Here is a 56,834-nt window from a genome sequence, read left to right on the forward strand (position 1 = left end):
CATGTGGTCCTATGTCACCGCGGAGCTGCCGGCGCTGGTCGGCGCGCATTTCCCCGCCGACATGACGCGCCAGTCGATCATGGGGCATTCGATGGGCGGGCATGGCGCGCTGACGGTCGCGCTGCGCCACCCGGAGCGGTTCCGTGCCGTCTCGGCGTTCGCGCCGATCGTCGCGCCCACGCAGGTGCCGTGGGGCAAGGCGCTCGACCGTTATCTGGGCGACGACCGGGTCGTCCAGCGTCGCCACGACGCGGTGGCGTTGATCGAGGACGGCGCGCGCGTTCCGGAAATACTGGTCGATCAGGGCGATGCCGATTCGTTCCTCGCCGAGCAACTCCGCCCGGAACTGCTCGCGACCGCCTGCGCCGACGCGGCAATCGATCTGACGCTACGGATGCAGCCGGGCTACGATCACAGCTATCACTTCATCTCGACCTTCATGGCCGATCAGCTCGCGTGGCACGCGGCGCGGCTGCGCGCTTGACGCCCCGCGCGGCTGCGCGCTTGACGCCCCGCGCGGCTGCGCGCTTGACGCAAGCGGGCGGGGCGGGGCATCAGCCCCCATGCCCGATAGCCTGACCGCCGACCCGCACAACATGAAGCGCCGCGGATTGTTGTTCGTCCTGTCCTCGCCCTCCGGCGCGGGGAAGTCGACGATCGCGCGGATGCTGCTCGCCAGCGAGCCCGAACTGTCGCTGTCGGTGTCGGCCACCACCCGCGCGATCCGCAAGGGCGAGGAGGACGGGCGCGACTACCATTTCGTCTCGCTCGACCAATTCCGCGAGATGGCGGCGAATCACGAGTTCCTCGAATGGGCGCATGTCTTCGACCAGCGCTACGGCACCCCGCGCGCGCCGGTCGACGCGATGCTGTCGGACGGGAAGGACGTGTTGTTCGATATCGACTGGCAGGGCGCGCAGCAGCTCCACCAGATCGCGGGCGGCGACGTGGTGCGCGTCTTCATCCTGCCGCCGTCGATGGAAGAACTCCGCCGCCGGCTGGAGGGCCGCGCCACCGACGCGCAGGAGATCATCGAGCGCCGGATGAGCCGCGCCGATGCCGAGATCAGCCATTGGGACGGCTATGATTATGTGCTGCTCAACGACGATGTCGAGACCTGCTACGCCAAGGTGAAGACGATCCTCGCCGCCGAACGGCTGAAGCGGTCGCGGCAGACCGGTTTGATCGGCTTCATCCGCAAGCTGCGCACGCCGGCGGGGTAGGGACGAGCGGACCACCGCGATCGCCACCGTCGTCATTTCCGCGCAGGTGGGACCTCTGCAAAAGTACCGGATGATGATTTTCTAAAGCCGTACCCCGGCGGAGGCCGGGGTCCAGTTGGAAAGGTGTTTCAGCTAATTGCAAGCGTCTCCCAACGGGGCCCCGGCCTTCGCCGGGGTTCGATAAGGAGACTTTCGCAGAGGTCACGCCTGCGCGGGAATGACGGTTCTCAACGCCGGGCGACATTCCTGCGCATCTTCGCCACCGCGCTGCGATCGGGCGATGCCCTGCCGTCCTTCGGTCGGCAGATGCGGAGCGACGGCTGACAGGCGATCCCGATGTTCGAGCAACGTGCGGCGGGAGCGCCGGGCGGGCAGGCACGGCAGACGCGCTTCACATCGGTGCAGGAGGTTGGCACCGCCGCCGCGACGAGGGCCAAGGTCAACAGCATCGTCGCTTCCTCGATTGAAGGCCAACAAGATTGGATTGCCTGCCGACTTTGATGGGCAGCTTTGCTAAATACATGCCCTCCTTCACGAAGAAGGATGGTCATCGCCAAGTGCCAGCAGTGCCGCGCGGCCGATACAGACGAAACTCATCTTCAATGCTTCGTCCGTATTTGGTCTGTTTACGGGATCGGTAGCGAATTTAAGCCAATTTTGGTGGGGGTAGAGAGCAGTTAGACGACCCATATAAAACTGGGAGACAACGAAAGAGGTGTTTCTCGTTTCCTCCATATCGTCCTTGTTGGCGTCGGGGCGGGGGTCAGACATAGATTTCATAGACATGGTTGCAACTAGGCACGCTGCGTCAATTGTCTTGCTCCCTTCGGGCACCTGCGGCGTCGGAGGCTGCACGGTCAGAAATGCTGCCGTTATCATCAAGCCGCACAAATTCGTGAACACCGAACCACTCCTCGCGTGAGTCGTTACGGCATGATAATGAATTGACCATTGCGGATGCAAGTTCCTTAGTCGTCGCTTAGCAACGCCAGAAGTCGCGCCGCCGCGTCATAATCATGCCGTTTACCCGCGCGCGCCTGTGCGGCGAGCGGGTCCTCGCCCCAGCGTTCGGCCTGCCAGTCCTCGTCGACCATTGCCGCCTGCCACAGCGCGTCGGCGGAAACCGCGCGCTCGGCCAGCGCCAGCGCCCCGATCAGCGTGCCGGTCAGCGTGACCAGCGGCGACAACGGCGCGAGCTGGAAGGCACCACGGCTCGCCACCGCCTCTCCCAGCCGGGCGACCGTCGCCGGCGGCTGTGCGCGATGCATCACGCCGGTGACGATTTCGAAATGCACGTCATAGCGGTCGCGCGCCCAGTCGAGCAGCGGGTCCCACGCCGCGGCTTGCCGCGCGACCAGTTCGGCGGGCGCATCGGCGCGATAGCAGAGCAGGTCGCTTTCGGCATAGGCGGCCAGCCCGGCGCCAAATGCCTCGGGGGCCGGGGCGATACGATCGATCGCGGCATTGGCGAGCCCGGTCAACGGCATCGCGCGCGGATCGAGCGTCTCGCCGACCGCGCGCCACTCGTCCGCCACCGCTGCGGCCAGCGCGGCGGTGGGCAGCGCTAGCGGTGCGCGCCCCGGCGTCCGCACCGGGCGCGCGTCGAGCCGGATTGAGCGATCGCTGTCCACCGAGACGTCGGTCCAGAAACGCTTCACTTCGGGCTCCTCCAGCGCCGGGCCAGCGCGCGCGGCACGGTGGCGATCATCCAGAGGGCGCTGACGACGATCGCCACGCCCAGCAGCTTCGGCCCCAAGGTCTGCGCGCGCCCGAGCAACACCACGCCGAGCAGCGCACCGGCGGTCCCGGCCAGCCGCGTCGCGACGATCGCCGCCCAGCGGCCGCGCGCCGGATCGCTCATGCCGCCAGACACGCCGATAAACACCGGGGCAGATCGGCGCAGCGGTGCGCGATGCGCGCCGCCCCGGCCTGCCACAGCGCGTCCTCGCGGTGATAGCCCCAGCTGACGCCGATCGCGCGCGCACCCGCCGCGCGCGCCATCGCCATGTCGAAAGTGGTGTCGCCGATCATCGCGGTCATATGGGGCAGCGCGCCGGCCTGCGCCATCGCCGCGTGGAGCATCGCGGGATCGGGCTTGGAGGGATGCCGGTCGGCGGTCTGCAACGTCACGAAGCGGTCGGTCAGGCCGTGGATCGCCAGCACATGCGCCAGACCGCGATCCGACTTGCCGGTCGCCACCCCGAACGTCCAGCCATCCGCCGCCAGCACGTCGAGCGCGGCGACCAGCCCGTCGTACAGCGGCTCTGCGTCCAGTTCGCCTTCCTCGCGCATCCGACGGAAGATCGTCTTGTACGCATCGGTCAGCGCCAGATGCACCGCCGGGTCGAGATCGGGCGCCAGCAGCGCCATCGCCTCGACGAGGCTCAGCCCGACGATCGCGCGAATCGCTACCCGTGGCGGCGCGGCCAGCCCGAGCGCGGCAAAGGCCTGTTCCATGGCACGGCAGATATTGGCCTGGCTGTCGACGAGCGTGCCGTCGCAATCGAAGACGGCGAGTCGGATGGACATGAAACGCCTGTTAGTCGGCGAAGCGTGGGAGGCAAGCGGCGAGGCGCGCGTTAACGACTTCGTGACGGACCGCCGATATGGTTAATCCCGCACGGACGCTGGGGGGCGTGCACAACTCTAGCCGGAGCCGAGGGGCGGGTAATGATCGAAGCTGTTGCACTAACGTATGGAATGCTGCTGAGTTTCGTGCTCACGGGCGCGTCGCGCAACCGCAAGCTGGAACGCGCGAACCCGCCGATGCTCAACTACATCGGGTACGTGCTGTTCGGGGTCACCTGCTCGGTGGCGCTCATGGCTGCGAGCTACGCGGCGTGGGGCGTCATCAGCGACTCGGCGGCGGCGATCTGACCAACGCCTCCGCGGCATGGCGAGCGTAGCGAAGCGATTCAGGCCGTCCTTATTCGGCGCTGGATTGCTCGGCCACGCTCGTGATGACGGATCGATTGCTCACCCGCGTTTGCGAGCCTGCGCATAGGTGCCCAGCACGCGCACCCATTTCGCGTGGAAACCCAGTTCCTCCATCGCGCGGTCAAACGCCGGGTCGCCGGGGCGCCCTTCGACGTCGCAGTAGAATTCGGTCGCCGCGAAGCTGCCGCCGGTTTGATAGCTTTCCAGCTTGGTCATGTTGACGCCGTTGGTCGCGAACCCGCCCATCGCCTTGTAGAGCGCGGCGGGGACGTTCTTCACCGCGAAGATGAAGGTCGTCATCCACGGCCCCTCGCCCGACAACGACCGTGCGCCGCGCGCCAGCGTGACGAAGCGCGTGGTGTTATGCTCGGCATCGGCGATGTCGGTCGCCAGCAACTCCAGCCCGTAGATCGCCGCCGCCCCGGGCGGGGCGAGCGCCGCGACGCTCGGGTCGCGCAACTCGGCGACCACCGCCGCCGCGCCGGCGGTGTCGGGATAATTGACCGGCGCGATGCCGTGCGCCTTCAGCCAGTGGCGGCATTGCCCGAGCGCCTGCGGATGGCTCATCGCCTGCCGCACGCCATCGCGCGGGCCGCAGCCGATCAGTGCGTGGCGGATGCCGAGGAAATGCTCGCCGGTGATGACCAGCCCGGATTCGGGGAGCAGGAAATGCATGTCGGCGACGCGGCCGTGCAGCGAATTCTCGATCGGGATGATCGCGCAATCGGCCGCGCCGCTCTTCACCGCGTCCAGCGCATCCTCGAAGCTGAAGCACGGCAGCGGCAGCGCGTCGGGAAAGGTTTCCTGCACCGCGACATGGCTGTTCGCGCCCGGCGCGCCCTGAAACGCGACCGCCCGTCCCGGCTCGGCGGCGGCGGCGGCGGCCATGGCGGCGACGATCGGGCGGGCGGGGGCGGCGTAACTTTGCATGGCCCGAGCGCGTAGAAGAGCGCGCCGCGCCGCTCAAGCGCTTGCGATGCGCGGGAGCCCTTTCTATGGAACACTGAAGGAAGAGGGGCGAAACGGCGACATGGACGATCGGACCAACACGATTTTCGGCTGGGCGCTGGCGGCGGCGGGGACGGCTCTGGGGCTGTCGATCGCGGGCGGCATGCTGTTCCACGGCGAGCGCCCCGAGAAGCCGGGCTATGCGATTGAGGGTGTCGAGGAGGCCGGCGGCGGCGGTGCCGCGGCCGCGGTGCCGATCGCGTCGCTGCTCGGCAGCGCCGATCCGGCCAAGGGCGCCGAGGTCTTCAAGAAGTGCGCCGCCTGCCACACGATCAACCAGGGCGGGGCCAACGGCATCGGCCCGAACCTGTACGGCACGCTGGGCGAGCCGATCGGGCAGGGCAAGGGCGGGTTCGCCTTCTCCGACGCGCTGAAGAGCGTCGGCGGCAACTGGGACTTCGAGAAGATGAACGCGTGGCTGACCAGCCCGCGCAAGTTCGCCAACGGCACGAAGATGACCTTCGCCGGGCTCGGCAATGCCGAGGACCGCGCGAACGTCATCGCCTATCTGAACCAGCAGGGCTCGAACCTGCCGCTGCCGGCCGCGCCCGCGGCGGGCGCGGCGGCGCCGACCGACCCCGCGGTGGCGAACGTCACCGAGGCGACCAAGGGCGACACCGCCGATCTCGCCAACACCGGCACGCCGGCGTCGGGTGCGCCGTCGATCGATCCGGCTGCGAAGGACGGCAAGGCGCTCGGCGTGGTGCCGCCGGCGAAGGAATAAGTTCCGGCTCGTCATTGCGAGCGTAGCGAAGCAATCCAGGGCGTCCTGACCCGGCCCTGGATTGCTTCGCTGCGTTCGCAATGACGGCGATCACCTCGTCGCCCCGGCCCCTTCGACAAGCTCAGGAGAGCCTTGATCCGGGGCCCCGCTTCTTCGGCATCGGCAGTAAAAGCGGGATCCCGGATCAAGTCCGGGATGGCGGAAGAGGGCGGGTGCGCGGTGAATGTCGATCCCGCCTAGAGCCGATCGACTTTCGGCTTCGGCAGGCTGGCGTCAGACGAAGAACCGGATCACGCGGAGGCGCGGAGCACGCAGAGATGTTGTGCCCGCCGCATCAGAAGCTCAGCCTCTCACGGTCCGGAATGACGGGGGTACGCGTGCCCCACGCGGTACACCTCTGCGTCCTCCGCGCCTCCGCGTGAAAAGCCCTTTCCTGCGCCCTCCCATGAGCCTGAATGTCGATGGCCCTACGCCCGCCCGCACAAAGAGGCGAAACTCCCGATCAAATAAGGGGTGAGGTGCGATCAACCCGCCGCCAGCCACGCCGCGACCTGCGCCGCGATCGGGGCGAACACGCGGTCGTCCGCCCCCGCCGCGGGCGGCTCCCCGGCGTCCGACGCCGTGCGGATCGCGATGTCCAGCGGCACGCGCCCCAGAAACGCGATCCCCGCCTCGCGCGCCGCCGCCTCCACGCCGCCGTGGCCGAACGGGTCGGACACCTCGCCGCAATGCGGGCAGGCATAGCCAGCCATATTCTCGACCAGCCCGATGATCGGCACGCCCGCCTTCTCGAACAGGTCGATCGCGCGGCGCGCATCGATCAGCGCGAGGTCCTGCGGGGTCGAGACGATCACCGCGCCGGCCGGGCGATGTTTCTGCACCATCGTCAGCTGCACGTCGCCGGTGCCGGGCGGCAGGTCGACCACCAATGTATCGGTCGCGCCCCAGTCGGCGTCGATCAATTGCCCCAATGCGCCCGCGGTCATTGGCCCGCGCCACGCGATCGCGCGGCCGGGCTCGACCAATTGCCCCATCGACAGCAGCGATACGCCAAAAGGCGTCGCGACCGGCAGCAACACTTTATCACGCGCTTCGGGTCGCGTGCCCTCGACCGCCATCAGCCGCGGCTGCGACGGGCCGTAGATATCGGCGTCGACCAGCCCGGTGCGGCGACCCGCGCGAGCAAGCGCGATCGCGAGATTGGCGGACAGCGTCGACTTGCCGACCCCGCCCTTGCCGCTGGCGACCGCGACGATCCGGCGCGCGACGCGCTCGGCGGTGACGACGGTGCGCACCTCATAGCCGGGGCGCGCCGCCGCCATCCGTACGCTCGCCTCAAGCGCGTCGCGTGCCGTCGCGTCGAGCCCGGCGGCGTCGATCACGACGCCGATCCGCTGCCCCTCGATTCGCACGGTCGCGCGGGTTCCGGCGACCGCGGCGACGGCTGCTGCCACATCTTTCTGGTCCATGCGGGCGATCCGTAGGCGCGTGCCGGCCGCTTGCCACTGTTTTTCGTGAACGGCGCACCTATAAAGACCAACATGACCATCCTGCGACGCTGGCTCCGGCGCCCGATCATCCTTGCTGCCGACAACAATGGACCGTGGGGAGGCGGCGGCGATGACAGTGCCGGCCCGCGCAATCCGTGGTCGGTGCCGCCGGGCGGCCGACGCGCGTCAGGGAAGCCCACCGCGCTCGACGAATTTCTCAAGAAGACGCGCGTCGGCGGCGGTGGTGGCGGGGGCGGCGGCGGTCGCCCGCAGCTGCCGCTCGGCGCGTCCGCGCGAACCCTGTGGCTGATCGGCGTCGGGTTGCTGGTCGCGGTGTGGCTGTTGCTGACGTCCTTTCACCAGATCGGACCGCAGCAGCGCGGGGTCGTTACCTATTTCGGCAAATATTCGGGGATGCTGGAGCCGGGCATCCGCGTCACCTTGCCCGCTCCGATCGTCAACGTGACGAAGGTCGACGTCGAGCAGGTGCGCACCGACGAATTCCCGCAGGACGGCGGGGAGACGGTGCTGACCGGTGACCAGAACATCATCGACCTCGCCTACACGGTGCGCTGGCGCGTGTCGGACCCGCGCAATTACGTGTTCGAGATCAAGGATCCGCAGGAAACCGTCCGTGCGACCGCCGAGAGCGCGATGCGTGCGGTGCTGGCCACCACGCGAATGAACGATGCGATCGGCGCGGGCCGCGGGCTGATCGAGGCGCGCGTGACGCAGACGATGCAGCAGATCCTCGACAGCTATCAGACCGGGGTGCGCGTGCAGGGCGTGTCGATCAAGCAGGCATCGCCGCCCGCCGCGCTGGTCGACGACTTCAACGCCGTCACCGCCGCGCAACAGGAAGCGGTCGGCAACCTCAACAACGCGCGCAGCTATTCGCAGCAGGTGATCGCGCGCGCGCAGGGCGAGGCGTCGGCGTTCGACCAGGTCTATGCGCAATATCGCCTTGCCCCCGAGGTGACGCGCCGCCGCATGTATTATGAGACGATGGAGGCCGTGCTGGCCAAGACCGACAAGACGATCGTCGAAACGCCGGGCGTGACCCCGTATCTGCCGCTCGATCGCGCCAAAAAGCTGGTCGAGCCGACGCAAGGCGCCTCGACCGCGCCCGCGGCTCCCGCGCAGGGAGGGCAGCGCTGATGAACCAGTTGACGCGTAACCCGATCGCGATCGGGATGCTGGCGCTGGTGCTGGCGATTCTCGCCGCGGCGACCTTCGCGATCGTGCCCGAGACGCAGCAGGCGGTGGTCCTGCGGCTCAACAATCCGGTGCGGCTGGTCAACCAGTGGCAGCCGGGCCAGATGATCGGCAATACCGGCGCGGGCGTGATCGCGCGCGTGCCGTTCATCGACAAGATCGTGTGGGTCGACAAGCGCGTGCTCGACGCCGATCTCGACAACACGCTGGTGCTGTCGACCGATCAGCTGCGGCTCAACGTCGATGCCTATGCACGCTTCCGCATCGTCGATCCGCTCAAGGCGGTGACTTCGACCGGCAGCACCTCGAACACCGAGGAGCGCGTCGCGGATCAATTGCGCCCGCTGCTCGGCACGGCGTTGCGCAACGAACTCGGCAAGGTGCCGTTCGCGGTGCTGCTCAGCCCGGAGCGCGGCGCGGTAATGGACGCGATCCAGAACTCGCTGCAAGGTTCTGCACGCCAGTACGGCGCGGAGATCGTCGACGTGCGAATCAAGCACGCCGATCTGCCTGAGGGCAGTCCGCTCGACAGTGCACTCCAGCGGATGCGCACCGCGCGTCAGCAGGAGGCGAACACGATTCGCGCGCAGGGGCAGAAGCAGGCGCAGATCGTCCGCGCGGAGGCCGATGCGCAGGCCGCGCGCATCTATGCCGAGGCGTTCAGCAAAGATGCTGATTTCTATGACTTCTATCGCGCGATGCAGAGCTATCGTCACACGTTCGGGGCGGATGGTGGTCAGCAGCCGGAAGGTTCGACCAATATCATCATGAGCCCGAACAATGGCTATCTTCGTGCGTTCGAGGGCGGCGGTCGTTAATCGGTGATGAGTGCGGCGTTCATATTCAAACGCCGTTCATCGCGATTGCCGCACAGGGTGCAATGTATTCATCACTTTCGGATCGGGTGACCAAGAGGACATGAAAACCGTGCGTTACGCTTACGCCCTGACCGGCGCCCTCCTGCTTGGCGGCACGGCCGCGTCGCTCGCGCTCCAGAACCCGGCCACCGCGCAGATCGCGCAGAACGAGCCGGGCGCGATCAGCGCCGCCGCGCCGCGCGCCGGCGCGCCGATGAGCTTCGCCGATATGGTCGCGAAGCTTCAGCCGGCGGTGGTCAACATTTCCACCACGCAGAAGGTGACCGTCCAGCAGCAGGCGAACCCGTTCGCCGGCACGCCGTTCGGCGACCTCTTCGGCCAGTTCGGCGGCGGCGGTGGCGGCGGCGGTGCTCCGGTCACGCGCGAAGGTCAGTCGCTGGGCTCGGGCTTCTTGATCTCGGCCGATGGCTATGTCGTCACCAACAACCACGTCATTGCGCCCGCGGCGAAGGGCGCGACGGTCGAGTCGATCACCGTCACGCTGCAGGATCGCAAGGAATATAAGGCGAAGCTGATCGGCCGCGATCCGACCTCGGATCTCGCGGTGCTCAAGATCACCTCGCCGACCCCGCTGCCGTTCGTGAAGCTGGGCGACTCGACGCGCGCCCGGGTCGGCGACTGGGTGGTGGCGATCGGTCAGCCGTTCGGGCTCGGCGGCACCGTTACCGCGGGCATCGTCTCGGCAGTGCATCGTTCGACGGGCCAGCCGGGTCCGTTCGATACGTTCATCCAGACCGATGCCGCGATCAACCAGGGCAATTCGGGTGGCCCGATGTTCAACCTGAACGGTGAAGTGATCGGCATCAACAGCCAGATCTATTCGCAGTCGGGAGGCAACATCGGCATCGGCTTTGCCATTCCTGCAAGCGAGGCCAGGCCGATCCTCGCCACGCTGATGAAGGGCGAGGCGGTCAAGCGTGGTTATCTGGGTGTCGGCATCCAGCGCGTGAACGACGATATCGCGGGCGCTCTGGGTCTGCCCAAGGACCAGGGCGAGATCATCGGCCGCGTCGAGCCGGGCGGGCCCGGCGCGAAGGCCGGGCTGCGGTCGGGCGATGTGGTGATCGCGATCAACGGCGAGGCCGTGACGCCGGATCGCACGCTGTCGTCGCTGGTCGCCAACGCCGCGCCGGGCTCGTCGATCAAGCTGGATGTGATCCGCGACGGCAAGCGCCAGTCGCTGAACGCGGTGGTTGCGACGCGCCCGAGTGACGATCAGCTCGCTGCGATCAACGGCGACAGCGATAGCGACGACGGATTGCCCGACGACGACAGCGGCGCGCAGGCGACGCCGGGATCGAGCTCGCTCGGCATCTCGGTCCAGCCGCTCACCCCACAGATCGCGCGTTCGATCGGGGTCGACTCGACCGTGCAGGGCGTCGTCGTTGCGGGCGTCGATCCGTCGACCGACGCCGGGCAGAAGCTGAAGCGTGGCGACGTGATCTCGTCGGTCAATTCGCAGCCGGTGCGCACCGGGGCCGATGTCGCGCGGATCGTCGCGGCGGCCAAGGCGGCCGGTCGTCCGTCGGTGCTGCTCAACCTGACCCGCGGTCGCCAGGCCAGCGGCTTCATCGCGGTGAAGATCAAGTAAGCGGGACCAACCTGCGCTAGTCAAAAGGGTCGTCGCATCGCATGATGCGGCGGCCCTTTTGCTTGGGAGAGAGAGCGTGGCGGACGGCGGCAGCATATTGATCGGCGCAGGCGAAGGCGGGGCCGATCCGCAGCGGCTCGAGCTGGCGCGCGCCAACCGCCACGGGTTGATCGCGGGCGCGACCGGCACCGGCAAGACCGTGACCTTGCAGGGGATCGTCGAAGGTTTCTCTAACGCCGGGGTCGCGTGCTTCCTCGCCGACGTGAAAGGCGATCTGTCGGGTCTGGCAATGCCCGGCGCGGCGACCGCCAGGACGCACGCCGCCTTTGCCGCGCGCGCCGCGGAGATCGGGGCGACCGACTGGAAGTATGCCGACACACCCGTGCAATTCTGGGACCTGTTCGGCGAACAGGGCCATCCGGTCCGGACCACGATCAGCGAGATGGGGCCGCTGCTGCTCGCGCGGCTGATGGGGCTGAACGCGGTGCAGGAAGGCGTGCTGACGATCGCCTTCCATGTCGCCGACGCGGAAGGGCTGTTGCTGCTCGACCTCGACGATCTGCAGGCGATGCTCGCGCATTGCGCCGAGCGCGCCGAGGAACTCACTACCCGCTACGGCAATGTCTCGAAGCAATCCGTCGGCGCGATCCAGCGCGTGCTGCTGCAATTGCGCGCGCAGGGTGCCGAGCATTTCTTCGGCGAGCCGGCGCTGGCGCTCACCGATCTGTTCGGCACCGACGACAAGGGACGCGGGCTGGTCAACATCCTCGCCGCCGACAAATTGATGGCCTCGCCGCAGCTCTATTCGACGTTCCTGCTGTGGCTGCTCGGCGAGATGTTCGAGTTCCTCCCGGAGATCGGTGACGCCGACAAGCCGAAATTGTGCTTCTTCTTCGACGAGGCGCATCTGCTGTTCGACGAAGCGCCGCCGGCGTTGATGGACCGGATCGAGCAGGTCGTACGACTGATCCGCTCCAAAGGCGTCGGGGTCTATTTCATCACCCAGAACCCGATCGACGTGCCCGACAGCGTCGCCGGGCAGCTCGGCAACCGCGTCCAGCACAAGCTGAACGCCTTCACTCCGCGTGATCGCAAGGCGGTGCAGGCCGCCGCCGAGACGTTCCGCGCCAACCCCGGCGTCGACGTCGCGACCGCGATCACCGAGCTGCGGACCGGCGAGGCGCTGGTGTCGCTCCTCCAGCCCGATGGTGCGCCGTCGCCGGTGCAGCGCACGCTGATCCGTCCGCCGTCGAGTCGCGTCGGCCCGGTCACGCCCGACGAGCGCCGCGTGCTGATCCAGACCGATGCGATCGGCACGAAATACGACACATTGGTCGATCGTGAATCGGCGGAGGAACTGCTCAGCGCCAAGACGCAGGAGGCGGCCGCGGCTGCTGCCGCCGCGCGCGCGGCGACCGATGCCGAGAAGGCGGCGGCGATGCAGGCGAAGGAGGATGCGCGCACGGCGCGCGAGGCGGATCGTGTCGCACGCGAGGAAGAGCGTGCGCGCCGTGTCACCGAACGCGACGCGGCGAACGATCCATGGAACCGCGCGATGACCTCCGCCTCGCGGTCGGCGTCGTCGGCGGTCGGGCGCGCGGTGGCGAACGAGGTGACCAAGGCGGTATTCGGCGGCTCGCGGCGCGGGAGCAGCGGCGGCGGTTTGCTGGGGCAGGTGGTGCGCGGCGTCCTCGGCGGGCTGATGCGCCGGTAGGGCGTTTCTGCCGTCATCCCGGACTTGATCCGGGATCCCGCTTTTACACCGGTCGCGAAGAAGCGGGGCCCCGGATCAGGTTCCGGGCGACGATAATGGGACAGCCATGGTCGTCATTGCGAGCGTAGCGAAGCAATCCAGAGCGTCCTGATCCGGCCCTGGATTGCTTCGCTGCGCTCGCAATGACGGGACGAGCGACCGTGACCGCCCGCGCATTTTCGGCTAAAGCGGCGCGCATGACGACCGACTACGACCGCCCGCTGCTCACCCCGCCCGACGGGCAGAAGAAAGTGCTGCTTCATTCCTGTTGCGCGCCGTGCTCCGGCGAGGTGATGGAGGCGATGACCGCGAGCGGGATCGACTATACGATCTTCTTCTACAATCCGAACATCCATCCCAAGGAAGAATATATCCTTCGCAAGGAGGAGAATATCCGCTTCGCCGAGAAGCACGACATCCCGTTCGTCGATGCCGATTACGACACGGTCAACTGGTTCAAGCGCGCACGCGGGATGGAGTTCGAGCCCGAGCGCGGGCTGCGCTGCACGATGTGCTTCGACATGCGCTTCGAGCGCACCGCGCTCTACGCATACGAGAATGGCTTCCCGGTCATCACCTCGTCGCTCGGCATCTCGCGCTGGAAGAACATGGCGCAGATCAACGACTGCGGTGAGCGCGCCGCAGCGCATTATCCGGATATCGCCTATTGGACGTTCAACTGGCGCAAGGGCGGCGGCGCGGCGCGGATGATCGAGATCTCCAAGCGCGAGCATTTCTACCAGCAGGAATATTGCGGCTGCGTCTATTCGCTGCGCGACACCAATGCGCATCGCGTGTCGCAGGGACGCGAGGAAATCCGCATGGGTGAGCTGTATTACGGCGAGGAGACGAAGGCGGAGTAGGGGCGGCCTGAATCCTTCCGTCATCCCGGACGTGGTAGGGGATCCTGCTTCTTATTCCGACCGTAGAGAAGGAGCGGGGCCCCGGATCAAGGCCGGGGCGACGAACAAGGGCAGGGCCGGGATCACTTCACCCCGCTACCGGCACCGCAAACGTCGCGCGCAATCCCGGACGGGCGTCGTCCAGTGACAGCGTGCCGCCGTGCATCCGCGCAACCGCCTCGACCAGCGGCAGTCCCAGCCCGTGACCGGGATTGTGTCGGCTCGCATCCAATCGGCCGAAGCGGCGCAGGGCGGTGGCGCGTTCCTCCGCCGGAATGCCGGGCCCGTCGTCTGCGACCGACAGCAGCAGCTGCGCCCCCGTTCCCGCCCCCGTTCCTGCCCGCGTCACCGACACCGTCACGCGCGACCCGGGCGGGCTGTGCGTCAGCGCGTTGCCGACCAGATTGAGCGCCGCCTGCGTCAGCAACTGGCGATCGCCCTCGATCACGCCCCCCTCCAGCGGCCCGATCGTCAGAACGTGTCCGCTGTCCGCCGCCGTCGCCGCCAGCGTCTCGGTCACATCACTCGCCACCGCCGCGAGCATCACGGGCTGGAACGCCGTCCGCCGCTCGCCGCCCTCGACCTCGGAGATGCGCAGGATTGCCGAGAACATTGCCAGCAGCTCGTCGCATTGCTCCAGCGTCGCTTCCAGCTCGGGGGTCGGCGTCTCGGCGACGATCAGCGCCAGCCGGCTGCGCAGTCGCGCCAGCGGGGTGCGCAGGTCGTGCGCGACATCGCCGCCGACATGCCGCAGGCTCTCGACCAGCGCCGCGATGCGGTCGAGCATCCGGTTGAAGGTCGCCGCCTGTCCCGCGAACGCGCCGCTGCCCGGCTCCACGGGCACGCGCTGCGTCAGGTCGCCGTCGATGATCGCCTCGGCGGTGCGGCGCAATTCGCCGATCCGTCGCCGCACGATCGTGCTGAACGATACCGCGCCGGCCACGACGATGACGACGATCAGCCCGAAGCCGAGCGCATAACTGCGCAGCCACACCGCCGCGAACCCCTCGACCGGCTCGGTTTCGACCAAAGTCACCAGCTGCAACCCGCCGCCCGCGTCGCGACGCTGCATCCGGAACGTCGCGGTACCGGGCAGCACGCTGTCGGCCAGCGTCGAGAAGCCGCGCGGCACCGGGCCGGACACCGTCACGTTGCCGCCCAGTCGCTTGCCGCGCGCGTCGACCAGCTCGAATCCCAGGTCGCCGGTTTCGCGCTGCGTCGACAGCGCCGATATCCGCGCGAGGATCGCGCCGGCGTTGCCGCGCAGCGACTCGTCGAGCAGGGCGCGGCTCACCTCGTCGAGGCGACGGTCGACCAGTGTCTCGATCGTGTGCCGCGACGCCGAATAGCTGGCATAGCCGGTCAGCGCGGTCGCGGCACCGAAGGCGCCGAGGAACAGCGCGGTCAGCCGCCCGAGCGACCCCATGTCACGCGCGCAGCATGTAACCGACACCGCGCTTGGTCGCGATCGGATCGTCGCCGCCGTTCGCGGTCAGCTTGCGACGTAGCAGCCGCACCTGCGCATCGACGATGTTGGTGCCCGGCTCGAAATCATAGCCCCACACGCGTTCGATCAGCATCGCGCGGGTCAGGTAGCTGCCGGCGTGTCGGACCAGCTCGGCCAGCAGCCCGAATTCGAGCCGCGTCAGGTCGAGCGGCTGGTCGGCGCGCCACGCGCGGTGCTGGCCGGGGCTGATGACGATGTCGCCGGCGCGCAACATGTCGGCATCGCCGGCGGCGGTCCAGCCGCGCGCACGCAACAGGGCGTTCAGTCGCGCCTCGATCTCGGCGGCAGGCGTCGGCTTGACGCAATAATCGTCCGCGCCCGCGGTCAGCCCGCCGATCTTCTCGGTCGAGCGCCCCAGCGCCGACAGCATCAGCACCGGCAGATTGTGTCCGGCGTCGCGCAGCCGCTCGACCACCGTGACGCCGTTCAGCTGCGGCAGCATCGAATCGAGGATCATCGCATCGAAGGCATCGCGCTCGATCGCGGTCAATGCGCTGGGCCCCGTTTCGGCAATCGTGATGTCATGATCGCGCTGCGCCAGTTCGGCCTTGAGCGCGGCGGCATATTCGACGTCGTCTTCGACGATCAGCAGCTTCATGATCGGGGTTCGCCACGTTGATGACCAGACGCCGACACTATCCGATCGGCGCACGCACTGCTATCATGCTTGCGGCGCCAAGGGCTTATCTTGCCAAAGTTTAATGTTCGCGCTGTGCTGACGGGATGAAGCCAGTGATGACGCGACCGTTCGGGACCGGGGACATGGCGGCGCGTATTCGCGCCTTCGACTGGTCGCGCACCGCGCTGGGCCCGATCGCGACATGGCCGGCGGAGCTGATGTCGACGGTCGAGACGATGCTGGCGATGCCGCGTCCGGCGACGGTGCTGTGGGGCGAGGCGTTGCTGCAACTCTATAACGACGCCTATGTCGAGGTCGCGCGCGACCGGCATCCCGGGCTGCTCGGCCGACCGGTCTTCGAGGGGTGGAGCGACGTCTACGACGAGCAGGTCGCGCAGCGGCTGGCACGGGTGCGGGCGGGCGAGGCGGTGTCGGTGACCGGGCGCGAGGTCGCGCTGCGCGACGCGTCGGGGCGCTTCGAGCGGCGCAGCTTCGACATCACGTGGATGCCGGTGCGCGATGCCGGGGGAGCGGTGGCCGGCGCATTGCAGCAGCTCGTCGAGGTGACCGATCACCGCCGCGCCACCGCGCAGTTGCGCGACAGCGAGGCGCAGCTGCGGATGATGGTGACGACCGGCAGCCACATGCTGTTCCGGATGAGTGCCGACTGGCGCTTCCTGCTGCGGCTCGAAGGGCGCGGGATGCTGCCCGACGTGTCCGTGCCGGTCGACGACTGGGTCGGGCGCTTCATCCCGGACGAGGATCGTGGCGCCGTCTTCGCGGCGGTGGCGGTCGCGCTGGACGGACCGGGGATGTTCGAGCTGGAGCACCGGGTCCGCTGTGCGAACGGTACGGTCGGCTGGGTAGCGTCGCGCGCATTGCCGGTGCTCGACGCCAGCGGGCGGGTCACCGAATGGTTCGGGACCGGGATCGACGTCACCGCGCGCCGCACCGCCGACGAGGTCGTGCGGCGCAGCGAGGAGTTGCGGCGGATCGCGCTCGACGGCGGCGGAATGGGAGCGTGGCGGGTCGATCTCGCCACGCGCGAGGTGCGCGGCGACGCGCGCTTCTTCGCGCTGCTGGGCATGCCACCCGGTGACGAGCCGCGCCCGGCTGCCGACTTCCTCGACCGGCTGTCGCCACAGGGACGCGACACGGTCAACCGCTTCGTCACGCAGCGCATCACACCGGGCGAGGAGTTCGACGGCGAGCTGGCGATCGTCGCTGGCGCCACCGCCGGGTGCTGGCTACGCTGGCGCGGACGCGCGGACGGGCCGGACACGCGCATCGTCCACGGTGTGGTCTTCGACGTGACCGGGCAGCGCGAGGCGACCGAGCGGCTGCGCGAGCGCGAGGAGCTGCTGCGGCTGTTCGGCGACGCCTCGCGCGACGCCTTGTGGATCCGCGACGCGCAGACGTTGCGCTGGCGCTACGTCACGCCGGCGTTCCGGACGATCTACGGGCGGCCGCGGCGGCTGGTGCTAAGCGGGGATCATTACCGCAACTGGCTGGCGCTGATCCTGCCGGAGGACCGCGCCGCGGTGGAGGCGGCGATCGCGCGGGTGCGGGACGGGGAGCATGTCACCGTCGATTACCGCATCCGCTACGCGGGCGACGGTGAGACGCGCTGGCTGCGCACCACCAAATTCCCGATCCGCGACGCCGACGGCCGCGTGACGCTGATCGGCGGCATTACGTCCGACGTCACCGCCTCGCGGCAGGCGCGTGCGGCGCTGACGCGCAGCGAGGAGCGATTGCGCAGCGCGGTCGAGGTCGGCGGGATCGGGCTGTGGGACTGGAACGTCGCTACCGACGAGGTCCATTGGTCTGCCGAGCATTTCCTGCTCCAAGGCTATCCGGTCGGCTCGGTCGAGCCAAGCTATGCCGCGTGGCTGGCACGCCTCCACCCCGACGACCGCGCCGAGGCCGAGACGCTGATGGCCGCGGCAATGGCGGGTGGACGCTCCTATGCGCAGGAATTCCGGGTGGTCCACCCCGATGGCGCGATCCACTGGCATTCGGCGCGCGGGCGCTTCTTCTTCGACGACGCCGGGCAGCCGGTGCGGATGGTCGGCGCGATCATCGACGTCACGGAGCGGCGCGTCTGGGCGGAGCGGCAACAGGTGTTGATCGCGGAACTGCAGCACCGCACCCGCAACCTGATCGGGGTGGTCCGCGCGCTCGCCGACAAAAGCGCACGATCGAGCCGCGACCTGCCCGAGTTTCACGCGCGGTTCGGCGACCGGTTGCAGGCGCTGGTCCGTGTGCAGGGCCTGCTGTCGCGATTGTCCGACGACGATCGCGTCACCTTCGACAATCTGCTCGAGGCCGAGATGGCCGCGCTCGACGGTGAGGCGGCAGCGGTGACGCTGATCGGGCCCAAGGGGGTGCGACTGCGCTCCTCGACGGTGCAGACGCTGGCGATGGCACTTCACGAACTGGCGACCAATGCGGTCAAATATGGCGCGCTTGGCGCGGCGGGCGGGCGGCTGGCGATCGCCTGGGAGGTCGTGGCCGGCGTGGACGAGACGCCGTGGCTGCATATCGACTGGCACGAGACGGGCGTGACGATGCCCCCGGCGGGGAGCGCACCGCTCGGGTCGGGCGACGGGCGCGAGCTGATCGAACACGCGCTGCCCTATCAGCTCGGCGCTCGAACCTCGTTCGCGCTAGGCGCCGATGGCGTTCGCTGTCGGATCGCTATCCCGATCTCGCGTCGCGCCGGCGACTGACCACGGTGCGGGATCGAGCGTCCGGCGCAGGAAGCCGATAAACGCGGTCACCGCCGCCGGCACCGCCGGCGCGCGCGGATGAAGCGCGTGGATCGCGAGATCGGACGGGCCCTGCCAGTCCGGCAGCACCGGCACGAGCCGTCCCGCCGCCAGCGCCTCGCCGACATCCCACAGCGAACGCAGCGCGATCCCGACCCCGGACAACGCGAGCTCGCGGACGATCTCGCTCGAATTGGTCCGGACGTGGCTCTGCACGTCGATCGCGACGCTGCGGCGGCCATTGACCAGTCGCCACGGCGACTGGCCGTCAGCGGCGAGCAGCCGATGCCGGGTCAGCTCCGCCGGCGTGCGCGGCGTGCCATAATCGGCAAGATAGGTCGGTGCGGCGCACAGCAGGCGTGGGCTGTCGGCCAGCCGGTGCGCGGTGAGGCCGGGCGGGATCTCACGCGCGATCCGCACCGCGACATCAACGCGCGCGGCGACCAGATCGACATTGGCATCGTCGAGGAGCAGCTCCAGCGACACGCCCGGCGCGACGCGAAGAAAGTCGTGCAGCCGCGGGGCGATGTGCAGCCGCCCGAACGAGGTCGGCGCGGAGACGCGCAGCGCGCCGGCCGGTTCGTCGCGCAGCCCGGCGACGCGCGCCTCTGCCGCAGCGACGTCGCGCAGGATCCCGACGACATCGGCGTGGAAGCGCTCGCCGGCGTCGGTCACCGCCAGCCGCCGCGTCGTGCGCTGGATCAGCCGCACGCCGAGCCGTGCCTCCAGCCGCGCCAGCCGCTTCGACGCCATCGCGGGCGAGATGCCGAGCGCGCGTGCCGCCGCGGACAGGCTGCCGGCCTCGATCACCTGCGCGAACAGCACATAATCGGGGTCGAGCATTCGTTCCCTCACGGAAAAGGTGTGTGGAACCTTTGCCGCCTACCGACAGGATCGCAAGCCGCTTATGGCTGTCGGCCAGGAGGATGTCGCTGATGACCGAGCAGTATGAGAACCGCGCCGGCCTGCAGGTCGCCACGGCGCTCGCGACCTTTATGGAAGCGCGTGCGCTACCCGGCACCGGCATGGCCGCCGACGCTTTCTGGCGCGGACTGGCCGCCCTTTATGCGCGCTTCGCTCCCGACAACGCCGCGCTGCTGCGCCGCCGCGATGCGTTGCAGGCGCAGATCGACGCGTGGCACCGCGACCGCGGAGGGCAGCCGCACGACGCCGCCGGCTACCAGGCATTTCTGCGTGAGATCGGCTATCTGGTCGCCGAGCCCGCACCGTTCACGATCGCGCCCGGGGCCGTCGACGACGAGGTGGCCCGCATCCCGGGGCCACAACTGGTCGTCCCGATCCTCAACGCGCGCTTCCTGCTCAATGCCGCCAATGCGCGGTGGGGGAGCCTCTACGATGCACTGTACGGCACCGACGCGCTGCCCGGCACGCCCGCCGGTCCGGGCTACGATCCGGCGCGCGGCGCAAAGGTAATCGAATGGGCGCGCGCGTTCCTCGACGAAGCGGTGCCGCTGGCGCAGGGCAGCTGGCGCGACTGGGCGGGGGGCATGCCCGCACTCGCCGAGCCGTCGCAGCTTGCCGGGCGAGCCGGCGACAACTGGCTGCTGCGCCGTCACGGGCTGCACATCGAACTGGTCATCGACCGCACGCACGCGATCGGTTGCCACGACCGCGCCGGGTTGGCCGACGTGCTTCTCGAAGCTGCGCTGACCACGATCTGCGATCTCGAGGATTCGGTTGCCGCGGTCGATGCTGCCGACAAGGTGGCGGCCTATGCCAACTGGCTCGGGCTGATGCGCGGCGATCTGCAAGCAACGTTCGACAAGCATGGCCGCCGCGTCACCCGTCGCCTCAACCCCGATCGCGCCTATGTCGCGCCCGACGGCGCGCGGTTCACGCTGCCGGGCCGCAGCCTGTTGTTCGTCCGCAACGTCGGAAATCTGATGACCACCCCCGCGCTGTTGCTTGCGGACGGCAGCGAGGCGCCCGAAGGCATTCTCGATGCGGTCGTCACCAGCCTGATTGCGCTCCACGATCTGCGCGGCGCGCGTCGCAACTCGCGCGCCGGCGCGATCTATATCGTCAAGCCGAAGCTGCACGGCCCCGACGAGGCGGCGTTCACCGACCGGCTGTTCGATGCGGTCGAGGATCTGCTCGGGCTGGCGCGGCACACCATCAAGGTCGGGGTGATGGACGAGGAACGCCGCACCAGCGCCAATCTCGCCGCCTGTATCCACGCGGTGCGCGAGCGCATCGTCTTCATCAACACCGGCTTTCTCGATCGCACCGGCGACGAGCTCCATACCTCGATGCAGGCCGGGGCGATGGTTCGCAAGGCGCAGATGAAAGACACGGCGTGGATCGCCGCCTATGAGGATCGCAATGTCCAGATCGGGCTGGCGTGCGGCTTTGCGGGGCGTGCGCAGATCGGCAAGGGGATGTGGACCGCGCCCGACCGGATGCGCGACATGCTCGAACAAAAGGTCGCGCATCCGATCGCCGGGGCGACCACCGCCTGGGTACCGTCACCGACCGCCGCAACGCTCCATGCCACGCATTATCACCAGGTCGCGGTGGCCGCGCGGCAGGCAGCACGCGCGGCCGAGCCGGTCGCGCCGCTCGACGCACTGCTGACGCTTCCGCTCGCCGCCGGGCAGAACTGGTCGGCGCAGGAGATTGCCGACGAGCTGGACAACAATGCGCAGGGCATCCTCGGTTATGTCGTGCGCTGGATCGATCAGGGAGTCGGCTGCTCAAAGGTGCCCGACATCCACGATGTCGGATTGATGGAGGATCGCGCGACGCTCCGCATTTCGTCGCAGCATCTCGCCAACTGGCTGCATCACGGCGTCGCCACCCGCGCGCAGGTCGAGGCGGCGTTCGCGCGCATGGCGGCGCGGGTCGACGCGCAGAACGCCGCCGATCCCGGCTACCGGTCGCTTACGCCCGACAGTCTGGCGATGCAGGCGGCGCAGGCGCTTGTCTTCGAGGGGCGGTCGCAACCGAACGGCTATACCGAGCCGCTGCTCCACCGCTATCGCCGCCGCGCCAAGTTAGCCGAATAGGGCGGTTTCCGTTCGACCTGTATCATCGTGATGGCGTCAGGAGGGTTGTTGGCCAAGAGTGGGGCGAAGCAGGGGCTGGTATGCCCCTGCAAGCGTCGCGATGACGTCCAGCGACCTTCCTGACGCAACCCCGTCGGGGCGGGCCGATGTTGCCCGTGGCGGCGTCGCTCGTCAGTCACGGGGGCATAGCCCCGCTCCCTCCTCACTCCTTGCCTCGAACCAAAACCGGTCCCGTCACGATGATGCAGATCGGTCGGGAACCGCTCTGGGGCTGATCGACATTCGACGGCAGCAAGTTGGGCGTCAGAAGCAGGGTTGGATCACGCGGGGGCGCGGAGGACGTAGAGCCGTACCGTGCGGAGCACGCGTAATCCTGTCGTTCCAAATCGCTCCAGCTGCGGCGCGCGCAACATCTCTGCGCCCTCCGCGCCTCCGCGTGAGGACGCTTTTCCCTTACGCCTTCTCATCAGCCTGAATGTCGATCGGCCCTAGGTCCAATCCCTCATCGTCCCGGCCTGATCCGGGACGCAGCTGCTTCGCGGATCGCCGCGGTTCGAAGAGTGCGCACGAATCAAGTTCGTGACGACAATTGGACAGGATCGGCGCGGTCAGCCGCATTGACGCGCGATACAATCCGCTACGGGCGTACAACGTCCTTGTCTGACAATCGGGGCTGATCCGCCCTCGATCCGTGCGCTTATTCCAGATTGCTAATACGTGGTAAATCTGCCGCTTGGCGCCAGGAACTCGCCTTTCATGAAACTGCCATGATATTGACGCTTCAATCCTCCCCGGATTATGTCTGATTAATAAACGTCGCGAACGGGATCGCGGAGCGTGGGAGAGATGCAGTGAAGGCGACGTTGAAAACCCTGTTCCGAACGGCATTGCTGACCGGAACCGCGCTGACGCCGGGGCTCGCCGCCGCGCAGGATGTATCGCTGCCGCAAGAGGCGAGCGCGGTCGCGCCGACCACGCCCGTCGCCGCCACCGGCCCTGCCGCCGACGACATCGTCGTCACCGGCGTGCGCGCCAGCCTCCGCTCGGCGCAGGCGCTCAAGCGCGATTCGGCGTCGATCCTCGACGCGGTCGTCGCCGAGGACATCGGCAAATTGCCCGACAACAACGCGTCCGAAGCGCTGGCGCGCGTCACCGGCGTACAGGTCAACCGCTCGAACGACGAAGCGAACAGCGTGCTGATCCGCGGGCTCGGCGACATCAGCACCACCTTCAACAATCGCGAGATCTTCACCGCCGAGAACCGCGGCGTCGCATTGCAGGACTTCCCGGCCGGCGCGCTTGCCGCGCTCGAGGTCTACAAGTCCGGCACCGCCGACCTGATCGAGCCGGGGCTCGCCGGGCTGGTCAACGTCCGCTCGCGTCGGCCGTTCGATTTCACCGGCTTCGAGATCGCGGGCGGCATCCGCGGCGCGTATAACGACCAGTCGGGCAAGCTTGACCCGGTCGGCAACATCCTGATCACCGATCGCTGGGATACCGGGATCGGCGAGATCGGCGCACTGGTCAATTTTGCGCTCACCCGCACCCGCTATCGCAACGCGGTCCGCTTCAACGATCAGGCGACCCGCACCGCAGCGGGTGACGCCGGCAACGCGACCGACGATCTGACCGTCACCACGCCGGGCGTCGGCACCGACTTCCGCTTCCCTAATTCGGTCGGCAATTATTTCGCGACCGGCACCCGCACGCGTCCCTCGGTCAACGGCAGCCTGCAATGGCGTCCGAGCGACCGGCTGGAGGTCTATGCCGACGGTCTGTGGCAGGCGTATCGCGGCGAACAGTCGAACGAGAACTTCACCGCGCTGCTTGAATCCGCGACGCTGGCGCTGCCGGGCCAGACCGGCACGCGCCCGACGCTCAGCAACGTCGTGCTCGACCCGAATGACCCGCGCAAGGTGCTCAGCCTCACCAAGACCGGCGGGCTCGCGCCGCAGCAGTTCCGCTCGACCTTCAACGACCGGACCGACACCTATCAGGGCGCGATCGGCTTCGTATGGAAGGGCGACCGCGCGAAGATCAGCAGCGATTACGCCTATACCTACAGCACCTATTCGCAGCTCGAATACAGTCTCGACGCGCGCTTCGCCTCGTCGCCGCAGGTCGATGTCGAGTTCGATCGCGACGGCGGTGCCTCGTTCAACTTCCCCGGCTTCGATGCGCAGAACCCCGACAATTACATCTGGCGCGGCTTCTACCAGAAGCGGTACCACGCCACCGGCGCCGGACATCAGTGGCGCACCGACCTGCAACTCGACACCGATCTGCCGCTGATCCAGCGGCTCGACTTCGGCGTCCGCTGGGTGTCGCGGACCGCCAAGCTGGAACAGGGCGACCGTTATCTCGCCACCGACGCACTCGGCATCCCGCTCGCCAGCCTGCCGACCGGCGCATTGGAGAAGGTCGAGGACGGCTTCCGCCAGCCGGCGGCGCAGTTCCGCAACTGGCTGATGCCGTCGCGCTCCGCGATCCGCTCCAATTTCGATGCGCTGCGCGCGCTGACCTATTCGGTCGGCCCGCGATTGATCGCGCGCGATCCCAACAACGTCGACCTGCGCGACAGCGTCGCCCGCTTCGGCCAGGAAGAGATCGCATTGCGCGAGGACGGCGGGTTCAGCGCGCAGGAGAGCACGTATGCGGCTTATGCAATGGCACGCTACGACTTTACGATCGCCGGAATTGAGGTTGACGGCACCGCGGGCGTTCGCGTCGTCAACAACGACGGCACCTATCGTGGCGTAACGCGGCTCAACACCGACGATGTCATCTCGTTCGTGCCGCAGGTGAACCGCCAGAATTACGTCGACGTGCTGCCGTCGTTCGGCGCGCGACTGAAGTTCACGCCGAAGTTGCAGGCGCGCCTCGCCTATACCGAGACGCGCACCCGCCCGAACTTCAGCCAGCTGAACCCGGCGTTCAACATCACCCGCAGCACCGTAACCGGCGGCGCGTTCGATGCGAGCGGCAGTGGCGGCAACCCCGATCTGGTGCCGCTGACGTCGAACAACTGGGACGCGACGCTGGAATGGTATTTCGCGCCGACCGGATCGTTCACCGCCTCGGTCTTCTACCGCGACCTGTTCGGCTTCATCAGCACCTATAGCACGATCGTGCAGGACCCGACCTACGGCCGCCTGCAAGTCTCGCGTCCCGAAAACGCGGGCTCGGGCCGCATCAAGGGCGCCGAGGCGAACTTCCAGACCTTCTTCGACTTCCTGCCCGGCCTGCTCAGCGGTTTCGGGACGCAGCTCAACGTCACCTATCTCGACGGCACCAACCAGTTGCCGTCGACGCTGGGTGAGGCGGCGCCGGTCGTGCCGATCACCGGCGTGTCGAAGTGGACGTACAATGCCACCGGCTTCTACGAAAAGGGGCCGATCTCGGCGCGGCTGTCGTACAATCGCCGCTCGGAATTCGTCGACAGCTTTACCCGCAATCCCGGCGAGGCGCAGTTCGCGGGTGTGACGGTGCGGCCGATCTCGCGGCTCGACTTCTCGGCGTCCTACACGCCGTTCGAGAACATCACGCTGACCGCCGACGTCAGCAACATCCTCGCGCAGCCGTGGCGCAACTATCGCAACTTCGCCGCCGACGCCGGCTATCCGGTCGATGTCCGCGAGGAAGGGCGCTATTACTCGCTCGGCGTCCGCTTCCGCCTCTGAGCCAACTATCGGCCCTGCGAGGGCAGGGGCGACACCCGTGGCCGGGACATCGTCGACCCGCCACAAAGACCGTCTCCCCTGCGCAGGCAGGGGTCCATGACTGTTTCGTTTGTCGAAACATCAGACACATGCTGCCCGGCTGCTGTGTCAGCCCACCCGCACGACGAAGCAGACATAGGCCCCTGCCTGCGCAGGGGCGACGGCCTGAGGGGGCACGAACCCGATCACTCTCAATCGTCGCCCCGAACTTGATCCGGGGCCCCGCTCTCTGTCGAGAGACGGCGGCTCAGAAGACGCTTACTTCTTCTTCGCCAGCAGCCCGTGCATCCCCAGCCACCGGACGTAGGAGTCGAACCAGCCGGTGCTGGTCGTCGGCTTCTGGTACATGCCGAAGCCGTGCCCGCCCTGTTCGTAGAGGTGGAACTCGACCGGCCGCTTTGCCGCGCGCCATTTGTCGACCAGCCCGATGCCGTCATTGGCGAAGAACGGATCGTCCGCTGCCAGCGCGATGAACAGCGGCGGCGCGTCCGCAGGCACGTCGACCGCGCCGAGCGGGCCGTAGATGTCGGCGACGAACGCCGGCTTCGCGTCCTGCCCGGCGAGCGTCGTCGCCATCGTCAGCATCGCGCCGGCCGAAAAGCCGATCATCCCGATCCGGTCGGGGTCGACCTTCCACTCCGCGGCGCGGCGGCGGATCAGCGCGAAGGCGGCGCGCGCGTCGGCGATCTGCGGGCCGAGCCGCGCCGTCATCGCGGTCGGATCGACGCGCGGGCGCGGTGCGGAACTGCCGAAGATCTCCGCCATCGATTTCTCGAACCCCGGCATATCGGCAGGCGTCTGGTTGAGGCGGTATTTGAGCACGAACGCGGCGACGCCGCGCTTGGCGAGCGCCCTGGCGACGTCCCAGCCTTCGTTCTCCATCGACAGCGTGCGGAACCCGCCGCCCGGCGCGACCACCACCGCCGCCCCGGTCGCGGTGCCGGGGGCGGGGAGGAACGGCGTCAACGTCGCGACCGTCACGTTGCGCGTGAAGGTGCTGCCATATTGGCGGTGCCACGCTTCCTTGTTCGGCGCATCGGGCAGCGGCCCGGTATCGAGCGTGATCGCGTCCGGCTGCGCCGGGGTCGCGATCGGCGTCATCTTGTCCTGTTGCGCCATCGCCGGCACCGCGAGCGTGCCGAGCGCGATCGCACCAAGCAGCGCCATTGACCGGACCCTTGCCTTCATCATCATTCCCTCCGTACGTGTTATCGTTATCATTTCACCGACGGCGGCGCACTCAGCGCGACACGCCGGCGTCGGTCTGAACCACCGGCTTCATCGTGCCGTCGGCATTGTAATGGAGATGCTCGACCGTCACCGCGCGCCGCCCGATCGACCCGTTCAGATCGCCGATCGCCAGTGTGGCGTTGTGGAGGAACAGGTACCAGTTCTTCTTGTACTCGACGATGCCGGGGTGGATCGTGAAGCTGTATTTGCCCGATCCGGTCAGTTCGCCGCGATAGGTCCACGGCCCCGTGATCGACGGTGCGGTGGAATAGGATATCTTCTCGTCACGATGCTTGCTGCGGTCGAGCGAGGCGTAGGTGAGGTAATAGAGTTTGCCGCGCTTGTGCAGCCACGGTCCTTCCTCGAAATGCGGCGGCGTGATTTCGGTGATCGGGCCGTCGATCTCAATCATGTTTGGCTTGAGCTTCGCGATATAACATTGCCGGTTGCCCCACGCGATCCATGTCGTTCCGTCATCGTCGGTCAGCACGGTCGGATCGATGTCTTCCCAGCTGTGCGTGCCCTTCGGCGTCATCTCGTTGGTGATCAGCGCTGCGCCCTTGGCATCGCGAAACGGCCCGGTCGGGGTATCGGACACCGCCACCGCGATCGCCTTGCCGGGGTGAGTTTTGTCGTGCTCGACCGCGGCGTAGAAATAGAATTTGCCGTTCTTCTGGATGACCTGCGACGCCCACGCATCGGCCTTGGCCCATTTGAAATCGGCGACCTTCATGATCGCGCCGTGATCGGTCCAATGTTTGAGGTCGGTGGTCGAATAGACCAGCCATTCCTTCATGTTGAACATCTCGTCACGCTGCGCTTCGTCGTGCCCGACATACAGGTACAGCCGGTCACCGACGACCAGCGGCGCAGGATCGGCGGTGAACTTGTCGCGGATGATCGGATTCGATCCGGGCGCGTCGCTCGCGCCCGCCAGCATCGCCAATGCCCCGATGGCGCACGCCACCCGCCGAAACCCGCCCATCGCTCTCTCCCGCATTTTGCGGCAAGATAGCGCTAACGTCGCGGCGCTGTCACCCCTGTCTTCAGCGAAAAACCACCGTCCGCGCGCCGTTCAGCAGCACCCGCCCGTCGAGATGCAGACGCACCGCCTCGGCGAGCACACGGCGTTCGATATCCCGGCCCTTGCGGATCAGGTCATCGGGGGTATCCGCATGACCGATCGGTTCGACATCCTGCGCGATGATCGGCCCCTCGTCGAGATCGGCGGTGACGTAATGCGCGGTCGCGCCGATCATCTTCACCCCGCGCTCGTGCGCCTGATGATAGGGTTTGGCGCCCTTGAAGCCGGGCAGGAAGCTGTGGTGGATGTTGATGCACCGGCCCGACAGCCACGCGGCCATTTCGTCGGACAGCACCTGCATATAGCGCGCGAGCACCACCAGCTCCGCATCGGTCTCCTCGACCAGCGCGCGCACCGCCGCCTCCTGCGCCGGCTTGGTGTCGCGCGTAACCGGCAGATGATGGTACGGCACCGCGCCGACGTCCACGGTCAGCGCCGCGCGCGGATGGTTGCCGACCACGCCGACCACCGCCATCGGCAACTCGCCGAGCCGCTGGCGATAGAGCAGGTCGCCGAGGCAATGGTCGAACTTTGACACCATCAACAACACGCGCGGCAGCCGCGCCTTGGGCTGAAGCGTCCAGTCCGCCCCGATCTCTGTCGCCACCGGCGTGAAGGCGGCGCGGAGCCCTGCGGCGTCGGCCCCGGCCAGCGCGAACACGACCCGCATGAGGAATCGTTCGTTCAGCCGGTCGTCGAATTGCTGCGCGTCCATGATGTCGCCGCCACGCTCGGCGAGGAAGGTCGCGACGCGCGCCACCAGCCCCGGCCGGTTGCGGCATGACAGCCGCAGCACATACAGATCGTCCATCGACCGCCCTTGCGTTTCAGTTACTGATTTCCATCAACTGCCGTCGTCGCCGGGATGACGGGAGAAGGCAGATCGCCCAAGCGCTACCGCACCCGCTCGGCGACCAACGTCTCGACCACCGACGGGTCGGCGAGCGTCGAAGTGTCGCCCAGATTGCCGGTATCGTTCTCGGCGATCTTGCGCAGGATGCGGCGCATGATCTTGCCAGAGCGCGTCTTGGGCAGGCCGGGCGCGAATTGCAGCGCATCGGGGCTGGCGATCGGCCCGATCTCATTCCGCACCCATTGCCGCAGCTCGGTCCGCAATTCCTCGGAGGGCTCGACCCCGCTGTTGAGCGTCACGAACGCATAGATGCCCTGACCCTTCACCTCGTGCGGCATCCCGACCACCGCCGCCTCGGCGACCTGCGCATGCGCGACCAGCGCCGACTCGACCTCGGCGGTGCCCATGCGGTGCCCGGAAACGTTGATGACGTCGTCGACGCGGCCGGTGATCCAGTAATAGCCATCGTCGTCGCGCCGGCACCCGTCGCCGGTGAAATACTTGCCGGGATAGGTGCTGAAATAGGTCTGGAAGAAGCGGTCGTGATCGCCCCAGACGGTGCGCATCATCCCCGGCCAGCTATCGGTGATGCACAGGTTGCCCTCGGCGGCGCCGTCCAGCACCTCGCCCTCGGCATCGACGAGCTGCGGCTGCACGCCGGGCAGCGGTTTGGTCGCGGAGCCCGGCTTGAGATCGGTCGCATAGGGCAGGGGGGAGATCAGGATGCCGCCGGTCTCGGTCTGCCACCAGGTATCGACGATCGGGCAGCGCCCGCCGCCGACGACGCGGTGATACCAGTTCCACGCCTCCGGGTTGATCGGCTCGCCGACCGATCCGAGCAGCCGCAGCGACCCGCGATCGTGACGCGTCACCCAATCGTCGCCCTCGCGCATCAGCGCGCGGATCGCGGTTGGCGCGGTATAGAGGATGTTGACCCCCAGCCGGTCGATCGTCTCCCACAGCCGCCCGTGATCGGGGTAATTGGGGACGCCATCGAACATCACCGTCGTAGCGCCGTTCGCGAGCGGGCCATAGACGACATAGCTGTGCCCGGTGACCCAGCCGATATCGGCGGTGCACCAATAGATTTCGCCCTCGCGATAATCGAACACGTCCTTGAAGGTCTTGGTCACCCACAGCAGGTATCCGCCGGTGGTGTGGAGCACCCCCTTCGGCTTGCCGGTCGACCCCGAGGTGTAGAGGATGAACAAGGGGTCCTCGGCGTTCATCGGCTCGGGCGCGCACGCGTCGCTCACCCCTTCCAGCGCATCGTGCAGCCAGATGTCGCGGCCCTCGGTCATCGCCACGTCACCGCCGGTGCGCCGGATGACGAGCACATGCTCGACGCTCGGGCAGCGCGCGACCGCCTTGTCGACATTGGCCTTCAGCGGAATGCGCTTCCCCCCGCGACAGCCTTCGTCGGCGCAGATCACCAACGTCGAATCGCAATCCTGGATGCGGTTGGCGAGGCTGTCGGGGGAGAAGCCGCCGAACACGATCGAGTGGATCGCGCCGATCCGCGTGCACGCGAGCATCGCCGCCGCCGCCTCCGCGATCATCGGCAGGTACAGCGTCACCCGGTCGCCCTTCCTGACGCCCAGCGATTTGAGAACGTTGGCGAAGCGGCACATGTCGCGGTGCAGCTCGCGATACGTCAGCGTCTTCGTCTCGCCGGGCTCGTCGCCTTCCCAGATGATCGCGACCTGATCGCCACGCGTCTCCAGATGGCGGTCGACGCAATTGGCGGAAACGTTGAGCACGCCGTCCGCGAACCAGCGGATGCGGAAGTCGGCCTCGTCGAACGACGTGTCCTTGACGTGCGTGAACGGCGCAATCCAGTCGAGCCGCTGCGCTTCCTCGCGCCAATAGGCGTCGGGATCGGCGACCGAGCGTTGCCACGCCGCATCGGCACCGGTGCGATCGATGCTGTCGGGGGTGCCCGCCGGGGCCGGGTAGACGCTATCGCTCATGCCACTCTCCTATGCGGATGCCGATGCCGCGTAGGGGTGGGATGGGTCAAGACATCGACACCTAGCCAGCGCCGAATTGCTGTCCTATAGCGCCGCCGGTCGCACGCGCGGGCGTGGCGAAATGGTAGACGCAGCAGACTCAAAATCTGCCGTAGCAATACATGTCGGTTCGAGTCCGACCGCCCGCACCACCCCAAAACAAAGACGCCGGTCGCCCCTGCGAAGGCAGGGGCCCATGTCTGTTCAGTTCGTCGAGCCGGTGGTCACGGACCCGGCGACGCATGTGTCAGGCCTCTCACCCGGACGAAGCAGCGATAGGCCCCTGCCTCCGCAGGGGCACGGCGACAGGACTACCGCCGATCTGCCCCAAGTCCGTCGCCCCTGCGCAGGCGGGGGCCCATGACTGTTTAGTTTGTCGAGCCGATCGTCACGGGCCCGGCGACGCATGTGTCAGGCCTCCCACCCGGACGACACAAAGATAGGCCCCTGCCTCCGCAGGGGCGACGGTGGGTTGGTCCGCGGACACCCGCCCCAAGTCCGTCGCCCCTGCGAAGGCAGGTGCCCATGTCTGCGTCGCGCTGCGCGGCGGTGGTCATGTGAGGGGCGGGGTATGTGTCAGCCCATCCTCCGTCATTGCTTCGCTACGCCCGCAATGACGATGAGGGAAACCTAGGCGATCCCCAGATCCCCCGGCCCGAACGCATCGGGCAGCAACTCGCTCAGCCGGTAGCTCGCGACTGCCTCGCCCTCGGCGCCCGCGCAATGCACCGCCAGATCGCGCCCGCCGAGCTGCGCCGCCTCGTTGAGGACCTGCCGGCAGCGTCCGCACGGCCGCACCGGTTCATCGCCGGTCGCGTGACCCTCGGCGTCCATCGCCCCGCCGATCACCCCCACCGCGACAACCTCCCGCAACCGCCCCTGCGCGGAGACGGTCGCGATCGCCACCGTCTCCGCGCACAGCGACAGGCCGTAGCTGGCGTTCTCGACATTCGCGCCGGTCACCACGCTGCCATCGGTCAGCAGCACCGCCGCGCCGACCGCGAAGCGCGAGTAAGGCGCATGGGCATGGCGCGCCGCGGCGCGGGCGGCGGCGATCAGCCGGATCGCGTCACTCATCGTCGAAGGCTCCTTGCACGGTCACGTCCCAATTGACGGGACCGTCGACCCCGTCGACGCCACGCATGTCACTGGCGCGCCACACGGACCACGGCCGCGAGCCATAGCCCGGCTTCAGGAAATTGCCCATCGCCCACCATTTGCGGTCGAGCGCCTCGGTCAGCCGGTAATCGTCCTCGACGCGGCTCGAAATGCGCAGCATCACCGGCTTGCCCATATGCGCCTCGATCCGCTCGATCATCGCGCGCACGCCCGTCACCAGTGCGGCGCGCCCAGGACGATCCGGGCAGGTCTCGTCGTAATCGAAGGCGATCGCGGCGGGCAGCGCCTTCAGGTCGCGCGGGACGACGGTGTTGAACACGTCGCCCTGCACGCGCGGCGACTGGCAGAAGGAGAAGACGTGCACCGCGCCGCGCTTCATCCCTACCCGCGCCATCGCATCCCAGTTCGCCTGAAAGTTGCGGTCGCGCGTCGTGGCACCGACCGTCGCCACCGCATAGCCGAAGCGTGCGCCTGACGCACCCTTGAGCACCGGCCAGACGATCGTGCCCGTATTTTCGGACACATCGACGCCCTGCAGCGGGTATTTCTCGCCCCCCGGCCCCCAGCGCACCGCGAGCCGCCACCCCGCCACGCCGGCCAGCGCCAACGCCGCCAGAACCAGCACGAGCCGTCCCAAACCCCACATAATCAGTAACTCAAGCCTTGATGTGCAGGACGCAAATCAGCGTGAACAGCCGCCGCGCCGTGTCGAAATCGATAGCGATCTTGCCGTCCAGCCGCTCGCGGAGCAGCTCCGCCGCCTCGTTGTGAATCCCCCGCCGCGCCATGTCGACGGTCTCGATCTGCGCGGGCGTCGATTGGCGGATCGCCTGGAAGTAACTGTCGCAAATCGCGAAATAGTCGCGGATCGGTCGCCGGAAGCGCGCCAGCCCCAGCACCAGCGTCTCCAGCGGCGTGCCGTCCTCGCGCGCGATATGGATCGCCAGCCGCCCTTCCTCGACGCCCAGCTTCACCCGGTACGGTCCGGCATAGCCGTCGGACTGTTCGCGTTGCGGCGCGAAATGATTGTCCTCGATCAGATCGAAGATCGCGATCCGCCGTTCCTGCTCGATATCCGCCGAGCGCCACAGGATCGTGCGCTCGTCGAGTTCGATGTCGATGATCCGCGGATCGGCCATCCGTGTCCCGTTAAAGCCGAAGTCGCGCCGCGACAACGCCGATCCCCGGTTATGTGACCGGGCTCGATCCGCTATAGCCGGGGAAATGGCGACTCTGGCATTCCCGCAACCGGCCTCGGCCGAACCCGTTCACCTGCCCCGCAACGTCGAGGCCGAGGCCGCGATGCTCGGCGCGATGATGATCGACAACCGGCTGGCCGACGACATCGTCGACCGGCTGGAGCCGATGCACTTCTACGAGCCGGTGCACGGCCGCATCTTCGCCGCGATCAAGTCGCTGCGATCGCAGGACATGCTCGCCACGCCCGTCACGCTGCGCCCGATGTTCGAGGCGGACGAGGGCATCAAGGAGCTGGGCGGGGTCGCCTATCTCGCCAGCCTGACGGGCTCGGGCGCGGGGCTGATCGGCGCGCGGCAGTTCGCCACTCAGATCTATGATCTGGCGATGCTGCGCACGCTCGTCTCGGTCGGCCACTCGATGGTCGATCGCGCGATGGACACCAGCGAGGAGGTCAACCCCCGCGCCCAGATCGAGGCTGCCGAAGAAGAGCTGTACCGCGTCGCCGCGGACGGCGGGGCCGAGAACAGCGTCAAGAGTTTCGCGCAGGCCAGCACGATGGCGGTCAAGATGGCCGAGAAGGCGCTCAACTGGGGCGGTAATCTCAGCGGCGTCACCACCGGGCTCGACTCGATCAACTCCAAGATCGGCGGTATGCACCACAGCGATCTCATGATCCTCGCCGGCCGTCCCGGCATGGGCAAGACGTCGCTGGCCACCAACATCGCCTTCAACGCCGCGCAACGCTGGATGCGCGACATGCGCGACGGGATCCCGCCGTCGAAGTCGGTCGGCGCGAAGGTTGCCTTCTTCAGCCTCGAAATGAGCGCCGACCAGCTCGCGACGCGTATCCTCGCCGAACAGTCGCGGATCAGTTCCGAGGCGTTGCGCATGGGCAAGATCAGCAAGGCCGAGTTCGAGCAGCTCGCGGCGGCGGCGGCCGAGCTGGAGAATCTGCCGTTCTTCATCGACGATACCGGCGGCCTGACGATCGCCTCGCTCCATACCCGCGTCCGCCGGCTCCAGCGGCGGCACAATAACGAGATCGGGCTGGTCGTCGTCGACTACCTCCAGCTGCTGACCGGATCGGGCAAGGGCGATGGCAACCGCGTGCAGGAAATCTCGGAGATCTCGCGCGGGCTCAAGACGCTGGCGAAGGACATGAACGTGCCCGTGCTGGCGCTGTCGCAGCTCAGCCGCGCGGTCGAAAGCCGCGAGGACAAGCGCCCGATGCTGTCGGATTTGCGCGAATCGGGCTCGATCGAGCAGGACGCCGACATGGTGTGGTTCGTGTTCCGCGAGGATTATTACACCGCGCAGCGCGAGCCCAAGCGCCCGATGGAGGGCGACGAGGCCAAGGTGTTCGAGGATCACGCGCGCTGGGCCGCGGATATGGAGCGCGTCTACGGCCTCGCCGAGCTGATCGTCGCCAAGCAGCGCCACGGCGCGACCGGCAAGGTGGTGCTCAAATTCGACCCGACGATCACGCGCTTCTCGGATTATGCGGGCTTCTAGGGCCGATCGACATACGAGGGTTCTTATGACGGTTCGGCCTGATTCCTGATCGACCGCCTCCCTCCTCCGTCGCTCCGGACTTGATCCGGGATGACGGACGAGGGCGGGTGCTCGTGGAACGTCGATCTGGCCTGGGAGCACCAACGCGCCGATTGCCTGCCGTCGCCCGAACTCGCTCACGGCCCGGCCTCCTGTCGACGGCCGTGCCGAGCGGAACCATGTCTCGCTCGGGGTGACGAGAGGGCAGCGGACGGAAACCAAGCGCGTTCATCCCGCTTCCTGGCACAGCGGCCACGATGGGCCAGATTACCGCTTCGCTAACGCATATCATCGCAGACCTGACGGGCCCGATCGCGCAAGAGCGGTCGTGCGCCGCCGGGGGGCGGCCCTGATGGGGATCGAGATGAAGACGATGTGGACGGTCGCGGTTGTGGCCGGGCTGATGCTGGGCGCAGCCCCGGCAGGTGCGCAGAACGCCGACGGCGGCGCGCATGTCCGCGCGGCGGTAACCGCGGGGACGATGGGGGTCGGACCGGAAGTGGGAGTGCGCTTCAACGATCACCTCGGCGTGCGCGCCGCGGCGGGGTTCCTGAGCGGCACCGGGCACGCCGAGTCGGACGGCAACAAATACGACGCCACGCTACGCCTGCAATCCTATGGCGCGATGGCCGACGTCCATCCGTTCGGCGGCGCGTTCCGCCTGTCGGCCGGCGCGCGGATCAACCGTAACCGCGTCGATCTGGAGCTGACCCCGAGCGGCGAAGTGCTCGTGGGCGACGAGGAATATACCGCGGCCGAGATCGGTCGCATCATCGGTCGCGCCGCGCCTCAGAAGGTCGCGCCGGCGCTGTCGCTCGGCTGGGCGGGGCAGAACCGCCGCGGCTTCTACTTCGGCGCCGAGCTGGGCGTGCTGTTCCAGGGCGCGTTCAAGCTGGAGCAGTTCCGCTCGACCGGCTCGCTGAGCGACGATCCCGACTTCAAGGCCGCGCTGGAGCGCGAGCGCGTGTCGCTCCAGAAGGATGTCGACAAGGTCAAGGTCTGGCCGATCGCGCAAGTGGCGCTCGGCTGGCGGATCTGACCGTTCGGTCGCGCCGCGGCGCTTCGGCGGGGTTCTTCTTCCGTCATTCCGGATCGCGTTCGGGACGACGGGAGGAGGCAGGTGCGTATCAGATGTCGATCCGGCGTAGAGCGTCGGATCGTCACCGCGGCCGATAGGCGATCCGCGCCGCGCCCTCGGCGCGCACCGGCAGGAACAGGCCTGCGCCGGTCACCTGCAGCCGGCCGGTCGAGACGCGCGTCACGTCGGTCGACAGGAAGAAATCGCCTTCCTGCCGTGCACCGATCGCGGCCTGTGCCTTGGCCAGGACCTGCTGGTAATCGGGCGCGAAATCGTGCTGCAACGCCAGCGCCACCGCCTGCTGAACCTGCGTCGCGTCGAGCAGGCTGACGATCAGGTCGACCGCATCCGAATCGGTATCCGCCGCGAGCTGCACGTCGCGCGCGCGCACCAGTTGCGAATTCTCCTCGTTATAGGGCTGCGCCGTCAGCCATGCCTCGCCGCTGGTCGCCGGAAAGCGGCGGTCGCGCGGCATCACGCGCGCGGTGACGCCCACCGCCAGCCGGTTGTTGGCTGTGGCATAGACCGTCACCTTGCCGAACGCGACATCGACCGGCCCGACACCGGTCAGCGAGATGCCTCTGGCGGCCAGCTTGCGCAGCGTGCGCAGCACGACCGGTTCGAGCTGCGCGAAATCGGCGAGCACCGGGATGAAGAAGCGCAAGCCTGGCTTTCCCGCCACGCGCGACGGCGGGGGAAGCGGGGCTGGCGTCGGGTCCGCCGGGCGCTTGCCGACGAACGTCTGCGTCAGCGCCTCGGCCGCCAGCGTCAATTGTAGCTCGCGCCCGGCGATCCGGTAACCGCCGACCCCCAACGCGCGCGGCATGACGCGCATCCACGCCGGGGGATTGCGCTTGCTGAGTTCGAGGACCGTAAAGCCGTGTTGCCATGCCCCCGCCAATTGCGTGCGCAGGTCGAGCTTCGCCACCTCGTCGGGCAGATCGCGCTCCAGCCTGGCGACCACGCGCTTCAGCTTCTGATCGGCACGGCTGGTGAAAGTGATCCGTTGCCCGGCGATCTCGATCCCCGGCGGCTCGCGCCAGTCATAGGCGAGGTCGAGCGTGGCGCGCGGCTGCCAGTTCCCGACGATCGCCAGCTTGCCGGTGGCGTGGACCAGCGCCCGGGCAGTCACCGTCTCGCCCAGCACCCCGCCGATGTCGCGGACGTGGATGACGGCGGAAACGGGCATGGTGATGTCGAGCCGCTCGCCGCGGCCTGCGACACGGATCGCGCCGCGGGTCACTTGCCCGACGAGCCGGCAGCCCAGGTCGGGGGTCACCTTCACCTTGCCGATCCCGAGATTGACGCGCTTGCCCTTGACGCACTTGTCGCGATGTTCGTCGATCGTCCACAACGTCTTGGGCGTGCGCTTGTCGAGCCCGCGTTCGAGCTGGTCGAGCCGTGCGGTCACCGGCACGACGATCGTCGAGGTCTGATCGGGGAAGGGCGCGATCACGCTTTCGACACGCGGCGGCGCAGGGGAGGGCTCATGCCGCGCGCATCCCGCGGCGAGCAGCACGAAAATGAGCAACACGCGCCGCACGCCGGTCTCCGACCCCTGAGTGACGTTACCAATCCGTAACGACCGGTTTTGATCCATGTTACCGTTTGTCATTACCGGCGTAGCGAAGCAATCCAGGGCGTGCTGATCCGGCCCTCAATAGCTTCGCTACGTTCGCAGTGACGGTGGAGCTTTGAGCCCTAGAACAGCAACGTCGTCGAATAGACCAGTGCACCGACGACGGCCGACGCGGGAATGGTGATGACCCATGCCACGACGACGTTCTTCGCGACGCCCCAGCGCACCGCCGAAGCACGCCGCGATACGCCCGCACCGATGATCGATCCGGTGATCGTATGGGTCGTCGACACCGGAATGCCCAGCGTCGAGGCGCTGAACACCACGATCGACCCGGCCAGCGAGGCGCTGAACCCCTGATGCTGCGACAGCCGCGTGATCCGCGAGCCCATCGTCTCGATGATCCGCCAGCCGCCGGTCATCGTGCCGAGCGCGATCGCAATATAGCAACTGATCGCCACCCAGTGCGGCACCTCGAACGGCCCGGTCAAATAGCCGGTCGAATAGAGCAGGACGGTGATGATCCCCATCGTCTTCTGCGCGTCGTTGAGCCCGTGGCTCAGCGAATAGGCCGCCGAGGAGGCCAGATGCAGCGCGCGGAAGCTGCGTTCCGCCTGCGGGGCGGTCGAGCGGCGCAGCGCCCAGCTCGACAGCAGCATCACCGCCATCGCCAGGAACATGCCGATCACCGGCGACAGCACGATCGCCAGCAGCGTCTTGTTGAGCCCGGCCCATTTCACACCGGTCATCCCGGCGTGCGCCACGCCCGCGCCGATCAGCCCGCCGACCAGTGCATGGCTGCTCGATGAGGGAATGCCCTTGAGCCAGGTGATGACGTTCCACGACATCGCCCCGCCCAGCGCGCCGAAGATCACCGCGGGGGTGATGACGTCCTTGTCGATAAGGCCCTTGCCGATCGTCTCGGCGACGGCATGTAGGCTCGGGAAAGCAAGCGTCAGGAAATAGGCGGCGAAGTTGAAGAAGGCAGCGAACAGGACCGCCTGCACCGGCGACAGCAGCCGCGTCGCGACCACCGTTGCGATCGAATTGGCGGCGTCGTGCAGCCCGTTGAGATAGTCGAACGCGAGTGCGACCAGGATCAGGCCGACCAGCAACGGAAAGGCGAGTTCGTGCATGGGTGCGTCGACCGGGCGTCAGGCGTGGTCGATGACGATGCCGTCGATCTCGTCGGCGACATCCTCGAAGGCATCGAGGATCCGCTCCAGATGCTTGTAGATTTCACGCTCGACAACGAAACGCAGCGTGTCGTTCTTGCCATATTGCTCCAGCGAGCGGCGCAGTCCGGCGGCGTGGCAATCGTCGGCGCGGCCTTCCAGCCGGATCAGCTGCTCGGTCAGTTCGTGCAGACGCGGGCCGTTGCGGCTGACGTCGCGCAGCAGCGGCATCGCCTCGACCGCCAGCCCGGCGGCATCGACCGCCGCCTGCGCCATCTCGCGCATCTCGGGGGCATATTCGGTCAGTCCGTACAGGTCGATCGCCGAGGCGGCGGCGTACATTTCGTCGATCGTGTCGTCCAGCGCGCCGATCAGCGCAGTGATCGCGCCACGATCGAACGGCGTCAGAAACGTCGCGCGGACGCTTTTCAGCACGTCGCGCGTGATCTCATCGGCCTCATTCTCGCGCTTGTTGATCTCCACGAGCAGCGCGGGCCGTTCCGGCCCGCCCTCCAGCAGCTTCGCAGTGGCGCGCGCGGCGGCCAGGCCGATTGCGGCATGTCCTTCGAATTGCTCGAAGAAATTGCCGGTCTTCGGCAACAGTCGCTGGAACCAGGCGAACATCAAACTCCATCCCGAACGTTTTGCAAGAATAGACGCGCCGCCCCAAGCACGAACGTGCCGGGACGCCAAGCCGGCCCGTGCACGTCATGTAAGACAATTACGTGACTCCGGGGCTGCGGCAGGCGCATTCCGTCTCCCGTGCCGACCGCCGCCGTCCCCGATCGGGATAGCGTGCGGGAACCGGCTTATCCGTGCCCGTACCAGATCGGCGCGCTGCCGAACAGCGTCGCGGCGTCGGTGTGATGACCCGAACTGAAGGTGATATGCGTGTCGGCCCCGGGTCGCTGGCCATGAAGCGCGACCGCGACCCGCAGCACGCGCCCGCCGTGCCGCCGCTCGAACGCCAGCACGTGCGCCGCACCCGGTCCTACGACCTGAGCGGGCGTATAGTCGCCGGCCGCGAACAGCGCCGGATCGTCGCGCCGCAGCCGCAGCAGATCGGCGATCAGCCGCAGCTTGGCCGGCGCGTCGCCCGCGAGGGCACCGCGGCGCGCGTCGTAATCGACCGGCCGGCGGTTGTCGGGATCGACGAGGCTGAGGTCGGCGAACTCGGTCCCCTGATACATATCCGGGACCCCCGGCACGGTATAGCGGAGCAGCACCTGCGCCAGCGCATTGTCGTGCGCGGTCGCGTCGAGCATCGCGACGGTCTTCGCGATCAGCGCCAGCGCCTCGGCATCGCCGGGCAAGGCCTTGACCAATGCGGCCGCGGCGGCCTCATACTCTTCGTCGGGCGCTTCCCATGAGGACCGCAGCTTCGCCTCGCGAAGCGCCTTCTGCTGCCACGCCGTAACGCGTTCGACGAACTCCGGGGTCGCGCCATCCTCGGGCCACGCGCCGACCAGCGTCTGAAAAAGCATGTAGCGGTCGGCATCGTCTACCCCGCCGTCGTTGCGCTCCAGCCACGTCAGCGCCGCTTCACGCCATGCGTCGGTATGCGCGCTGATCGCGGCGAGCCGCGCGCGCGTATCCTCGCCACGCTTGTGGTCGTGGGTGGCGGTGGTCAGCATTGCGTGCGGCACGTCGCGCGCGCGTCCCTGCATCAACGCGTGAAAGTCGGCGGGCGACATCCCCATCCGCTCCGCATCGAAGCCAACGTCGTTGCGCGACAGCAAGCGGCCGTAGCGATAGAAGCCGGTATCCTCGACCGCCTTGGCCGCGATCGGCGCGGAGAGTTGCTGGAAACGCCGCACCGCCTCGGCGGTTTCCGGCGGTCCGTCACCCGCCAGCCACGCCAGCACCAGATCGACGACGTGCGCCTCGCCGGGCGGGATCAATTCGGCGACCCGCGTGCGTGCCTCGGCGCGGATCGCGTCGTCGCTGGCGGGCGCATCGGGGCCATAGGTGCGATAGACCGGGAACACCCATAGCAGCCGCTCGATCGCACGACGCAGCATCGCCGCGGTGACCCCCTCGGGCGCGACCGCGTGGAAGGCAGCGACGCACGCGTCGAGCTGCCCGCTGAATTGCCACGACAGCAAATCCTGTCGCGCCTGAAACTCCTCGGGCTCGAACGACGCGCTGCGCCCGCTGATCTCTTCCCACAAGGCGCCGAGCGCGTCGGCGCCGGCGGGATCGTGGAGCAGGCTCGCGACCTGTTCCATGAAGTCGTAGCCGCTGGTGCCGTCGACCCCCCAGCCGAGCGGCTGCGGCTCACCGGCGGCGAGGATCTTCTCGATCACGATCCACGCGCCGTCGTCGAGCCGCGCGCGCAACGCGCGGCAATAGCCGATCGGATCGGTCAGCCCGTCGACGTGATCGACGCGCACCCCGTCGATCAGCCCTTCGTCGTGCAGCCGGAAATACAGCGCATGCGTCTTCTCGAACACCGCCGGGTCCTCGATCCGCACCCCCGCCAGCTCGTTGATCGAGAAAAACCGCCGCCAGTTCAGCTCGTCGTTCGCGACCCGCCAGTAAGCGAGCCGGTAATGCTGGCGCGCGAGCAGGTCGGCGAGCGGCAGCGCGTCGGCCTCGCCCTGATCCGCATCGCGCAGGGGAAAGCGATGCTCGCCATAGGCGACGATCGTCCAGCGCCCGTCGTGCCGCTCCAGCGTCAGGTCGCCGTTCGACAGCGCTTCGGACAAGGGCGCGCCGAGCACCGGCAGCACGACGCGCTCGCGCCAGTCGATGTCGAACACCGCGGCGTGCTCGCTCTCCGGCCCTCGCGCCAGCACGTCCCGCCACCAGGCGTTGCTGTCGCCCGCGACTCCCATGTGGTTGGGCACGATGTCGATGATGATGCCCATCCCGCGCGCGCGCAGCGCCGCGACCAGCGACCGGAACGCCGCCTCGCCGCCCAGCTCGGGGTTGATCGTCGTCGGATCGACCACGTCATAGCCGTGCGTCGAGCCCGGCGCCGCGGTGGTGACCGGCGAGGCATAGACGTGGCTGATGCCGAGATCGTCGAGATACGGCACCAGCGCCTCGGCAGCGGCGAAGGTGAAGCCGTCATGGAACTGCAATCGATAGGTGGCGCGGGGCGTCGTCATGCGTGTCTCTCCGCGTTGAGCAGGGCGATGCGGCGCGCGACGTCGCGGCGCGCCAGCAGGGCGGGGGTGGGCGCGTCCATCCGCCGCCGCCAATTGGGATGTTCGTCGATCGTGCCGGGAAGGTTGGGCTGTTCCTCCAGCGCGAGCAGATCCTCGAGCGGCACGATCGCCAGCGGGCAGGGTGCGCTCGCGACATGTGCGATCATCGCGTCGACCGGCGGCGCGGCCGGCGGGTCGCCGGGCTTGTCCATCGCCTTCCACAAGGCGGTACGCTCGGTAGCGCGGCGCGCGCGATCCGCGCCGCTGCGCCCGAGCTGCTCCGCCCAGTCGATGTCGCGGCCCTTCCACCAGCCGGCGAGCGTCGGCGTGTCGTGTGTCCCGGTCATCGCCACTGCCGCCTCGTCCCAGTCGGCAGGCGGGACGAACCCGCCCTTGGCATCGCGCTCGAACGGCAGCACCCGCATGCCGAGCATACAGCGCTCGGCAAGCGTGTCGCGGAAGCCGGGCGGAACGGTGCCGAGGTCCTCGGCGATCACCACCGCGTCGGCGCGTTGCGCCTCGATCGCGACGATCCGGCGGAGATGCTCGCCGGGCATCCGCAGATATGCGCCCTCGCTCGCGCTTTCGCCCGCCGGGATAACCCACAAGCGTTCCAGCCCCAGCGCATGGTCGATCCGTATCCCGCCGGCGTGCGCGAGCGCGACGCGCAGCGTTTCGATGAACGCGCGGAAGCCGGTGCGCTGCATCGCGAACGGGTCGAGCGCGGTGATCCCCCAATTCTGTCCGTCCGGCCCGAGCGGATCGGGTGGCGCGCCGACCGTCAGCCCGGTCAGCAGTTCGTCGCGCGCGCTCCACGCATGGCTGCCCCCGGCGTCCATCCCGACCGCGAGGTCGGCGACGATGCCGGTCGCCATCCGCTCCTTCGCAGTGCGCTGCGCGGTCGCCAGCCCGAGATCCACGAGCCATTGCAGGAAGGCGTAGAAGGCGACCTCGCGCTCATGCTCGGCGGCGAAGCGGATCACCGCCTCGCCGTTCGGGTCGTGGTAGGCGGGCCAGTCCTGCCAGCCATGCCCTCCCAGCGCCGCATGAAGCGCGTCGAACCGCGCATGTGCCTCCAGCGCCGTACCGCGCTGGCGGCGATAGGCGCGCGCCGCCGACAGCGCGCTTTCGCTCGCCAGCTCGAAGGCGGTGCGCAGGTGCGCGATCCGCTCGCGCGCCGCCTGCGGCCAGTCTATCAACGCGGAGGCGCGGGCCGGGGGCAGCGGCACGCCGATCAGCGCCGGATCGGCAAGCAGCACATTGTGGAACAACCGCGTCGACGGCGAATAGGGGCTGAAGCGCGTCGGATCGGCGGGGAACAAAGCGTGGGTCGGGCTGATCGCCAGCGCCTGCGCCCCGATACGCGCGAATGACGCGGCGGCCTCGACCAGCGCACCGGCATCGCCGAACGCGCTGTCGCTGCTCGCGCGCAGGCTCGGCACCTGCACCGCGACACCCCAGCCGCGCTTCGGCAGCGCGCAGCGGCGCGGGGCGATGGCGAGCGTATAGTCGCGCCCGCAGGCGTGGAGCCGGTGATAGCCGACGCGCTCGACCGGCGGCAGCGTGCCGTCGGCGGCGATCGTCAGCGCGAGCCGGTTGCCGTCGTCGAGCAGCAGCTCGGCGTTGCCGGTCACGCCGTCCGGCAACTCGATCGCCCGCCCGGCATCGGCGGAGAGGAACGGCACCTCCGGCGCGGTCGTATCGAGGCAGGCGAGAATCGCCTCCAGCACCTCGTCGGCGACACGCTGTGGCTTGCCGTCCGCGTTCTCCCAGTCGCGTGACAAGCCGGCCGCGGCGGCGCGTTGCGAGATAGTCATGCGGGATACCCGACGCGAAGGGGTTGAAGAGGTCGCTGCTCCCGACTTACCCGCCACCCCGGCGAACGCCGGGGTCCAGATACGGAACGCCCGTATAGAGTCTCGAGCGTCCCCCAACTGGGCCCCGGCCTCCGCCGGGGTGACGAGAATAAGGGCGTCACGCCTCGATCCACGCGACGAACCGCTCGCCCTCGACGAAGAGCGGGTCCGCCCCGCCCGGCAGCGTCGCGGGCTCGTCGCCCAGATCGATCGCGACCCCCAGCGTCGTCCCGTCGCCCAGCCGCCAGCGCGCGACCACCGCCGCCTCGCCGAGCACCTGCGATCCGACCGACACCGCGCCGCTGAGAGGCGGCACGACGCGCTCGCGCCGCAGCGTCAGCAACTCGCGATAGAACCCACGCCATTCGTCCGCTTCCGGCCCCGGCTGCGGCACCGACGTCTCGAACGTCGCCCTCGCATTGGGGTCGGGGATCCGCGCCCGCGCGTCCGGATCGGCGAAGGCATCGAACTTGGCGAATTCCTTCCGCCGCCCTTCGCGCACCGCATCGGCCAACTCGTCATGAAAGTCGGTGAAGAACAGGAACGGCGTCGCGCTCCCGTCCTCCTCGCCCATGAACAACAGCGGCACCTGCGGGCACAGCAGCAGCAGCGCGGTCGCCGCGCGCAGCTTCGCCTTGTCGGTCAGCGCGATCAGCCGCTCGCCCATCGCGCGGTTGCCGACCTGATCGTGGTTCTGGAGGAATGCGACGAACCGTGTCGGCGCGAGATGCGCGCTCGCGCTCCCGCGCGGCTTGCCGTCGTGGTTGGCCGAACCTTCACCCTGATAGATGAAGCCTTCGGCCAGACACCGCGCCAGCCGCTCGGCCGGGCGATCCGCGAAGTCGGCGTAATAGGCGCTGGTCTCGCCGGTCAGCAGGACGTGCATGACATTGTGGAAGTCGTCGTTCCACTGCGCATCGAACCCGCCGTCGCGCAGCCGCGCGGCGTCATTCTCTTCATTCTCCAGCACGAGGTGGACGTGCCGGTCGGGCAGCGCCGCGCGGATCTCCGCCGCCATCGCGTCCAGGAACGCGGGATTGCCGATCGCGTGCACCGCATCGAAGCGCAGCCCGTCGATGCGATAGTCGCGCAGCCACATCAGCGCATTGTCGACGAAAAATCGCGCTACGGGCTCGCGCCCGACCGCCACCGCGCCGCCCCACGGGGTATGCACATCGGCATCGAAGAAGCCGGCCGCATAGGCGCCCAGATAATTCCCGTCAGGCCCGAAGTGATTATAGACCACGTCGAGGAACACGCTGATACCCAGCCCGTGTGCGGTGTCGACCAGCCGCCGCAGCTCGGCGGGCGATCCGTACTCCTCCTGCACCGCATAGGGCAGCACGCCGTCGTAACCCCAGCCGCGCGTGCCCCCGAACGCGCCGACCGGCATCAGCTCGATCGCGGTGATCCCCGCCGCGGCGATCGCCGGCAACCGCTCGATCACCCCCGCAAATCCGCCAAGCGTCCCGGCGTGACATTCCAGAATGACCATCTCGTGCCACGCGCGGCCACACCACTCGGGATGCTGCCAATCGTAGCGGGTTTCCGGAACGACGCTCCACCCGTGCACGCCGCCAGACTGGATTCGCGACGCCGGGTCCGGCACCACCTGCTCGCCGATACGGAAGCGATAGCGCGCGCCCGGTCCCTCGGCGCGGTCGAGCGCGTACCAGCCATCCGCGCCACGCTCCATCGCCGCCGCGTCCGCGCCGTCGATCTCCAGCGTCACGCCATCTGCATCGGGTGCCCACAAATGGAAGCGCGTGCCGCCGCCCGCCAGCGGCTCCGGGCCCCAGCGCGTCACGGCGCGCTCGTCCATGTCACCAGCACCGCACCCTGCGGCGCGACTTCATAGCTGTTGTCGATCTCGATCTCGCCCTGTTCGGGTTTGGCGCTGTCGATCAGCACGATCCGCTTCACCTCCGGCGGGGGGAGGGTGAAGGTGACCGGGTCGCCCGACGCGTTGAGCAGCAACGACACCGCCTCGATCTCGCCCGTCTCGGTCCGCGCCGCACGGCGCATCATCAGCGCGCGACCATCGGGGTTCTGCCAGTCCTCGGGCGACAATTGCTGCCCGCGCTCGTCCCACCATTCGATATCGTTGACCCCGCCCTCGGCGGTTTGCTCGCCGTAGAGGAAGGTCGGGCTGCGCAACACCACGAACCGCCGCCGCAACTCGGCAAGCCGCCCGGTGAAGTCGATCTGCGCCTGACCCTCGGGCGTGTTCGCCGCCTTCCAGTCGAGCCAGCTTATCTCATTGTCCTGGCAATAGGCATTGTTGTTGCCCTGTTGCGTTCGCCCGAACTCGTCGCCCGCGACCAGCATCGGGGTGCCGAGCGAGGTCATCAGCGTCGTCAGCATCGAACGCATCACGCGCCCGCGCGCATCGTTGATCGCGGGATCGTCGGTCGGCCCCTCGACGCCCCAGTTGCACGAGGCGTTGTGCGAATGGCCGTCGCGATTGTCCTCGCCATTCGCCTCGTTGTGGCGTTCCTCGTACATCACCGTGTCGGCGAGCGTGAAGCCGTCATGCGCCGCGAGCAGATTGACGCTCGCCCACGGCCGCCGCGCGCGCCGGTCGAACAGGTCGCCCGACCCGGCCAGCCGCGCCGCCAGATCGGGGCGCTTGCCCGGCTCGCCGCGCCAATATTCGCGCACCGTGTCGCGGTACTTGTCGTTCCACTCCGCGAAGCCCGGCGGAAAATTGCCGAGCTGATAGCCGCCCGGCCCGACATCCCACGGCTCGGTGATGAGCTTGAGCCGCCCGAGCACCGGGTCCTGCCGCAGCACGTCAAAGAATGCCGAACCCGGATCGAACCCCGTCTCCTCGCGCCCGAGCGTCAGCCCCAGATCGAAGCGGAAACCGTCGATGCCGAAGCTGGTTGCCCAGTAACGCAGCGAGTCGGCGACCATCTGGATCACGCGCGCCTTGCTCATGTTGAGCGTGTTGCCGGTGCCCGTGTCGTTGATCGTGTAGCGCGGATTGTCCTTGACCAGCCGGTAGTAGCTGGCGTTGTCGAGCCCGCGCCACGACAGCGTCGGACCTTTCTCGCTGCCCTCGCAGGTGTGGTTGTAGACCACGTCGAGGATCACCTCGATCCCGGCCTTGTGCAGCCGGTGGACCGCGCGGCGCAGCTCGTCCTGATGCTCGGTCGCCATATAGCTCTGCTCGGGCGCGAAGAAGCCGAGCGTGTTATAGCCCCAGTAGTTGCGCAGCCCCTTTTCCTGCAGGAATCGATCCTGCGTGAAGGTGTGGATCGGCAACAGCTCGATCGCGGTCACGCCGGTGCGTTGCAGATGCCTGATGACCGCCGGATGCCCCAGCGCGGCATAGGTGCCGCGTTCGCGCGCCGGGACCAGCTCCATCAGCTTGGTCAGCCCCTTGACGTGCGCCTCATAGATCACCGTCTCCGACCACGGCGTGTTCGGCCGCCGGTCGCGCGACCAGTCCCAGTGATCGTCGACCACCACCGCTTTCGGCATCGCCGGCGCGCTGTCACGCTTGTCGAACGACAGATCCTCCTTGCGGTGGCCGATGCGATAGCCGTGGAGCGCGTCGGTCCATTTGATCTGGCCCTGGATGCGCCGCGCATAGGGGTCGAGCAGCAATTTGTTGGGATTGAAGCGATGCCCCTCCTCGGGCGCATAGCGGCCGTGCGCGCGCAGGCCATAGACCAGCCCTGGCCCGACATCGGGCAGATAGCCGTGCCACACCTCGTCGGTGCATTCGGTTAGCGGCAGCCGCTGCAACTCGCGCTTACCCGCGCTGTCGAAGATGCAAAGCTCGATCGCGTCGGCGTTGGCGGAGAAGACCGCGAAATTGACCCCTTCGCCATCGAACGTGGCGCCAAGCGGATAGGGCGATCCCGGCAAGAGCCGGTCCGGCAAGTCGTGCAACGATGTGCTCCCGTCAGGAGGATTTGGCCGCGATGACCTAGGGGTGGCGCGACCGGGCGCGCCGGTGCGTCAGGACGTGCGCTTGCGCCGCGCGGCCGGCTTCTTCGCAGCAACTGGCTTGGTGGGCGCCGCTGCCGGAGCGGGGGCAGGGGATGCCGCGTCGGACGGCGCATCGGCTGCACCTGCGGGTTGCTCCGGGGCCGCAAAGTCGGTGCCGCCCGCTGGCGGCTCATCCGCTACCGCGTCCGCCGCTGCATCGCCGGCTTGTGGATCGGGCTCGTCCGCGACCGGCCCCTCGCCGGCAAAGGCGCGCTCGGCCTCGTCCCAATGCGCTTGATCGCGACCGTGCGGCTCGCCTTCCTGCTGCCACAGCCGATAGGCATGTTCGCTGATCTGCGCGTGACGATCGTCGGCCATGAGCTTTTCCCCTTACTATCCCTGACCGCCAAAACTCCCGAACGCGCGGATCGTCGCAACCACCGCCAAGAAAAAGCGATTCGGCCAGGTCAGGCTCGCGCGAGCGCCACCGCGCTGGCGACCGCCAGCCCGTCCTCGATCAACCCGCTGGCGGTCTGGCCCCAGCGCCGCGTCGCCGCCGCACGCAGCCGGAAGGTCAGGTGCGACGCGACGACCGCCGCCGCCGCCCCGACTAGCGCGCCCGCGACCCGGTCGTCGCGTCGTGCACACGCCGCGCCGGCGATTGCGCCGCTCAGCAGCCGGCCGGCGATCCCGGCGGGCACGATCCGGTCTGGCGCGTCGCGCTGCTTGTCGCCGACCAGCTCGCCCGCTGCGAGCAGCAGTGACCCGGCCGACAGCACCGGCGCGCGCGTGCCGCCGCGCGTCGCGGCCAGCGCCGCCAGCGGGGTTATCGCCCGCGCACCCGCCACCGCGCCCATCAGCATCGACCGCACCATCGTCAAACTCCCGGAGATCCGCCGCTCCAACTGCGCAGCCGCGTCGAGGTTGCACCGCGCGGCGGTGCACATAAGGTAAAGCTGATCTGCATCATTTATCCAATATTTAGCTAGCGCCGCTACTGATCGGGGATGTGCTCAGCAAAGCGACGGATGCCGCGGAGAGTAATCGGATGATCAGCTGGTTTCGTGATGTCGCGCCGGTCCGGACGAAGTTCCTGGCGCTCGCCTTTCTTTACGTCGGACTGTCGCTGGCGTCGCTAGCCGCCATCGGCGCGCTGGCGACGGGGGTGCTCGGCGCCCTCCCGGCGCTGGCGATCGGCGGCGGCGCGGTGGTGCTGGTCGCGACGATCGCGCTGGTGTCGCGCACGCTGGTCTGCGATCCGTACGTCAACACCGTGGTACGGATGGAAGCGCTGGCGCGCGGCGATTTCGACAGCCCGATCCGCTACACCGACGCTCGTGACTGCGTCGGGCGCATGACCAAGGCCATGGAAGTGTTCCGCGGCAATGGACAGGCGCTCGCCGTGTCGTCGGCGGCGCAGCGCAAGGTCGTCGAGGCGCTCGGCACCGGGCTCAGCCGGCTGGCCGACAACGATCTGACTTTCCAGCTCGAACAGCCGTTTACCTCCGACTATGAAGCGCTCCGGCACGACTTCAATCGCGCGATGACGGCGGTGGCGACAGCGATCGCCGCGGTGACGAGCGCGGCCAACGGCATCAACAGCGGCGCGGCCGACATTCGCCAGGCATCCGACGACCTGTCGCAACGCACCGAGCAGCAGGCCGCCTCGCTCGAGGAAACCGCCGCGGCGATGGACGAGATCACCTCCACCGTGCGCGAGACCGCGGCGGGCGCACGCCGCGCCAACAACGCGGTGGTCGAGGCGCGAACCGAAGCTGAAAGCTCGGGCGACGTCGTGCGCCGCGCGGTCGACGCGATGGGCGGGATCGAGCGCTCCTCGTCGGAAATCAGCGAGATCATCAGCGTCATCGACGGCATTGCCTTCCAGACTAACCTCCTGGCGCTGAACGCTGGCGTCGAGGCGGCGCGTGCGGGCGACGCCGGCAAGGGCTTCGCGGTCGTCGCCAGCGAGGTGCGCGCGCTCGCCCAACGCTCGGCGGATGCGGCGAAGGACGTCAAGACCAAGATCAACGCCTCCTCCGAGCAGGTCGAGGCCGGGGTGACGCTGGTCAGCGAAACCGGCAAGGCACTGCAACGGATCATTACGCGCATCGGCGAGATCAGCACGCTCGTCTCGACGATCGCGCAATCCGCCGAGCATCAGGCGACTGGTCTGCAGCAGGTCAACACCGCGGTCTCGGAGATGGACGGCGTCACCCAGCAGAACGCCGCGATGGTCGAGGAAGCGACCGCCGCCGCGCGCAGCCTTGCCGAGGAAGCCGCGCGTCTGACCAGCGAAGTGTCGCGCTTCCGCACCAACGCGGCGGCACGACCCGTCACGGGGGCCGCGAGCGCGCCGGCCTCGCCGGTCCATGATCTGCAGGCGCGGGCGGCCCAGGCCGGGCGCGAGCTGGCCCGCACTGCGCGCCGTCCGGTCACCGGCACGCGCGGGACCGCGCTGGCGGTGGCGGACGAGGAATGGTCGGAGTTTTAGGTCGCAGGGCGGCCCGCCGCATCCTGCGCCGGGACTCGCACAAGACCGGCCGGCGGGGAAAGGCCCCGACCGACGACGCGGCTCCGCCGCGGCGGGCCCAAGCCCACCGTCGTCGTTCCCGCGCAGGCGGAAATCCAGACGCGCAGGTCCGTCGATAGAAGCGCAACCGGCAGCGTTTCTGGATTCCCGCCTGCGCGGGACTGACGGATTGAAGAGAGGATAGGGGCCATCAACAAGCCCCGCGTGGTGGGTCCGCCGGGGCTCGAACCCGGGACCTCTCGATTAAAAGTCGCTTGCTCTACCGACTGAGCTACGGACCCTCACGCGCATCGAAGCCGGTTAGGGGCGGCGCGCGCGCGGGTCAACCGGGCATGAAGCTGCCGCAGCGTCATCGCGCTGCCCGGCACGCGCCACTCCGGCGCGATCGTCGCCGCCGGCGCCAGTACGAACGCGCGCGCGCGGAACGCGGGATGCGGGATCGTCAGCGTCGGGCTCTGCCACGCCCCGCCCGACCACAGGATGATGTCGAGATCGATCACCCGTGCCCCCCAGCGCCGCCCGCGCCGCCGCCCGAATCCGCGCTCGATCGCCTTCAGCCGCGCCAGCAATTCCGGCGGCGCTTCATCGCTCTCGATCAACACCGCGCTGTTGGCGAAGGTGCGCGTCGACGGCCCGAGCGGCGCACTCGCGACGACGGGCGCCGCGCGCCCGCCGAGCAGTCGCAACGCCGCCACGACCTCGTCGCGCGGGCGCCCGTGCCGGCCGCAGCGATTCGATCCCAGCGCGACGAGAAAGATTGATGCAGGCATCCGCAAGCGCCTATCGCACGGCGATGAACTTCGCACCTTCTCCGCTGCCTGCAACCGAGCCGCCACTCGATTGCCCGCGCTGCCCGCGCCTCGTCGACTTGCGCCACGAACTGCGTGCGCAGCATCCCGAATGGTGGAACGCGCCGGTGCCCGCGTCCGGCGATCCGCAGGCGTGGCTGGCGATCGTCGGGCTCGCACCGGGCATGAAGGGCGCGAACCGCACCGGTCGCGCGTTCATCGGCGACGAAGCCGGCGCACTGCTCTACGCCACACTTGCCAAGTTCGGATTGGCTTACGGCACCTTCACCGGCAGTCGCGAGGACAATATCACGCTCGACGGCGCGATCATCCTCAACGCGGTCAAGTGCCTGCCGCCCGGCAACGCGCCGACGCCCGAGGAAGTCCGCACCTGCCGCGCGTTCCTGTCCGATCAGGCCGCGGCGCTACCCAGCGCGCGCGTCTACATCGCGCTCGGTCAAATTGCGCATCAGTCGGTGGTGAAGGTGCTGGGTGGCAAGCTGCCCAAGGCGCGCTTCGAGCACGGCGCGGTCCACCGGGTGCCCGACGGGCGTGTGCTGATCGATAGCTATCATTGCTCGCGCTACAACCAGAACACCGGGCGGCTGACTGCGGAAATGTTCGAGAGCGTGTTCGCCAAGGCGCTGGAATTGCGTACCTGATCGTCTTTGCGTCGCTGTGCTCGCAATGACGGAAAGCCTCAGATATCCTGCACCAGCCGCCCGTACAGCTCGGGCCGGCGGTCGCGGAAGAAACCGAACGCCGCGCGGTGGCGTCGCACCCGGTCGAGGTCGAGCGTCGCAACGATCACGCCCTCTTCCTCTCGGTCCAGCTCGACGAGGATATCGCCGCGCTCGTCGGTGATGAAGCTGGTGCCGTAAAAGGTCTGGTCGTGCTCGACACCGACGCGGTTGGCGGCGATCACCGGCACCACGTTCGATACCGCATGGCCGACCATCGCACGCCGCCACAGCCGCGCGGTATCGAGCGAGGTGTCGTGCGGCTCGCTGCCGATCGCGGTCGGGTAGAATAGAACTTCCGCGCCCATTAGCATCATCGCGCGGGCAGTTTCGGGATACCATTGATCCCAACACACGCCGACGCCCAATCTGGTCTGGTGTCCTTGCGCGCGCGGCCCGTTCCACACCTTGAACCCGGTGTTGCCGGGGCGGAAGTAGAACTTCTCCTCATAACCGGGTCCGTCGGGGATGTGGCTCTTGCGATAGACGCCCTGCACCTCGCCGTCCGGGCCGATCATCGCCAGCGAATTATAATGGTGCGGCCCGTCCAGCTCGAAGAAGCTGGTCGGGATGTACACCTTCAGCGCCTCGGCCAGCGCCTGCATCGCCAGCACCGCCTTGTGCTCGGTCACCGGCGCGGCATTGGCGAACAGCGACTCGTCCTCGACGCGGCAGAAATACTCGCCCTCGAACAGCTCCGGCGGCAGGATCACCTGCGCGCCGCGCCCATGCGCCTCCCGCACGGCGTCGGACACTTTCGCGATGTTCCCATCGATGTCGGCGGAAAAAGCGAGCTGGAGCGCGGCGACGGTGATCTCGGTCATGGCGGAGCATTTAGGGGACATGCGCCCGTGATTCCACTCCTGTCGGTAAGTGTCTGGACTTGTACCGATCAGGGACGGGGTCGTTTCGCAAGCCGATTGCAGCGCTGATGCAGATAAGGAAAGGCTGATCCCCGACAAGTAAAGGGGAAACAAGCAAAATGACTCGCTTCGCGCATCTCGCGATTGCTACCGGCGCGCTGTTCGCCGCCATGCCGGCGCAGGCCGCCGATTTCGTGATCAGCACCGCAACGGGTACGTCGAACGGCAAGACGATCACGGACGGCACCGCGTACAACACGATCAACTACGCCGTGAAGTCGTCGGACGGCAAGTCGACGCTGAACGTGCGTGCGACTGCGTGGACGCTGCTGACGAACGGCACCTATCAGGCCGCGCAGATCGGTTCGTGGGGTTCGAACGGCCTCGGCATCTATCAAACGAACGAAACCACCGGCGGCAATTACCACACGATCGACAACAAGAATGGCTGGGAATTTCTGGTTCTTCAGTTCGATCAGGCGGTTTCGCTCCAGTCGGCGGTGCTGAACCCTTACGCGCTGTACGGTAACAATTATTCGGATAACGATGCGTTCATCGCGCGCGGGTCGCTCGGCTTCGGCACGGCCATGAGCGCGTCGGCCCTGTCGACGATCGCCGACGGACTGAACGTCGACACCTCCAAGCAGTCGGGCGACGCCTGGTTCAACAGCAACAGCAAGGACTATAACGGCGCCGCGAAGCAGACTTACAATCTGTCGCCGAGCAAGGGCGGCAACGTCTGGGTCGTCGGTGGCTCGTATTTCGGCCCGGACGGTTACAACGACGCGTTCAAGCTGAACTCGATCGCGGTGACCAGCGCGGTGCCCGAGCCGACCACCTGGATGACGATGATCCTGGGCTTCGGCATGATCGGCGCAGCGGTCCGCCGCCGTCGCAGCAGCAGCAAGGCCGCGCTGGCCTGATCCTGCGCTGAACCTTTTGCGTGCGGGAAGGCCGTCGGAGCGATCCGGCGGCCTTTTCCGTATGTTCAATCCCCAGCAATCAATCGTCATCCCGGACTTGATCCGGGATCCCGCTTTTTCTTCTTCAGGCGGCAGGGTCAGAGCGTGCCTGGCCTCGCCGGAGCGACGAACTTCTGTCCTACACCGTCCAACATCAGGCAGCCTACGCGACGAGGCGCGCTCCGGACCGCGCCACGCGCGCGCACAAAAGGGCCGTTATGCGCAAACTTCGACAACTTCGGCTTGCGGGCTCAGCCGATCAGCAATCCTGCCAGCGCCGCGCTCATCAGATTGGCGAGGCTTCCCGCCGCCAGCGCGCGCAGCCCCAGCCGCGCGATCGTCGGGCGCTGGTTGGGGGCAAGGCTGCCGGTCACCGCCATCTGGATCGCGATCGAGCTGAAATTGGCGAAGCCGCACAGGGCGAACGTCACCACCGCGATCGTCCGCGGCGACAGCGCCGCCGCCTGCTTGCCAAGGTCGATGTACGCAACGAACTCGTTGAGCACGATCTTCTCGCCGAACAGCCCGCCAGCGATGCCGGCCTCGTTCCACGGCACACCCAGCAGGTACATGACCGGCTGGAAGACATAGCCGAGCAGCCCCTGGAAGCTCAGCCCCGGCAGACCGACCAGCGTGCCCGCCGCGCCGAGCAGCCCGTTGGCGAGCGCCACCAGCGCGACGAACGCCAGCACCATCGCGCCGACCGCGACGGCGAGCTTGACGCCGGTCTGCGCGCCCTGCGCGGCGGCCATGATGAGATTGGCCGGCTTTTCCTCGTCATGGGTGGCATCGGGCAGCGGTTCGCCCGGGGTGCCCTCGGGCAGCAGCGCGGCGGGGCCGCGCCCGCTGATCCGCGCCTCGGCCAGTTCGATCTGGCGCTGCTCGTCCGGCACATCGCCCAGCGGCAGTTCGCCTTCGGGCGGCACGACGCGGTCGGGCATGATGATCTTGGCCATCAGGATACCGCCCGGCGCGGCCATGAAACTGGCGGCGAGCAGGTAATCGATGCTGATTCCCATCGAGGCATAGGCAGCGAGGATCGTTCCCGCCACACCCGCCATCCCGCTGGTCATGACCGTGAACACCTGCGCCGGGGTCAGCCCGGCGAGATAGGGGCGGATCACCAGCGGCGATTCGCTCTGCCCGACGAAGATGTTGGCGGCCGCGCACAGGCTTTCGACCTTGCTGGTCCCGATCACCTTCTCGATCGCGCCGCCGATCCAGCGGACCACGAACTGCATCACGCCCAGATAGTAAAGGATCGAGACGAGGCTGGCGAAGAAGATGATGACCGGCAGCGCCGCGATCGCGAAGCTCTGTCCGCCGATCGCCGGGCTGGCGAGATTGCCGAACAGGAATTCGGTGCCCTTCTGCGAATAGCCGAGCAGCGCCGCGACCCCCGCCGAGGCACCCGCCAGCGCGGCGCGCCCCGGCGTCCAGTAGAGCACGATCGTCGCGATCGTCGCCTGCAGCGCGAACGCGCTGGCGACGATCCGCAGCCGGATCGCGCGCCGGTCCGCCGACAGCAACGTTGCGAGCAGCAGAATGACGGCGATCCCCGCCAGGCCGATGAGAGTCCGTTGCATTTTTCTTCTTCGCTGCCGAAGGTCCGCGCCATGACATGCCCGTTGGCGGACCGCCAGCCAAGATCGGGTGGACGCGAGCCGTCATCGCGACCCCGGTCCTGAGCCGGGGGAAGCAATCCAGTGTTCCGCGCGTCGCGCTGGATTGCATCCCCCGGCTCAAGGCCGGGGTCGCAATGACGAAGTGTGATGCCGCGCCAACACCTTGCCCACCCCGTCGCTGCCCCGTACACCGCCGCGATGGAAGCCCCCGACCATCGCTCGATCGCCAGCCGCGCGATCCCGCCCTCGCTGTTCGCTTTCTCGATCTTCTACGGCGGGATGGTCTGCATCGCCGGCGTGCTGGGCAACAAGCAGGTGTCGCTCGGCCCGATCTCGCGGCTCGGACCCTTGGTCGGGCTGCCGCCGCTCGCCGTCGAGGCGGGGATATTTGCCTTCCTGCTGCTGGTCGTTACTTCCAGCGCGGTCGCTGAACTACACGGACAGAAGGTCGCGGGCCGGCTGGTGCTGATGGGGTTTGTGCCGCTGCTCGTCTCGATGGCGCTGACATTGATCGTGCTGGTGCTGCCCGCCGCGCCGGAGATGGATGCCGGGCATCTGGCGGCCTTCCACCAGATGATGGGCGCGACGCCGTGGATCTGGGCCGGCGGGATCGTCGCCTATGGCGTGTCGCAGACCCTGAACGTCACGATCTTCTCGTGGCTGAAGGGGCGGGAGGGCGGCAAGCTGCTGTGGTTCCGCGCCGCGACCGCCAGTGCGCTCAGCCAGATCGTCGATTCGGTGCTGTTCATCACGATCGCCTTCGGACTTTCCGCGGTCGGTTGGCTGATGGCGGGCCAGATGCTCGCCAAGGTCGTGCTGTCGGTCGCGCTGGTCCCGCCGCTGATCTACGCGCTGGTGGCGATCGGTCGCCGGCTCGACGCCTGACCTTTTCGCTCCTGACCTTTTCGGCGCGCGCCCCCGCCGCTATGGCGCCGCTTATGACCGATCCGAACCTGTCGCCCGCCTTGAAGGCCGAAACTTTGGTCGAGGCGCTGCCGTATCTGCAACGCTATGCCGGCAAGACCTTCGTCGTGAAATACGGCGGCCACGCGATGGGCGATCCAGAGGCGCAGGCCGATTTCGCCGAGGATGTCGTGCTGCTGAAGGCGGTCGGGATCAACCCGGTCGTCGTGCACGGCGGCGGGCCGCAGATCGGTCGGATGCTCAAGCGGCTGGGCGTGGAATCGCGCTTCGTCGATGGCTTGCGCGTCACCGATGCCGAGACCGCGCAGATCGCCGAGATGGTCCTGGCCGGGTCGATCAACAAGGAAATCGTCAGCTGGATCGGTCGCGCCGGGGGCCGTGCGGTCGGCATCTCGGGCAAGGACGCCGGGCTGGTGCAGGCCGAGAAGGTCGGCCGCCGCGATCCCGATCCGTTGCAGGGGATCGAACGCAAGGTTGATCTCGGCTTCGTCGGCGAGCCGGTCGCGGTCGACCGCCGGATTATCGATTCGCTCAGCCGCGACGGGATCATTCCCGTGATTGCGCCGATCGGCATCGGGGCCGACGGGCATACCTACAACATCAACGCCGACACGATGGCGGGCGCGATCGCGGCGGCGCTGGGTGCGTCGCGCTTCTTCCTGCTCACCGACGTGGCGGGCGTGCTCGACAAGCAGGGTGAACTGGTCACCGACCTCAACCCGGCTGCGGTCGCCGCGCTGCGCGCCGACGGTACGATCTCCGGCGGGATGATCCCCAAGCTGGAGACGTGTGTCGCCGCGGTCGAGTCCGGCGTGGATGCGGCGGTGGTGCTCGACGGGCGGGTGCCGCATGCGATGCTGCTCGAAATCTTTACGAAGCGCGGTGCAGGCACGCTGATCCGCCGCTAGGCGGCAGCCTTTCGATTCGCCCGCCGGTGCCCTATATCACCGGCACACCTATTGGGAGACGCCCGGCGTGCTGACGACCACCATCATCCAGATCCTGCAGGTGATCCTGAACCTCGTCTGGTGGATCATCATCGTGCAATTCGTGCTGTCGCTGCTGATCTCGTTCAACGTCGTCAACACCTCGAACAACTTCGTGCGCTCGCTGTACGAAGGTCTCGATCGCCTGACGGAGCCGTTGTACCGTCCGATCCGCCGGATGCTGCCGAACACCGGCGGGATCGACTTCGCACCCGCCGTGGTGCT

At 68.0% G+C, this 56,834-nt stretch carries 49 protein-coding genes and 2 tRNA genes (2 of these 51 only partly in view); 22 read left to right on the plus strand and 29 right to left on the minus strand.

Going from position 1 to position 56,834, the window contains the following annotated elements:
* From fghA to BACI71_RS05030, 3 genes are all read left to right on the plus strand, one after another.
* On the plus strand, window positions 1-484 hold the 3' portion of the coding sequence (gene fghA, locus BACI71_RS05020; RefSeq protein ID WP_159755849.1) for an S-formylglutathione hydrolase. The gene continues 347 nt to the left of window position 1, outside the view; only the last 484 of its 831 coding nucleotides appear in the window; the start codon falls outside the window, past its left edge; the stop codon is at window positions 482-484.
* A 79-nt stretch (window positions 485-563) separates the two neighbouring features.
* Window positions 564-1,223 (plus strand): guanylate kinase, encoded by a 660-nt coding sequence (gene gmk / locus BACI71_RS05025; protein WP_159755852.1) that lies wholly within the window; start codon window positions 564-566, stop codon window positions 1,221-1,223.
* A 336-nt stretch (window positions 1,224-1,559) separates the two neighbouring features.
* Window positions 1,560-1,724, plus strand: a complete 165-nt coding sequence (locus BACI71_RS05030) for a hypothetical protein (RefSeq protein WP_159755855.1) — start codon at window positions 1,560-1,562, stop codon at window positions 1,722-1,724.
* 30 nt (window positions 1,725-1,754) lie between these two features.
* Here BACI71_RS05030 and BACI71_RS05035 read toward each other — a convergent pair whose 3' ends face one another.
* The 4 genes from BACI71_RS05035 to BACI71_RS05050 form a co-directional block, all read right to left on the minus strand.
* Complete coding sequence (locus BACI71_RS05035) at window positions 1,755-2,126, minus strand: hypothetical protein (RefSeq protein WP_159755858.1); 372 nt, start codon at window positions 2,124-2,126, stop codon at window positions 1,755-1,757.
* 65 nt (window positions 2,127-2,191) lie between these two features.
* A complete protein-coding gene (locus BACI71_RS05040) occupies window positions 2,192-2,881 on the minus strand; it encodes an ATP12 family chaperone protein (protein WP_159755861.1) in 690 nt (229 codons plus the stop codon).
* On the minus strand, window positions 2,878-3,084 hold the full coding sequence (locus BACI71_RS05045) for a hypothetical protein (RefSeq protein ID WP_028966709.1): 207 nt from the start codon (window positions 3,082-3,084) through the stop codon (window positions 2,878-2,880). The genes BACI71_RS05040 and BACI71_RS05045 overlap by 4 nt, the downstream gene beginning before the upstream one ends.
* Window positions 3,081-3,752, minus strand: coding sequence for an HAD-IA family hydrolase (locus tag BACI71_RS05050; protein WP_159755864.1), 672 nt, complete (start codon window positions 3,750-3,752; stop codon window positions 3,081-3,083). Before BACI71_RS05050 ends, BACI71_RS05045 begins: the two co-directional genes overlap by 4 nt.
* Window positions 3,753-3,893: 141 nt before the next feature.
* Between BACI71_RS05050 and BACI71_RS05055 the strand changes: the two genes are divergently transcribed.
* Window positions 3,894-4,100, plus strand: coding sequence for a hypothetical protein (locus BACI71_RS05055; protein ID WP_159755867.1), 207 nt, complete (start codon window positions 3,894-3,896; stop codon window positions 4,098-4,100).
* A gap of 99 nt (window positions 4,101-4,199) precedes the next feature.
* Here the strand turns inward: BACI71_RS05055 and BACI71_RS05060 are convergent, their stop codons facing one another.
* Window positions 4,200-5,090: a prephenate dehydratase gene (locus BACI71_RS05060; protein ID WP_159755870.1), complete on the minus strand. Its 891-nt coding sequence runs from the start codon at window positions 5,088-5,090 to the stop codon at window positions 4,200-4,202.
* A 100-nt stretch (window positions 5,091-5,190) separates the two neighbouring features.
* On the opposite strand from BACI71_RS05060, the gene BACI71_RS05065 reads away from it, so the two are divergent.
* The gene (locus BACI71_RS05065) at window positions 5,191-5,892 is read left to right on the plus strand and encodes a c-type cytochrome (RefSeq protein WP_159755873.1); all 702 of its coding nucleotides are present in this window, start codon (window positions 5,191-5,193) and stop codon (window positions 5,890-5,892) included.
* Between the two features lie 524 nt (window positions 5,893-6,416).
* On the opposite strand, the gene BACI71_RS05070 is transcribed toward BACI71_RS05065, so the two are convergent.
* A complete protein-coding gene (locus BACI71_RS05070; RefSeq protein WP_159755876.1) occupies window positions 6,417-7,361 on the minus strand; it encodes an Mrp/NBP35 family ATP-binding protein in 945 nt (314 codons plus the stop codon).
* 72 nt (window positions 7,362-7,433) lie between these two features.
* On the opposite strand from BACI71_RS05070, the gene hflK reads away from it, so the two are divergent.
* The 5 genes from hflK (at window position 7,434) to BACI71_RS05095 (ending at window position 13,682) form a co-directional block, all read left to right on the plus strand.
* A complete protein-coding gene (hflK, locus tag BACI71_RS05075) occupies window positions 7,434-8,540 on the plus strand; it encodes a protease modulator HflK (RefSeq protein WP_159755879.1) in 1,107 nt (368 codons plus the stop codon).
* A complete protein-coding gene (gene hflC, locus BACI71_RS05080) occupies window positions 8,540-9,415 on the plus strand; it encodes a protease modulator HflC (protein WP_159755882.1) in 876 nt (291 codons plus the stop codon). Before hflK ends, hflC begins: the two co-directional genes overlap by 1 nt.
* 109 nt (window positions 9,416-9,524) lie before the next feature.
* A complete protein-coding gene (locus tag BACI71_RS05085; RefSeq protein WP_159760879.1) occupies window positions 9,525-11,066 on the plus strand; it encodes a Do family serine endopeptidase in 1,542 nt (513 codons plus the stop codon).
* 76 nt (window positions 11,067-11,142) lie between these two features.
* The gene (locus tag BACI71_RS05090; protein ID WP_159755885.1) at window positions 11,143-12,780 is read left to right on the plus strand and encodes a helicase HerA-like domain-containing protein; all 1,638 of its coding nucleotides are present in this window, start codon (window positions 11,143-11,145) and stop codon (window positions 12,778-12,780) included.
* Window positions 12,781-13,016: 236 nt separating this feature from the next.
* Entirely contained in the window at window positions 13,017-13,682 is a 666-nt protein-coding gene (locus BACI71_RS05095; protein ID WP_159755888.1) for an epoxyqueuosine reductase QueH, read from the plus strand.
* 127 nt (window positions 13,683-13,809) lie between these two features.
* On the opposite strand, the gene BACI71_RS05100 is transcribed toward BACI71_RS05095, so the two are convergent.
* Both BACI71_RS05100 and BACI71_RS05105 read right to left on the minus strand, forming a co-directional pair.
* Complete coding sequence (locus BACI71_RS05100) at window positions 13,810-15,147, minus strand: sensor histidine kinase (protein ID WP_159755891.1); 1,338 nt, start codon at window positions 15,145-15,147, stop codon at window positions 13,810-13,812.
* 1 nt (window position 15,148) lies between these two features.
* A complete protein-coding gene (locus BACI71_RS05105) occupies window positions 15,149-15,826 on the minus strand; it encodes a response regulator transcription factor (protein WP_159755895.1) in 678 nt (225 codons plus the stop codon).
* Window positions 15,827-15,963: 137 nt separating this feature from the next.
* On the opposite strand from BACI71_RS05105, the gene BACI71_RS05110 reads away from it, so the two are divergent.
* On the plus strand, window positions 15,964-18,579 hold the full coding sequence (locus BACI71_RS05110; protein WP_159755898.1) for a PAS domain-containing protein: 2,616 nt from the start codon (window positions 15,964-15,966) through the stop codon (window positions 18,577-18,579).
* Here BACI71_RS05110 and BACI71_RS05115 read toward each other — a convergent pair.
* On the minus strand, window positions 18,517-19,461 hold the full coding sequence (locus BACI71_RS05115) for a LysR family transcriptional regulator (protein ID WP_159755901.1): 945 nt from the start codon (window positions 19,459-19,461) through the stop codon (window positions 18,517-18,519). The genes BACI71_RS05110 and BACI71_RS05115 overlap by 63 nt on opposite strands.
* Before the next feature lie 83 nt (window positions 19,462-19,544).
* Between BACI71_RS05115 and BACI71_RS05120 the strand changes: the two genes are divergently transcribed.
* Entirely contained in the window at window positions 19,545-21,644 is a 2,100-nt protein-coding gene (locus BACI71_RS05120) for a malate synthase G (RefSeq protein ID WP_443018450.1), read from the plus strand.
* 863 nt (window positions 21,645-22,507) lie between these two features.
* The gene (locus BACI71_RS05125) at window positions 22,508-25,324 is read left to right on the plus strand and encodes a TonB-dependent receptor (protein WP_159755907.1); all 2,817 of its coding nucleotides are present in this window, start codon (window positions 22,508-22,510) and stop codon (window positions 25,322-25,324) included.
* Window positions 25,325-25,621: 297 nt separating this feature from the next.
* Here BACI71_RS05125 and BACI71_RS05130 read toward each other — a convergent pair whose 3' ends face one another.
* The 4 genes from BACI71_RS05130 to acs form a co-directional block, all read right to left on the minus strand.
* Window positions 25,622-26,530: an alpha/beta hydrolase gene (locus tag BACI71_RS05130; RefSeq protein WP_443018495.1), complete on the minus strand. Its 909-nt coding sequence runs from the start codon at window positions 26,528-26,530 to the stop codon at window positions 25,622-25,624.
* A 73-nt stretch (window positions 26,531-26,603) separates the two neighbouring features.
* Window positions 26,604-27,578: a glycoside hydrolase family 43 protein gene (locus tag BACI71_RS05135; protein WP_159755913.1), complete on the minus strand. Its 975-nt coding sequence runs from the start codon at window positions 27,576-27,578 to the stop codon at window positions 26,604-26,606.
* Window positions 27,579-27,639: 61 nt separating this feature from the next.
* The gene (gene purU / locus BACI71_RS05140) at window positions 27,640-28,488 is read right to left on the minus strand and encodes a formyltetrahydrofolate deformylase (RefSeq protein WP_159755916.1); all 849 of its coding nucleotides are present in this window, start codon (window positions 28,486-28,488) and stop codon (window positions 27,640-27,642) included.
* An 83-nt stretch (window positions 28,489-28,571) separates the two neighbouring features.
* Window positions 28,572-30,500 (minus strand): acetate--CoA ligase, encoded by a 1,929-nt coding sequence (acs, locus tag BACI71_RS05145; RefSeq protein ID WP_159755919.1) that lies wholly within the window; start codon window positions 30,498-30,500, stop codon window positions 28,572-28,574.
* Window positions 30,501-30,607: 107 nt separating this feature from the next.
* Here acs and BACI71_RS05150 point away from each other — a divergent pair.
* A tRNA-Leu gene (locus tag BACI71_RS05150) sits at window positions 30,608-30,691 on the plus strand.
* Between the two features lie 478 nt (window positions 30,692-31,169).
* Here the strand turns inward: BACI71_RS05150 and BACI71_RS05155 are convergent.
* Genes BACI71_RS05155 through BACI71_RS05165 form a run of 3 tightly spaced genes read right to left on the minus strand, consistent with a single transcriptional unit; the run spans window position 31,170 to window position 32,797 of the window.
* The gene (locus BACI71_RS05155; RefSeq protein ID WP_159755922.1) at window positions 31,170-31,616 is read right to left on the minus strand and encodes a cytidine deaminase; all 447 of its coding nucleotides are present in this window, start codon (window positions 31,614-31,616) and stop codon (window positions 31,170-31,172) included.
* Window positions 31,609-32,283, minus strand: coding sequence for a glycoside hydrolase family 25 protein (locus tag BACI71_RS05160; protein ID WP_236552820.1), 675 nt, complete (start codon window positions 32,281-32,283; stop codon window positions 31,609-31,611). The genes BACI71_RS05155 and BACI71_RS05160 overlap by 8 nt, the downstream gene beginning before the upstream one ends.
* Window positions 32,284-32,314: 31 nt before the next feature.
* Window positions 32,315-32,797: a UPF0262 family protein gene (locus tag BACI71_RS05165; RefSeq protein ID WP_159755928.1), complete on the minus strand. Its 483-nt coding sequence runs from the start codon at window positions 32,795-32,797 to the stop codon at window positions 32,315-32,317.
* Between the two features lie 85 nt (window positions 32,798-32,882).
* Between BACI71_RS05165 and BACI71_RS05170 the strand changes: the two genes are divergently transcribed.
* Together BACI71_RS05170 and BACI71_RS05175 are read left to right on the plus strand one after the other, a co-directional pair.
* A complete protein-coding gene (locus BACI71_RS05170) occupies window positions 32,883-34,370 on the plus strand; it encodes a replicative DNA helicase (protein WP_159755931.1) in 1,488 nt (495 codons plus the stop codon).
* 391 nt (window positions 34,371-34,761) lie between these two features.
* The gene (locus BACI71_RS05175; RefSeq protein WP_159755934.1) at window positions 34,762-35,448 is read left to right on the plus strand and encodes a hypothetical protein; all 687 of its coding nucleotides are present in this window, start codon (window positions 34,762-34,764) and stop codon (window positions 35,446-35,448) included.
* A gap of 121 nt (window positions 35,449-35,569) precedes the next feature.
* On the opposite strand, the gene BACI71_RS05180 is transcribed toward BACI71_RS05175, so the two are convergent.
* The 9 genes from BACI71_RS05180 to BACI71_RS05220 form a co-directional block, all read right to left on the minus strand.
* Window positions 35,570-37,021, minus strand: a complete 1,452-nt coding sequence (locus BACI71_RS05180) for a DUF4403 family protein (protein ID WP_236552821.1) — start codon at window positions 37,019-37,021, stop codon at window positions 35,570-35,572.
* 167 nt (window positions 37,022-37,188) lie between these two features.
* Entirely contained in the window at window positions 37,189-38,202 is a 1,014-nt protein-coding gene (locus tag BACI71_RS05185; RefSeq protein WP_159755940.1) for an inorganic phosphate transporter, read from the minus strand.
* A gap of 18 nt (window positions 38,203-38,220) precedes the next feature.
* A complete protein-coding gene (locus BACI71_RS05190; protein WP_159755943.1) occupies window positions 38,221-38,865 on the minus strand; it encodes a DUF47 domain-containing protein in 645 nt (214 codons plus the stop codon).
* A gap of 185 nt (window positions 38,866-39,050) precedes the next feature.
* Window positions 39,051-41,354: a malto-oligosyltrehalose synthase gene (gene treY, locus BACI71_RS05195; RefSeq protein WP_159755946.1), complete on the minus strand. Its 2,304-nt coding sequence runs from the start codon at window positions 41,352-41,354 to the stop codon at window positions 39,051-39,053.
* Complete coding sequence (malQ, locus tag BACI71_RS05200) at window positions 41,351-43,210, minus strand: 4-alpha-glucanotransferase (RefSeq protein WP_159755949.1); 1,860 nt, start codon at window positions 43,208-43,210, stop codon at window positions 41,351-41,353. Before malQ ends, treY begins: the two co-directional genes overlap by 4 nt.
* 157 nt (window positions 43,211-43,367) lie before the next feature.
* Window positions 43,368-45,071: a malto-oligosyltrehalose trehalohydrolase gene (gene treZ, locus BACI71_RS05205; protein WP_236552822.1), complete on the minus strand. Its 1,704-nt coding sequence runs from the start codon at window positions 45,069-45,071 to the stop codon at window positions 43,368-43,370.
* Window positions 45,053-47,149 carry a glycogen debranching protein GlgX gene (gene glgX / locus BACI71_RS05210; protein WP_159755952.1) on the minus strand — a complete coding sequence of 699 codons (2,097 nt, stop codon included), beginning with the start codon at window positions 47,147-47,149 and terminating at the stop codon, window positions 45,053-45,055. Before glgX ends, treZ begins: the two co-directional genes overlap by 19 nt.
* 69 nt (window positions 47,150-47,218) lie before the next feature.
* Window positions 47,219-47,566: a DUF2934 domain-containing protein gene (locus BACI71_RS05215; RefSeq protein ID WP_159755955.1), complete on the minus strand. Its 348-nt coding sequence runs from the start codon at window positions 47,564-47,566 to the stop codon at window positions 47,219-47,221.
* A gap of 89 nt (window positions 47,567-47,655) precedes the next feature.
* Window positions 47,656-48,063, minus strand: coding sequence for a DUF4126 domain-containing protein (locus tag BACI71_RS05220; protein WP_159755958.1), 408 nt, complete (start codon window positions 48,061-48,063; stop codon window positions 47,656-47,658).
* A gap of 173 nt (window positions 48,064-48,236) precedes the next feature.
* Between BACI71_RS05220 and BACI71_RS05225 the strand changes: the two genes are divergently transcribed.
* On the plus strand, window positions 48,237-49,682 hold the full coding sequence (locus BACI71_RS05225) for a methyl-accepting chemotaxis protein (RefSeq protein ID WP_159755961.1): 1,446 nt from the start codon (window positions 48,237-48,239) through the stop codon (window positions 49,680-49,682).
* A gap of 244 nt (window positions 49,683-49,926) precedes the next feature.
* On the opposite strand, the gene BACI71_RS05230 is transcribed toward BACI71_RS05225, so the two are convergent.
* Window positions 49,927-50,002: transfer RNA gene (locus BACI71_RS05230), tRNA-Lys, on the minus strand.
* Window positions 50,003-50,491, minus strand: coding sequence for a 2-amino-4-hydroxy-6-hydroxymethyldihydropteridine diphosphokinase (gene folK / locus BACI71_RS05235; RefSeq protein WP_159755964.1), 489 nt, complete (start codon window positions 50,489-50,491; stop codon window positions 50,003-50,005).
* A gap of 23 nt (window positions 50,492-50,514) precedes the next feature.
* Here folK and BACI71_RS05240 point away from each other — a divergent pair, with 23 nt between their 5' ends.
* Window positions 50,515-51,171, plus strand: coding sequence for a uracil-DNA glycosylase (locus tag BACI71_RS05240; protein ID WP_159760883.1), 657 nt, complete (start codon window positions 50,515-50,517; stop codon window positions 51,169-51,171).
* A gap of 38 nt (window positions 51,172-51,209) precedes the next feature.
* Here the strand turns inward: BACI71_RS05240 and aguB are convergent, their stop codons facing one another.
* Window positions 51,210-52,073 (minus strand): N-carbamoylputrescine amidase, encoded by an 864-nt coding sequence (aguB, locus tag BACI71_RS05245; protein WP_159755967.1) that lies wholly within the window; start codon window positions 52,071-52,073, stop codon window positions 51,210-51,212.
* A 158-nt stretch (window positions 52,074-52,231) separates the two neighbouring features.
* Here aguB and BACI71_RS17845 point away from each other — a divergent pair, with 158 nt between their 5' ends.
* Window positions 52,232-53,035 (plus strand): PEPxxWA-CTERM sorting domain-containing protein, encoded by an 804-nt coding sequence (locus BACI71_RS17845; RefSeq protein ID WP_236552823.1) that lies wholly within the window; start codon window positions 52,232-52,234, stop codon window positions 53,033-53,035.
* Window positions 53,036-53,325: 290 nt separating this feature from the next.
* On the opposite strand, the gene BACI71_RS05255 is transcribed toward BACI71_RS17845, so the two are convergent.
* Window positions 53,326-54,660, minus strand: a complete 1,335-nt coding sequence (locus BACI71_RS05255; RefSeq protein ID WP_159755970.1) for a NupC/NupG family nucleoside CNT transporter — start codon at window positions 54,658-54,660, stop codon at window positions 53,326-53,328.
* A gap of 237 nt (window positions 54,661-54,897) precedes the next feature.
* Between BACI71_RS05255 and BACI71_RS05260 the strand changes: the two genes are divergently transcribed.
* The 3 genes from BACI71_RS05260 to BACI71_RS05270 all read left to right on the plus strand — a co-directional run.
* On the plus strand, window positions 54,898-55,584 hold the full coding sequence (locus tag BACI71_RS05260) for a queuosine precursor transporter (protein WP_159760887.1): 687 nt from the start codon (window positions 54,898-54,900) through the stop codon (window positions 55,582-55,584).
* A 41-nt stretch (window positions 55,585-55,625) separates the two neighbouring features.
* Complete coding sequence (gene argB, locus BACI71_RS05265) at window positions 55,626-56,531, plus strand: acetylglutamate kinase (protein ID WP_443018451.1); 906 nt, start codon at window positions 55,626-55,628, stop codon at window positions 56,529-56,531.
* Window positions 56,532-56,598: 67 nt separating this feature from the next.
* Window positions 56,599-56,834, plus strand: partial view of a YggT family protein gene (locus BACI71_RS05270; RefSeq protein WP_159755976.1) — the 5' portion only. It continues 76 nt past the right edge of the window; 236 of the gene's 312 nt are visible here — the first part of the coding sequence; it begins with the start codon at window positions 56,599-56,601; the stop codon falls past the right edge of the window.

The organism is Sphingomonas sp. 8AM (genome assembly GCF_902506455.1).
Taxonomy (GTDB): domain Bacteria; phylum Pseudomonadota; class Alphaproteobacteria; order Sphingomonadales; family Sphingomonadaceae; genus Sphingomonas.

What these genes read in the sequence shown, in the direction of transcription:
- gmk (WP_159755852.1), top strand. Translation starts at nt 564, where the DNA reads ATGCCCGATAGCCTGACCGCCGACCCGCACAACATGAAGCGCCGCGGA.
- BACI71_RS05030 (WP_159755855.1), top strand. Translation starts at nt 1,560, where the DNA reads ATGTTCGAGCAACGTGCGGCGGGAGCGCCGGGCGGGCAGGCACGGCAG.
- BACI71_RS05045 (WP_028966709.1), bottom strand. Translation starts at nt 3,084, where the DNA reads ATGAGCGATCCGGCGCGCGGCCGCTGGGCGGCGATCGTCGCGACGCGG.
- BACI71_RS05050 (WP_159755864.1), bottom strand. Translation starts at nt 3,752, where the DNA reads ATGTCCATCCGACTCGCCGTCTTCGATTGCGACGGCACGCTCGTCGAC.
- BACI71_RS05055 (WP_159755867.1), top strand. Translation starts at nt 3,894, where the DNA reads ATGATCGAAGCTGTTGCACTAACGTATGGAATGCTGCTGAGTTTCGTG.
- BACI71_RS05060 (WP_159755870.1), bottom strand. Translation starts at nt 5,090, where the DNA reads ATGCAAAGTTACGCCGCCCCCGCCCGCCCGATCGTCGCCGCCATGGCC.
- BACI71_RS05065 (WP_159755873.1), top strand. Translation starts at nt 5,191, where the DNA reads ATGGACGATCGGACCAACACGATTTTCGGCTGGGCGCTGGCGGCGGCG.
- BACI71_RS05070 (WP_159755876.1), bottom strand. Translation starts at nt 7,361, where the DNA reads ATGGACCAGAAAGATGTGGCAGCAGCCGTCGCCGCGGTCGCCGGAACC.
- hflK (WP_159755879.1), top strand. Translation starts at nt 7,434, where the DNA reads ATGACCATCCTGCGACGCTGGCTCCGGCGCCCGATCATCCTTGCTGCC.
- hflC (WP_159755882.1), top strand. Translation starts at nt 8,540, where the DNA reads ATGAACCAGTTGACGCGTAACCCGATCGCGATCGGGATGCTGGCGCTG.
- BACI71_RS05095 (WP_159755888.1), top strand. Translation starts at nt 13,017, where the DNA reads ATGACGACCGACTACGACCGCCCGCTGCTCACCCCGCCCGACGGGCAG.
- BACI71_RS05100 (WP_159755891.1), bottom strand. Translation starts at nt 15,147, where the DNA reads ATGGGGTCGCTCGGGCGGCTGACCGCGCTGTTCCTCGGCGCCTTCGGT.
- BACI71_RS05105 (WP_159755895.1), bottom strand. Translation starts at nt 15,826, where the DNA reads ATGAAGCTGCTGATCGTCGAAGACGACGTCGAATATGCCGCCGCGCTC.
- BACI71_RS05110 (WP_159755898.1), top strand. Translation starts at nt 15,964, where the DNA reads ATGACGCGACCGTTCGGGACCGGGGACATGGCGGCGCGTATTCGCGCC.
- BACI71_RS05115 (WP_159755901.1), bottom strand. Translation starts at nt 19,461, where the DNA reads ATGCTCGACCCCGATTATGTGCTGTTCGCGCAGGTGATCGAGGCCGGC.
- BACI71_RS05120 (WP_443018450.1), top strand. Translation starts at nt 19,545, where the DNA reads ATGTCGCTGATGACCGAGCAGTATGAGAACCGCGCCGGCCTGCAGGTC.
- BACI71_RS05130 (WP_443018495.1), bottom strand. Translation starts at nt 26,530, where the DNA reads ATGGCGCTGCTTGGTGCGATCGCGCTCGGCACGCTCGCGGTGCCGGCG.
- BACI71_RS05135 (WP_159755913.1), bottom strand. Translation starts at nt 27,578, where the DNA reads ATGGGCGGGTTTCGGCGGGTGGCGTGCGCCATCGGGGCATTGGCGATG.
- purU (WP_159755916.1), bottom strand. Translation starts at nt 28,488, where the DNA reads ATGGACGATCTGTATGTGCTGCGGCTGTCATGCCGCAACCGGCCGGGG.
- acs (WP_159755919.1), bottom strand. Translation starts at nt 30,500, where the DNA reads ATGAGCGATAGCGTCTACCCGGCCCCGGCGGGCACCCCCGACAGCATC.
- BACI71_RS05155 (WP_159755922.1), bottom strand. Translation starts at nt 31,616, where the DNA reads ATGAGTGACGCGATCCGGCTGATCGCCGCCGCCCGCGCCGCGGCGCGC.
- BACI71_RS05165 (WP_159755928.1), bottom strand. Translation starts at nt 32,797, where the DNA reads ATGGCCGATCCGCGGATCATCGACATCGAACTCGACGAGCGCACGATC.
- BACI71_RS05170 (WP_159755931.1), top strand. Translation starts at nt 32,883, where the DNA reads ATGGCGACTCTGGCATTCCCGCAACCGGCCTCGGCCGAACCCGTTCAC.
- BACI71_RS05175 (WP_159755934.1), top strand. Translation starts at nt 34,762, where the DNA reads ATGGGGATCGAGATGAAGACGATGTGGACGGTCGCGGTTGTGGCCGGG.
- BACI71_RS05185 (WP_159755940.1), bottom strand. Translation starts at nt 38,202, where the DNA reads ATGCACGAACTCGCCTTTCCGTTGCTGGTCGGCCTGATCCTGGTCGCA.
- BACI71_RS05190 (WP_159755943.1), bottom strand. Translation starts at nt 38,865, where the DNA reads ATGTTCGCCTGGTTCCAGCGACTGTTGCCGAAGACCGGCAATTTCTTC.
- treY (WP_159755946.1), bottom strand. Translation starts at nt 41,354, where the DNA reads ATGACGACGCCCCGCGCCACCTATCGATTGCAGTTCCATGACGGCTTC.
- malQ (WP_159755949.1), bottom strand. Translation starts at nt 43,210, where the DNA reads ATGACTATCTCGCAACGCGCCGCCGCGGCCGGCTTGTCACGCGACTGG.
- treZ (WP_236552822.1), bottom strand. Translation starts at nt 45,071, where the DNA reads ATGGACGAGCGCGCCGTGACGCGCTGGGGCCCGGAGCCGCTGGCGGGC.
- BACI71_RS05215 (WP_159755955.1), bottom strand. Translation starts at nt 47,566, where the DNA reads ATGGCCGACGATCGTCACGCGCAGATCAGCGAACATGCCTATCGGCTG.
- BACI71_RS05220 (WP_159755958.1), bottom strand. Translation starts at nt 48,063, where the DNA reads ATGGTGCGGTCGATGCTGATGGGCGCGGTGGCGGGTGCGCGGGCGATA.
- BACI71_RS05225 (WP_159755961.1), top strand. Translation starts at nt 48,237, where the DNA reads ATGATCAGCTGGTTTCGTGATGTCGCGCCGGTCCGGACGAAGTTCCTG.
- folK (WP_159755964.1), bottom strand. Translation starts at nt 50,491, where the DNA reads ATGCCTGCATCAATCTTTCTCGTCGCGCTGGGATCGAATCGCTGCGGC.
- BACI71_RS05240 (WP_159760883.1), top strand. Translation starts at nt 50,515, where the DNA reads ATGAACTTCGCACCTTCTCCGCTGCCTGCAACCGAGCCGCCACTCGAT.
- aguB (WP_159755967.1), bottom strand. Translation starts at nt 52,073, where the DNA reads ATGACCGAGATCACCGTCGCCGCGCTCCAGCTCGCTTTTTCCGCCGAC.
- BACI71_RS17845 (WP_236552823.1), top strand. Translation starts at nt 52,232, where the DNA reads ATGACTCGCTTCGCGCATCTCGCGATTGCTACCGGCGCGCTGTTCGCC.
- BACI71_RS05255 (WP_159755970.1), bottom strand. Translation starts at nt 54,660, where the DNA reads ATGCAACGGACTCTCATCGGCCTGGCGGGGATCGCCGTCATTCTGCTG.
- BACI71_RS05260 (WP_159760887.1), top strand. Translation starts at nt 54,898, where the DNA reads ATGGAAGCCCCCGACCATCGCTCGATCGCCAGCCGCGCGATCCCGCCC.
- argB (WP_443018451.1), top strand. Translation starts at nt 55,626, where the DNA reads ATGGCGCCGCTTATGACCGATCCGAACCTGTCGCCCGCCTTGAAGGCC.